Below are 56627 nucleotides of genomic sequence, written 5' to 3'. Positions count from 1 at the left end.
AGGTCTGGGACGCGCACCTGGTGCGACGAGGCACCGACGGGTCGCCCGACCTCCTCTACATCGACCTCCACCTCGTGCACGAGGTCACCAGCCCCCAGGCGTTCGAGGGGCTGCGCCTCGCGGGCCGCCCGGTCCGCCGCCCCGACCTCACCATCGCGACCGAGGACCACAACACCCCGACGCTCGACATCGACCTGCCGATCGCGGACCTCACGAGCCGCACGCAGATCGACACGCTGCGCAACAACGCGCGCGAGTTCGGTGTCCGGATCCACTCGCTCGGCGACGCCGACCAGGGCATCGTGCACCAGGTCGGGCCGCAGCTCGGGCTCACCATGCCCGGCCTGACGGTCGTGTGCGGCGACTCGCACACCTCGACGCACGGTGCGTTCGGTGCGCTCGCGTTCGGCATCGGCACGTCCGAGGTCGAGCACGTGCTCGCCACGCAGACGCTCCCGCTCGCCCCGTTCAAGACCATGGCGATCAACGTCGACGGCGAGCTGCCGCCCGGCGCCACGAGCAAGGACATCATCCTCGCGATCATCGCCAAGATCGGGACGGGCGGCGGCCAGGGCTACGTCCTGGAGTACCGCGGCGAGGCCATCCGCAAGCTCTCCATGGAGGCGCGGATGACGATCTGCAACATGTCGATCGAGGCGGGCGCGCGCGCCGGCATGATCGCCCCGGACGACACGACGTTCGAGTACCTCAAGGGCCGCCCGCACGCGCCCGAGGGCGCCGACTGGGACGCGGCCGTCGAGTACTGGCGCACGCTGCGCTCCGACGACGACGCCGTGTTCGACACCGAGGTCACGCTCCGCGCGTCCGACCTCGAGCCCTTCGTCACGTGGGGCACCAACCCCGGTCAGGGCCTGCCCATCTCCGCGACCGTGCCCGTCCCCGAGCAGATCGCGGACGAGAACGAGCGCGTCGCCGCCGAGCGCGCGATCGAGTACATGGGCCTCACGCCCGGCCAGCCGCTGCGCGAGATCCCCGTCGACACGGTCTTCATCGGGTCGTGCACCAACGGCCGCATCGAGGACCTGCGCTCGGTCGCGAAGGTCGTGCAGGGCAAGAAGAAGGCCGACGGCGTCCGCGTCCTCGTCGTCCCGGCGTCCGCGCGCGTGCGCCTCCAGGCCGAGGCCGAGGGCCTCGACCAGATCTTCCTCGACTTCGGCGCGGAGTGGCGCAACGCCGGCTGCTCGATGTGCCTGGGCATGAACCCCGACCAGCTCCAGCCGGGCGAGCGCGCCGCCTCGACGTCGAACCGCAACTTCGAGGGCCGCCAGGGCAAGGGCGGGCGCACGCACCTCGTGTCGCCGCTCGTCGCCGCCGCCACCGCGCTGCGCGGGACGCTCTCCTCGCTGAGCGACCTCGACCTGCCCGAGGGCACCGACATCACGTCCTTCGACGGCACGCCGCTCGCGCCGCTCGACCCGCGCGTCCTCGTGCAGGTCTGAGCCAACCGCGCCGCGCTGCCCCACTCGTCGCCCCGAAGACCCGAAGAGGTTCCTGCCATGGAGAAGTTCACGACCCACACCGGCGTCGGCGTCCCGCTGCGCCGCAGCAACGTCGACACCGACCAGATCATCCCCGCCGTCTACCTCAAGCGCGTGACGCGCACCGGGTTCGAGGACGCGCTGTTCGCCGCCTGGCGCGGCGACCCCACGTTCGTCCTCAACCAGGACGCCTACCGTGCGGGCTCCGTGCTCGTCGCCGGGCCCGACTTCGGCACCGGCTCGTCGCGCGAGCACGCCGTCTGGGCGCTCAAGGACTACGGCTTCCGCGTCGTCCTCGCGTCGCGCTTCGCCGACATCTTCCGCGGCAACTCCGGCAAGCAGGGCCTCGTCGCAGGCATCGTCGCGCAGGAGGACGTCGAGCTGCTCTGGAAGATCCTCGAGACCAACCCGGGCACCGAGGTGACGGTCGACCTCGTCGCCCGCACCGCGTCGGCGCTCGACGTCACCGTGCCGTTCCAGATCGACGACTACACGCGCTGGCGCCTCATGGAGGGCCTCGACGACATCGGCCTCACGCTCCAGCACGAGGACGAGATCTCCGCGTTCGAGGCGACGCGCGCGTCGTGGCGCCCGAAGACGCTGCCGGCGAAGACGCTGCCCAAGGTCGAGATCGAGGCGGCGCGGCCCGTCGGCTAACGGTTCTGCGACGCGGGGCCGGGGGCGGGCTCTGGGGTGGTGACGACGGGTCTACCATCCGCAGGGCTCGTCCCTCGCCCTGCTCCCGCCGGGCCCGCCACGACCCGTCGTCACCACCCCAGAGCCCGCCCGTGATCGTGTCGCCGACACGTCGCGCGGCCGAGCCCGTGCGTGCGTCGCCTCGCCCCGTCCCTGCTCAGGGACGGGGCGGGCCCGCATTGATCGCGGCGAGCAGCGACTCCGGGGTCGCGGTCTCGGGGTTCCAGCGGGACTCGACCCACCAGGTCGCTCCGGCGTCGGCGAGGCCGGCGAGCTGGTCGGCCGCCGCGGAGCGGTCCGCCGGGAGCTCGCCCTGGACGACGACGTCGAACGGCCGGGCCGCGTCGAGGCCCAGCTCGGCGCGACGCGTGGTGAGCCAGCCGACGAGGGCGGAGACGTCGTCGGGCGTGGGCACGTCGAAGCCGCGGTCGCCGCGGAGCTGGAGCACGATCCCGTCGGCGCGCAGGGTGCGGTCGAGCGAGCGCACCGGCGGGCGCTCGGCGTCCCACACGCCGACCGGCCAGACCGGCACGTGGTGGCCGACGACGGCGCGCTCGACCGGGCGCGGCAGGAACTGCATCTCCCCCGTCCGCACGTGGGTTCCCTCGAACGTGAACCGCTCGCCGGTCCATGCGCGGTCGAGGTAGGCGAGCGCGTCGTCGAGCAGCTCCGCGCGCTCGCGCAGCGACTGCTGCTGGCCCGGCACGGCGGAGAAGCCGCCGTCGTCGAGCACACCGACGCCGACCGGCAGCACGAGGCGACCGCCCGACAGGTGGTCGACGGTCAGCGCCTGGCGCACGACCTCCCACGGCTTGCGGCGGGGGAGCGCGAAGACCATCGCGCCCAGCGTGATCCGCTCGGTCCGGACCGCCGCCGCGGCGAGCACCGCCCACGGGTCGAACGTGTCGACCGGCATGGACAGCAGGCTCAGCCCGTCCCACGAGAAGAACCCGTCCCAGCCGGCGTCCTCCGTCCCGACCGCCATCTCCAGCACCTGGGCGGCGGAGCCGAAGCTCCCGACCACCCCGACCTTGATCCCCGACCCTGTCCCCGTCGTCGCTGCGCTCATCCACCCGACACTACGCGGCCCCACCCACACCGCTGAGTGCGGGAAAGAGTCGCGCGCGAGGTGCCGGGACGCGACTGTTTCCCGCACTCAGCGTCGTGCGCTCAGCGGTCAGGGGAGCGGGACGACGTCGACGCGCACGATGCGCCGCCGCGCGACGTCGGTCACCGTGAGCCGGTAGCCGTCCGCGTCGACGTGGTCGCCCACGACGGCGAGGCGGCCGAGCTGCGCCAGGACGAAGCCGGCGACGGTCTCGTACGGGCCGTCGGGGAGCTCGACGCCCGTGCGGCGTGCGAACTCCTCGATCGTCTGTCCGGCGTCCACGCTCGTCGTCGCGCCGTGCTCGCGCGCGGGCGACGGCTCGTCGGCGTCGTACTCGTCGCGGATGTCGCCCACGAGCTCCTCGACGAGGTCCTCGAGCGTGACGATCCCGTCGGTGCCGCCGTACTCGTCGACGACGACGGCGATGTGCACGCCCTCGCGCCGCATCTGCGACATCGCGGGCAGCACGGTGTTCGTCGCGGGCAGCGCGAGGATGGGCCGCACGACGTCGCGCACGGTGAGGGCGCGCCCCGTCGTCGGGTCCGTCGGCGGGTGGTCGGGGCAGTCCCGGCCGAGGAGGTCGCGCACGTGGAGGAACCCGACGACGTCGTCGAAGTCGTCGCCCGTCACCGGGTAGCGCGAGTACGGGCCCGCCGCGACCGTCTCGGCGGCGTCCGCGAGGGGGGTGTCGGCCGCGAGGAACGCGACCTCGCCGCGCGGCGTCATCGCCTCGGCGAGCGAGCGGTCGCCCGCCGCGAACACGTCGTCGAGGATGCGGCGCTCGTCCTCGGGCAGCGACTCGTGCGCGAGCACGATCTCGCGCAGCTCCTCCTCGCTCATCTCCTCGCTGCGCGCCGAGGGGTCGCCGCCGAGCAGCCGCACGACGCCGTCGGTCGAGCGCGACAACAGCCAGATGACGGGCCGCATGAGGGTCGCGAACCGGTCCAGGGGAGGGGCGACGACGAGCGCGACGCCCGCCGAGCGCTGCAGCGCGATGCGCTTGGGCACGAGCTCGCCGAGCACCAGGGAGAGGTAGGCGATGACGAGGGTGAGCCCCACGAGCGCGACGGTGTCCGCGAGCCCGCTCGACAGCCCCAGGTCCTCGAGCGCGGGCGCGAGGTCCGGTGCGAGCGTCGACGCGCCGTACGCGGCTGAGAAGAAGCCCGCCACGGTGACGCCGATCTGCACGGCGGCGAGGAACCGGTTGGGGTCGCGCGCGACCGCCGCGACCCGGGCGCCGCGCGCCGATTGCTTCTCGATGCGGGCGACCTGGCTCTCGCGCAGCGAGACGAGCGCGATCTCGGTCCCGGCGAAGACGCCGCCGACGAGGATGAAGAGCAGGACGAGGCCGATGTTGGTCCAGGTGCCGGAGTCCATGCCTCATCCAACCAGGCCGCTCGGCCCGGCGTGGGCTCAGCCGGCGGTCGGTGCCGGGCCGTCCGGCGTCGTCGGCTCGGTCGTGGCGGGCTCGCCGTGCTTGCGGCGCGGGATCAGGTGCGCCACGAGGACCACGACGCCGCCGACCACGATCCCGACGACGGCGGAGCACGCCGTGTTGACGAGCCAGCCGAGGAACCCGCCCACGCCCGCGACCCCGGTCACCGCGTGCTCGAGGTGGTGCACGACGTCGTACGGGCCGTGCCAGCCGAGGTCGTACGTGCCCTGGAGCAGGATGTGGCCGCCCACCCAGAGCATCGCGACGATCCCGACGATCGAGATGACGGACATGACCTTCGGCATCGCGCTCACGAGCCCGCGCCCGAACGACTGGACCCAGGGCGTGTCGCGCTTCGCGAGGTGCAGGCCGATGTCGTCCATCTTCACGATGAGCGCCACGACCCCGTAGACGAGGACCGTGATGAGGATCGCGACGATCACGAGGATGATCAGACGCGACCAGAAGTTCTCCGAGGCGACCTCGTTGAGCGCGATGACCATGATCTCCGCGCTGAGGATGAAGTCGGTGCGGACCGCGCTCGACACCACCGAGTCCTCGTCGACCGCCTTCTTCTCGGTCTTCGTCTCGACCTCGGCGTGGTGCCGCCCCGAGACGAGCTCCCACACCTTCTCGGCGCCCTCGAACGCGAGGTACGTGCCGCCGAGCATGAGCAGCGGCGTGAGCAGGAAGGGCAGGAACTGGCTCAGCAGCAGGATCGCCGGGAGGATGAAGAGCAGCTTGTTGCGCAGCGACCCCGTCGCGATGCGCTTGATGACCGGCAGCTCGCGCTTGGCCGCCAGGCCCTCGACGTAGCGGGGCGTGACGGCGGTGTCGTCGATGACGACGCCCGTCGCCTTCGCGCTCGCACGCCCGGCGGCCGCGCCGACGTCGTCGATCGAGGCGGCCGCGAGCTTGGCGAACGCCGCGATGTCGTCCAGGAGGGCAGCGAGTCCGAAGGCCATGGGTGGGTGCTCCGTGCGCCGGCCCGTGTCGCCGCGCACGGGCCCGCTGGTCGAGTGGACGCGGCCGCAGCATCGTAGCGACTCCGCCCCCACCACGCGTCGCAGGACCGCACCCGCCGGGGCGCCGAGCACGGGACCAGCGACCGGATCGAGGCGATTCCGGTCGCCCACCCCGTGCTCGGCGCCCCGGCGGTGTGGCGGACGTCGCGCACGCGGGCGCGCCACGGCCGATGCTGCGCCAGTAGGCTTGAGGCCATGGCATCCCACTACGACGTCGTCGTCCTCGGTGCAGGTCCCGGTGGTTACGTGGCCGCGATCCGTGCAGCCCAGCTGGGTCTGTCGGTCGCGGTCGTGGAGGAGAAGTACTGGGGTGGGGTGTGCCTCAACGTGGGCTGCATCCCGTCCAAGGCGCTCCTGCGCAACGCCGAGCTCGCGCACATCTTCCAGCACGACGCGAAGACCTTCGGCATCTCCGGAGAGGTCAGCTTCGACTTCGGCGCGGCGTTCGACCGCTCGCGCACCGTCGCGGAGGGGCGCGTCAAGGGCGTGCACTTCCTCATGAAGAAGAACAAGATCACCGAGTACGACGGCCGCGGCACGTTCCGCGACGCGCACACGCTCGACGTGAAGCTCGCCGACGGCTCGACCGACCAGGTGACGTTCGACAACGTCATCATCGCGACCGGCTCGAAGGTACGCCTGCTCCCGGGCGTCGAGCTGTCCGAGAACGTCGTCACGTACGAGAAGCAGATCCTCACGCGCGACCTGCCCCGCTCGATCGCCATCGTCGGCGCGGGCGCGATCGGCATGGAGTTCGCCTACGTCCTCAAGAACTACGGCGTGGACGTGACGATCATCGAGTTCCTCGACCGCGCGCTGCCCAACGAGGACGCCGACGTGTCGAAGGAGATCGCCAAGCAGTACAAGAAGCTCGGCGTCAACCTGCTCACCTCGACCGCCGTCCAGACGGTCAAGGACAACGGCGCCGACGGCGTCACCGTCAGCTACAAGGGCGTCAAGGACGACAAGCCGGGCGAGCTCGTCGTCGACAAGGTCCTCATGGCCGTCGGCTTCGCGCCCAACGTCGAGGGCTTCGGCCTGGAGAACACCGGCGTCCAGCTCACCGAGCGCGGCGCCATCGCGATCGACGACGTCATGCGCACCAACGTCGAGCACATCTACGCCATCGGCGACGTCACCGCCAAGCTCATGCTCGCGCACGTCGCGGAGGCGCAGGGCGTCGTCGCGGCCGAGACCATCGGCGGCGCCGAGACGCTCACGCTCGGCGACTACCGCATGATGCCGCGCGCGACGTTCTGCCAGCCGCAGGTCGCGAGCTTCGGCCTCACCGAGCAGCAGGCGCGCGACGAGGGCTACCAGGTCAAGGTCGCGACCTTCCCGTTCATGGCGAACGGCAAGGCGCACGGCCTCGGCGACCCGGTCGGCTTCGTCAAGCTCATCTCCGACGAGACCTACGGCGAGCTCCTCGGCGGCCACCTCATCGGCCCCGACGTCTCCGAGATGCTGCCCGAGCTCACGCTCGCGCAGAAGTGGGACCTCACGGTCAACGAGGTGGCGCGCAACGTGCACACCCACCCGACGCTATCCGAGGCCGTCCAGGAGTCGATCCACGGCCTCGCGGGGCACATGATCAACTTCTGACCCGTCAGACGCGGTCGCCCGCGCGGGCGACCACCCGAGCCGAGGCCCGGACCTGCTTGTCTCAGGTCCGGGCCTCGTGCTGTCCGGCGGGCGTGCGTGCGCCTGGGGACGAACGTGCCCCCCCGCGCGCCCTCGCCGGGGAGGCGGACGGTCCGCCGGGCGATCCGCCGGTGCCGCTAGGCGAGCGTCCGCGTCACGTGCTCGAGCCATCGGGCGACGGTGACCAGCTCGTCGGGGGTGAAGCCCTCGGTGAGGCGGTCGTTCAGCTCGGCGAGCGCGGCGCGGACGTCGTCGAGCGCCGCGGTGCCGGTGGGCGTGAGGTCCAGGCGGACGGTGCGGCGGTCGTCGGGGTCGGGGCGACGGCGCACGAGGTCCGCGCGCTCCATGCGGGCGAGCAGTCCGCTGGTGCCGGCGGGGGAGGCCTGCAGCGCGGCCGTCACCTCGCCGATCGTCGCGCCGGGGTGGGTGGCGAGGTGCAGCAGCACGCCGGCGGCGGCGGCCCCGAGTCCCGGGCCGCCGTCCCCGGTCGTGCGCGCGCTGCCGCGGCGCGCGATCCAGCGCCGCATCTGGCGCTCCGCCGCGGTGGTGAGGAACACCAGCCGCGGCGGGCGGCCCGTCATCGTCGCGGCTTCCTGGCGGGGAAGTGGACGTTCCCGTCCTGCTGCGACGGGGCGGCCGCGGCGCGCGCGTCGAGCCAGGCGAGGAGCTCGGGCCAGAGCGTGTCGCGCAGGCCGCGGCGGAAGAAGCCCATGTGGCCGATCGCCTCCACGCCGCCGTCGGCGGGGCTCCAGGTGCGGCGCTCGACGTGGGCGGCCGTGAGGCGGTCGGTGATCGCGCCGATCTGCGCGGGGGTGGCCCACGGGTCGTCGGTGAACCCGACGGCGAGGACGTCGCCCGTGACGCGTGCCGCGTCCGCGGCGGCGCGCATGGTCGGGTCGTCGAAGAAGTAGCCCGGCATGGTCGACCAGCGACTCCACTCGAGCATCGCGGCGGCGGGCATGTCCTCCCCGAGGCTCAGACGACGGCCGGGGACGTGGCCGAGCACCCGGGCCGTCGCGGGGCCGAGCGCCCGCAGGATCAGTCGGACGCGCGCTCGCTCGGCGCGGTCGGGGATCGCGGACGTCGCGGCGACGTGGGACGCGACCGTGACGAACCCGGCCAGGCCCCGTGAGCCCTTGCCGAGCGCGAGCGCGTGCCCGCCGATGCTGTGCCCGACGGCGAGCTGGGGCACGTCGCCGAACCGCGGGCGGGCCCACGCGGCGACCGCGGGGACGTCGTCGGCCATCCAGTCGCGCATGCGCAGGCCGCGGTGGTCGCGGGGGCTGCCGGACCGGCCCGTGCCGCGGTAGTCGTAGGTGACGGCGACATACCCATGGGTGGCGAGGAACTCCGCGAACCCCGTGTACAGGCGCTCGGGGACCGCCGTCGCGGGGTGGATCACCACGACACCGCGGGGGGACTCCTCGGCGGGCTTGCGCACCGTGCCGACGACCCAGCCGCCCGCCGGGATCTGGATCCGCAGCTCGTCGGAGCCCACCGTCGCCGGGCTGTCGTTTCGCATGCGAAGTACCTTAGCGGGCTCCGTGGGTGAGGTCGTGCGTGCGCTGACGCGGCGCGAGCGAGAGGTGCACGAGCAGCTCGCGGCCGGGCTCTGCAGGCCGTCGGGCTCGCGTACCGCGTGGGTCCGGTCTCGGCGGACCAGGGCGCTCGTCGTCGGCGCACGGGGCGGGCGCGCTGCGAGCGCGCGCGGACGCCCCCATGCTGGACGTTCCGCCGAACGACGACAGGGGAGTTGCTCATGTCCGACCAGACCACGCCGCAGGACCCCACGACGCAGGAGCCGCAGCCGGAGCAGCCCGCCGACCAGCTCCAGCCGCCGGGACGCACGGGCGACATGTCGCAGGAGCCGGACCACGGGGAGACCACCTACCGGGGGTCCGGCCGGCTCGACGGGAAGCGGGCGCTGATCACCGGCGGCGACTCGGGCATCGGCCGGGCGGTCGCGATCGCGTTCGCGCGCGAGGGCGCGGACGTCGCGATCTCGTACCTCCCGGAAGAGGAGGAGGACGCCCGCACGACGGCCCGGTGGATCGAGGACGCGGGCCGCACGGCCGTGCTGCTGCCGGGCGACATCCGCGACGAGGCGTTCTGCCGGCAGCTCGTCGCGGACGCCGTCGCGGGCCTCGGCGGGCTCGACGTGCTGGTGAACAACGCCGCGTACCAGATGGCGCAGGACGAGGGCCTGCGGGGGATCACGACCGAGCAGCTCGACCGGGTCCTCAAGACGAACGTCTACGCGCTGTTCTGGATCACGCAGGCGGCGCTCGACCACCTGCCCAGCGGCGGCGCGATCATCAACACGACCTCCGTCCAGGCGTTCGACCCGAGCCCTCCGCTGCTCGACTACGCCAGCACCAAGGCGGCGATCCTCAACTTCACCAAGGGGCTGGCGCAGCAGCTCGCGCCCGAGGGCATCCGCGTCAACGCCGTGGCGCCCGGGCCGATCTGGACGCCGCTCATCCCGGCCACGATGCCCGAGGAGAAGGTCGAGCAGTTCGGTGCCGACACGCCGCTCGGCCGCGCCGGGCAGCCCGCCGAGCTCGCGCCGGCGTACGTGTTCTTCGCCTCGCAGGAGTCGAGCTACATCACCGGCGACCGCATCGGCGTGACCGGCGGTCGGCTGCTCTGACGGGTTCTCCCGTCCCCGGCGCGACCAGGCGGCGGCCACCCCACCCGGGTGCGCCGCCGTCGTCGTGCGCGGGAGAAGATGGTCCCGGGGGACACCGACCGAGAAGGAGACCCATGCCCGCGCCCACGACGCCCACCCGCGAGTTCGTCACCGGCCTGCCGAAGGCCGAGCTGCACCTGCACCTGGAGGGCACGCTCGAGCCCGACCTCAAGCTGCGCCTCGCGCAGCGCAACGGCATCGACATCGGCCAGTCGACGGTCGAGGAGGTGCGCGCGACGTACGCGTTCGACTCCCTGACGAGCTTCCTCGCCGTGTACTACCCGGCGATGGAGGTGCTGCAGACCGCGGACGACTTCTACGAGCTCGCCGACGCCTACCTCGCCCGCGCGGCGGCGGACGGCGTGAAGCACGCCGAGATGTTCTTCGACCCGCAGGCGCACACGTCGCGGGGCGTGCCGTTCGAGGCGGTCGTCACCGGGTACCACCGCGCCGCGGCCGAGGCGCCGAGCAAGCACGGCATCGACGCGCACCTCATCCTGTGCTTCCTGCGCGACCACTCCGCCCAGAGCGCGGCCGAGACGCTCGAGGCGTCGGTGCCGTTCCGCGACAAGATCCTGGGCGTCGGGCTCGACTCCGACGAGCGCGACAACCCGCCGCAGAAGTTCGCGGACGTGTTCGCGCGCGCCCGCGAGCTCGGGTACCGGCTGACGATGCACTGCGACATCGACCAGGTCGGCAGCATCGACAACATCCGGACCGTGCTCGACGAGATCGGCGTGGACCGGGTGGACCACGGCACGAACGTCGTGGAGGACCCGGCGCTCGTCGACGTCGTGCGCGAGCGTGGGCTGGGCCTCACGACGTGCCCGATCTCGAACTCGTTCGTCACCGACGACATGAAGGCGACCGAGATCGCCGGCCTGCTGCGCTCGGGCGTGCGCGTCACCGTGAACTCCGACGACCCGGCGTACTTCGGCGGCTACGTCGCGGAGAACTACGTCGCGCTCGCGGAGGCGGCGGGCCTCACGACGCAGGAGGTCGTGCAGCTCGCGAGGAACTCGTTCGAGGCGTCGTGGCTCGGCGACTCGCAGCGCGCGGCCTACCTCGCCGAGATCGACCGGTACGTCGCGGCGTTCGACGCGACCGCCGTCTGACCCGGCCACCCGCCCCGCCGAGGTAGAGCCTTGGTCCGCCGAGGTAGAGGCGTGGTCACGACCACGCCTCTACCTCGCGGGACCGGGGCTCTACCTCGGGCGGCCGAGGCTCTGTCTCGCGGTTCTGGGCGCTCGTCCCGCGCGGACGTACCGGGGAGTAACGTGTCGGGGACGGCCGCCGCCGTCGGTTCGGCGGCGAGCACCCCCGCAGGGGGTGAATAATCTCCGGGTGCCGCACGTTGGCACGCACGGGACCCGCGCGCGCGGAACGGCCGTCCGCGGCCCCGCACGCGGGCCCTGCCCGCAGGGGCACCACGACCACCGGCTTGGCGAGAGGGCGACCAGAGCTCATGAAGGATGTGCTGTACGTCGACGGCGGGACCCCGCTGGACGGGACGATCACCGTGCGCGGCGCGAAGAACTTCGTGTCCAAGGCGATGGTGGCGTCGTTGCTGGGGGAGTCGCCGAGCGTGCTGCGCAACGTGCCGCAGATCCGCGACGTCGGCGTCGTGACGGGGCTGCTGGAGCTGCACGGCGTCACCGTGAAGTCCGACCCGGACGCGGGGATCCTCGACCTGGACCCGTCGAACGTCGAGTCGGCGCACGTCGCGGACATCGACGCGCACGCGGGCTCGAGCCGCATTCCGATCCTGTTCTGCGGCCCGCTGCTGCACCGTCTCGGTGAGGCGTTCATCCCGGATCTGGGCGGCTGCCGGATCGGCGACCGGCCGATCAACTACCACCTGGACATCCTGCGCCAGTTCGGCGCGGTGGTGGACAAGCGGGAGAACGGCATCCACATCCGTGCGCCGCGCCGCCTCCAGGGCACGAAGATCGCGCTGCCGTACCCGTCGGTGGGCGCGACCGAGCAGCTCCTGCTGACCGCGGTGCGCGCCGAGGGCATCACGGAGCTCGCGAACGCCGCGATCGAGCCCGAGATCATGGACCTCATCGCGGTGCTCCAGAAGATGGGCGCGATCATCTCGGTCGACACCGACCGCGTGATCCGCATCGAGGGCGTCGACCGCCTCGACGGCTACACGCACACCGCGCTCGGCGACCGCATCGAGGCGGCCTCGTGGGCGTCGGCCGCGCTGGCGACTGGCGGCGACATCACGGTCAAGGGCGCGACGCAGCCCGAGATGATGATGTTCCTCAACACGTTCCGGAAGGTCGGCGGCCGGTTCGACGTCCAGGACGACGGCATCCGGTTCTGGCACCCGGGCGGCGACCTGTCGCCGATCGTGCTCGAGACGGACGTGCACCCGGGCTTCATGACGGACTGGCAGCAGCCGCTCGTCGTGGCCCTCACCCAGGCCAAGGGCCTGTCGATCGTGCACGAGACGGTCTACGAGAACCGCTTCGGCTTCACGGACGCGCTGCGCGGCATGGGCGCGACCATCCAGGTCTACAAGGAGTGCCTGGGCGGGCGCGACTGCCGGTTCGGGCAGCGCAACTTCCACCACTCCGCGGTCATCTCGGGCCCGACGCCGCTCACCGCGGCCGACATCGAGGTGCCCGACCTGCGCGGCGGCTTCTCCCACCTCATCGCCGCGCTCGCCGCGAAGGGCACGTCGACCGTGCGCGGCATCAGCCTCATCGACCGCGGCTACGAGAACTTCCAGGACAAGCTGGTCGCGCTCGGCGCGGACGTCCGTCGGGACTGAGCCGTCCACGGGTGCCCGGGGCACCCACCTCATGACGACTGTCACGGCCTCGCACGCGGTCCGCGTGCGAGGCTGTTCGTCGTGATCACCCGACCGCGCACGTTCCTCGACGTGTGGAGCCGTCGGACCGGCCCCGAACGGTTCGACTCCTACACCCGATGGTCGCTCTACTTCCTCTCGGGGACCGAGCCCTTCATCGCGCTCGCCCTCATCGGGAGCGACCGGACGTTCGACCCGTCGGTGGCGCGGTTCTGGCTGGCGCTCGTCCTCGTGCACACGGTCGTCTGCATCCTCACGCTGCGCGCCGGGATCGGGCACTTCCTCGGCGGACGCCGCGTCCACCCGGTGCTGCTCGTCCTCCTCGGGGTCCTCTCGCTCGCGGTCGCCGCGCTCGCCGTCGGCACGTTCCCCGTGGACGGCGCCGACGACGTCGCCGCGAGCGGCCGCTACTACGCGATGCTCCTGGGCCTCGGGTACGGGGTGCTGGCGCTCGTCCCCCTGCTCACCTTCCGGCGGGTCGCGCTCGTCGCGCTGGTCCTCGCCGTCGTCACCGGGTGCTCCGTGTGGATGGGCACCGGGCCCGTGACGGCGCGGACGGCGGGCATGGCGGTAGGCCTCGGCCTCTCGGTCCTGGTCATGCTGCTCGGCGTCTTCGGCTCGTACCGCGCCTCGGTCTGGATGCTCGGCGTCGTGTGGGAGCAGGAGCGCACGCGCGTGCTCCACGCCCGTCTCGCGGTCGCGGAGGAGCGGCTGCGGTTCTCGCGCGACCTGCACGACGTCTTCGGGCGCACCCTGTCCGTCGTCGCCGTGAAGAGCGAGCTCGCGGCGGAGCTCGCGGCCCGCGGACGCCCCGGAGCCGAGGAGCAGATGCTCGAGGTCCGCCGCATCGCGCAGGACGCGCTGCGCGAGGTGCGCGCCGTCGTCGCGGGCTACCGCACGGCCGACCTCGGCGCCGAGCTGGCCGGGGCGCGGTCCGTCCTGCGGTCCGCCGGGATCGAGACGACCGTGCACGGCGACGAGACCCCCGTGGGCGAGGACGCGCAGGAGGCGCTCGCGTGGGCGGTCCGGGAGGCCGTGACGAACGTCGTGCGGCACTCGACCGCGCGCACGTGCACCATCACGGTCCACCGCGACGGGGCGTCGAGCGTCGTGGAGGTCGTCAACGACGGCGTCCCGACGGCGCCGCGCACCGGCGGCGGGTCGGGCCTCGTCGGGCTCCGTGAACGCCTGGAGGGCGCCGGCGGTCGCCTCGAGACGTGGGTCGACGACGGGCGGTTCGGGCTCGTGGCCCGCGTGCCCGACGCCGCCCGTCCCCACCGCACGTCCCCGTCCCCGCTCCCCGAGAGGACCACCCCGGCGTGATCCGCATCCTCCTCGCCGACGACGAGAACCTCATCCGCGACGCCGTCGCGTCGCTCCTCGCGCTCGAGGACGACCTCGAGGTCGTGGCGCAGGCGGCGTCCGGCCCCGAGGCCGTCGCGGCCGCGCTCAAGCTCCGGCCCGACGTCGCCGTGCTCGACCTCCAGATGCCGGGCCTCGACGGCGTCGAGGTCGCGCAGCGGCTCGCCGGCGAGCTGCCGTCGTGCGGCGTCGTCATCGTCACGAGCCACGGACGCCCGGGCTACCTCAAGCGCGCGCTCGAGGCGGGCGCGCGGGGCTTCCTCCCGAAGACCGTCTCGGCGCGCGTCCTCGCGGACGTCGTGCGCCAGGTGCGCGACGGCGGCCGCTACGTGGACCCGGAGCTCGCCGCGGAGGCGATCGCCGCGGGCGCGAGCCCGCTCACGCCGCGCGAGGCCGACGTGCTCGAGCTCGCGGCCGACGGCGCCCCCGTCGAGGAGATCGCGACGCGCGCCCACCTCGCGCCCGGCACGGTGCGCAACTACCTCTCGTCCGCGGCGGCCAAGCTGGGCGCCGCGAACCGGCACGAGGCCGCGCACGCCGCGCGACGGCACGGCTGGATCTGAGGGCGGGCTCCGCCCGGTAGGCTCGGTGACCGTGCCGAGCCAGCCCCAGACCCCGCGCGCGTACAAGACCTTGGCGTTCCTGCTGCGCCCGATCCTGTTCGCGATCACCCGACGCGACTGGCGGGGTGCCGAGAACCTGCCCGACGGCGGGTTCATCGCCGCCGCCAACCACGTCACCGAGGTCGACCCGGTGACGCTCGCGCACTTCCTCTACGACCAGGGCCGCGCCCCCAAGATCACGGCGAAGGCCTCGCTCTGGAAGGTGCCCGTGCTCGGCGGCCTCCTCACCCGCACCGGGATGATCCCCGTGCACCGCGGCACGGCCGGTGCCGCGCAGTCGCTCGTCGACTCCACCGCGCGGCTGGACGAGGGCGAGTGCGTCGTGTTCTTCCCCGAGGGCACGCTCACGCGCGACCCGGACGGCTGGCCCATGGTGGGCAAGACAGGCGTCGCGCGCCTCGCGCTCACGAGCCGGGCGCCCGTCGTCCCCATCGCCCAGTGGGGCGCGCACCGGCTCCTCGCGCCGTACGGCAAGGTGTTCAAGCCGATCCCGCCCAAGCAGGTCGCGGTCCACGCCGGGCCGCCCGTCGACCTCTCCGACCTCTACGACCGCCCGCAGGACACCGCGACGCTGCGCGAGGCGACCGAGCGCATCATGGCCGCGATCACGAGCCAGCTCGAGGAGATCCGCGGCGAGCAGGCTCCCGCCGAACGGTTCGACCTGCGCCGTCGGCCCGGGACGGAGGACCGCGCGTGAGCGCCGAGCGCATCGTCGCCGCCGTCCTCGGGTCCGGCAGCTGGGGCACCACGTTCGCCGCCGTCCTGGCCGACGCCGGGTGCGAGGTGCGCCTCTGGGGCCGCGACGCCGAGGTCGCCGAGCAGGTGAACACCTCGCGCCGCAACGAGAAGCGGCTGCCGGGCATCGACCTCCCCGAGGGGATCCGCGCCACGACCGACGCGGCCGAGGCGCTCGCGGGCGCCGGGCTCGTCGTCGTCGCGGTGCCCTCCCAGGTGGCGCGCGACACGCTCACGGAGCTCCGCCCGCACGTGGCGCCCGGCGCCGTCGCGGTGTCCCTCATGAAGGGCGTCGAGCTGAGCACCGACCGGCGCATGAGCGAGGTCGTCGCGGAGTCGCTCGGCCTGGCTCCCGAGCGCGTCGCCGTCGTCTCGGGGCCGAACCTCGCGCGCGAGATCGCGCACCGGCAGCCGACGGCGACCGTCGTGTCGTGCGCCGACGACGACGTGGCACGCTACGTGGCGCGCGCGTGCTCGTCGTCGTACTTCCGCCCGTACACCAATCGGGACGTGGTCGGCGTCGAGCTGTGCGGCGCGGTGAAGAACGTCATCGCGCTCGCCGTGGGCATCGCCCAGGGCCGCGGGTTCGGCTACAACACCACCGCCACCGTCATCACGCGCGGCCTGGTCGAGATCACGCGCCTCGGGCTCGCGCTCGGGGCGGACGCGGAGACGTTCCCCGGGCTCGCGGGGATGGGCGACCTCGTCGCGACGTGCTCGTCGCCGCTCTCGCGCAACCACACGCTCGGCAAGCACATCGGCCAGGGCCTGAGCCTCGACGACGCGATCGCCGCGACCGGCGGCACGGCGGAGGGCGTGAAGTCGTGCCGCTCGGTGCTCGAGCTCGCGCGCAAGGTCGGTGTCGACATGCCCATCACGGCCGGGGTCGTCGCAGTGCTCCACGAGGGCATGCCCGTCGACGAGATGGCGCGCGGTCTGCTGTCGCGGCCGCAGAAGGCCGAGGGCGTCTCGGCGGAGCGCTGAGGCCCTCGGCCTGACGAGTGGTGCCGTCAGCCGTCGTCGCGGACGTCGACGACGACGCGGGTCGGGTCCTCGAGCGAGAACACCCGGAACGGGCGCCGCTCGTCGTCGACCCCGACGAACGCCTGCGTGTACCCCTCGAACACGCCGCGCAGCAGCACCTCCTCGACCTCGCCGTCGTCCCCGGCCCAGACGGGGTTGGGGCCCGCGTACTCCTCGACCCCGGTGTCCATGGGGTACCCCGAGCCGGAGATCATGACCTGCAGGTAGGCGTCGCCGTCGACCGCGACGACGTCACCCTTGCCGTCGTCCGTCGGCTGGTCCACGTACTCGACCCGCCACCCGGGCGTCCCCGTGCCGCCGAGCTCGAAGACGACCCGGTCGAACCCGTCGTGGTGCCCGACCCGGACGTCCGTCACCGTGAGCGCGGCGTCCGCGGACGGGTCCTGCGTGTCCGGCTCGGTGTTCGCGGGGAACGGCAGCGGTGCCTCCGTCGCGTCGTCCGACGGCGTGGACGCGCCGTCGGACGGCTCGGCGCCGGGCTCCGGGGTGGTGCTCGGGGAGTCGGTGGGGCTGGGCGACGCGCTCGTCGCGGTGCTCGACGGCGAGGGCGACTCGTCCGACTCGCCCGGGCTGCACGCCGCGAGGGCGAGGACGAGGACCGCGCCGGCGACGGCGGCCGGTCCTCCGGGCACCGCGCGGCCCGTCGGTCGTGCCTGCCGCGTCCGCACCGCTCGTCGTGTCGTCATGCCGTCGATCCTAGAAAGCCCAGGTCACGCGCGCGCGGCGGGCGGGCCACGGTCCGGCGACGGTCGTGTCACGGCCCGGTCTCGGGGACCGTGCACCCTGTCCTGACGAGGTGGCTGCCGCTACCCTCGGGGGATGCTGCAGGGGATCGGTGGTGCGTCCTTCGCGGTCGCGCTCACGGGACTGGTCGTCGTGGGGATCGTCCGCTTCACGTCCGGGGCGGAGGCGCGTGCCCGGCGCTCCGAGGGCGCGGGCGAGAGCGCGTCGTCCGGCATGTTCGGCGAGATCGTCGAGATCTTCCAGCCCAGCCGGACGCACCTCACCGAGGAGAAGGAACGTCAGCGGCTCGACATCGTGCAGCGTCCGGCGGAGGGCCGGCCGTTCGACGTCGACCTGGACGGCGGGGTCTTCTACGTCCCTCGGGAGCAGTCCCGCGGCGGCTCCCCGGCACCTGAGCCCGACGCGGGCTAGGGTGCGGTGACCGACAGGTGGTGGTGCGCGGGCCGTGGCGGCCTGCGCGGAGAGGATCCAGGGCGTGCGTGACGAGCATCCGTTCGGTATCCGCCTGCACCCGGTGGCAGCGAGGACCGACCTCGACCCCGGGGCCCGCGAGATCGGCGTCGTCCACGACGGAGAGCTTCTGGTCATGGAGCACGAGGACGGGTCGACATGGGTGCGGGACGTCGCGACGGGCGACTCGTCCCCTCTCAACCGCGACCGCGCGGCGACCGAGGGGTTCCTGGAGGCGTTCGCGGAGTACCTGGGCTCCGGACCGCCCGCCCCCGGACCGACGACGATGACGGCCGAGCAGGCCGCGGAGCGTCTCCGCGCCTTCCGGGCGGGGGAGGTTCGTCCGCCCTCCCGTCCGTCCGGGCGCAGGGCTCCCTCGCACCGCGCACGGCTGCGGACGCTCCGCACGAGGCTGCGGGCCATCGACAGCGCCGCGACCGGGCCGGGCTCCTGGTGGAGCGGTCCCCTCGAAGAGGCGGAGAACGACCTGCTCTGACGGGGTCGGAGCGCGGCGGTGCGGAGCCGAATCGACGCACCCGCCGCCGCGGCGCCGCGCGGCCGGGGCCGTGGCGCGCGTCAGTCGACCGCGCTGCGCAGGGCCCGGTCCAGGTCGCGCCAGAGGTCCTCGACGTCCTCGACGCCCGCCGAGAGCCGCAGCAGGTCTTCCGGGACCGTGCGCGACTCGGTCGCGAACCGGCGTCGGCGCTCGAGGCTCGACTCGACGCCGCCGAGGCTCGTCGCGGGCACCCACAGCCGGACCGCCGCGACGACGGCGTCCGCGCCCGCCGCACCACCGCGCGGGCGCACGCCGAGGATCGAGCCGTACCCGGTCATGAGGCGCGTCGCGCGCTCGTGACCCGGGTCGTCGGGCAGGCTCGGGTGCCGCACCTCGACGACGTCGGGGTGCTCGGCGAGCCGGCGCGCGAGCTCCGCCGCGTTCTGCTGGGACCGCTCGACGCGCAGGGCGAGCGTGCGCAGGCCGCGCAGCGCGAGCCACACCTCGAACGGCCCGGGGATCGAGCCATGGAGCGTGCGGTAGGCACGCAGCGCCGTCGTGAGCTCCGGCGTGCGCGCGACGGCCGTCCCCAGCACGACGTCGGAGTGCCCGGCGAGGTACTTCGTCACCGAGTGCACGACGACGTCCGCACCGTGCGCGAGGGGCTGCTGGCCGAGCGGGGTCGCGAACGTGTTGTCCACCGCGGACAGGACCCCGCGCTCGCGCGCCGCCGCGAGCAGGGCGGGCAGGTCGGCGACCTCGAGCATGGGGTTCGTCGGGGACTCGACGAGGAGGAGCGACGCGCCGTCGAGGGCCGCGACGACCTGGTCGGTGTCGGCGACGTCGACGCGCACGACCTCGACGCCGGCCCGTGCCGCGAGGTCGTCCGCGAAGCCGAGCGACACCTGGTAGGCGTGGCGCGGCAGCACGACCTTCCCGCCCGCGGGCACGGCCGAGAACACCGCGGCGATCGCCGCCATCCCGGAGCCGAACACCACGCCGGGGTGCTCCGCGCCCTCGAGCGCGGCGAGCGCCTCCTCGAACGGGTGCCACGTCTCGGTGTCCATCCGGGTGTACAGGAGCTCGCCCGGCTGCTGGACGCCCTGCGACACGTACGTCGAGGACAGCACGATCGGGGGGTTCACGGGCGCGCCCTGCGACCGCTCGGGCCGTCCGGCGGCGACGGCGACGGTCGCGGGGGACAGGGCGTCGGGGACGTGCGGGTCGCTCATGGCGGCAGCGTACGCCCGGCCGCCCGACGAGTGCCCCGGGCGACCACCCCCTGACCGGGCGACCAGGCGATCACGGTCGGCCGAGCAGGTCGTCCTGGTGCGTCGTGCGGCCGGGACGAGCCAGGACCACCTGCTCGGCGTCCGGTGGTCCGCGTCAGGGGAGGGGGCCGAGGAGCGACTGCGCGACGGTCGAGTGGGCGGACTCGTCGTCGGACGGGTGGAAGATCCCGGCGAGGACGTCGCGGTAGAGGCGGCCGAGCTCGTTGCCGGCGAAGTAGCTGGAGCCGCCCGCGACCCGCACCATCTGGTCGACGACGGTCTTCGCCGTCTCCGTCGCGCGCACCTTGAGCCCTGCGGTCGCGCGGAACCAGCCCGCGCCGCGGTCGACGAGGGCGTCGAGCTCGGCCGCGACGGTGTCGATCTGCGGCCAGACGGCGTCGAGCGCGAGCGCGGCGTCCGCGAGGCGCCAGCGGACGTCCGGGTCCTCGGAGAGCGGCGCGCCGTCGTTCTTCATCGACGTCCGACGGCGGGCCGCGGCGACGCCGAGCTCGAGCGCACGGTCCGCGATGCCCGTGTACACCGACGCGAGCAGCGTCTCGAACGTCGTGAAGATCCCGACGACGAGGGGGTCCAACGTCGGGCCCGGCGGCAGACGCCGGACGACGCGCTCGACGGGGGCGAACGCGCCGTCGAGCACCGTGGAGCGCGACTGCGACGCGCGCATGCCCATCGTGTCCCAGTCGTCGAGCACCTGGACCCCGGCGTCGCGCGACACGAACGCGTGCACGAGGCGCGGGGCGTCGCGCGACTGGGTGTCGAGCCCCAGGACGCCGAGCCGCGTCCACGCGGGCGAGTTCGACGTGAAGATCTTGCGGCCGTGGAACGTGTACCCGCCCCGCTCGTCCGGGCGCGCCTCGGTGCGCGAGCCGAGCAGCACGAGGTCGTTGCCGCCCTCGGAGTAGCCGAAGCCGAAGACCTCGCCGCGGCCGGCCTCCTCGAGCAGCCAGTCGAGCGACGCGTCACCGCGCAGGTGGAGGTAGCGCGCGACGCCCGTCCACACGTGGTGCATGTTCACGGCGAGCGCCGTCGCGGGGGCGGCACCCGCGAGCCGCGCCTGCTCGTGCGCCAGCTCGCGCAGGGTGAGGCCCGCGCCGCCGAACGACTCCGGCACGAGCGCGCGCAGGTACCCGGCCTCGGTGAGCGCGGCGAGGTCCTCGGTGAAGAACGCGTTGTCGCGGTCGTAGCCCGCGGCCCGGCCGCGGATCTGCTCCAGCAGCTCGTCGGAGAGCAGCGTGCGCGGCGTGGGGAACGGGGCGGGGGACGGGACGGGCGTGGGCATGGCCTGCCTTCGGTCTCGGGGCGGACGGTGGAGGGGTGGACGGGGAAGGGCCCCGGCGACGTGCGTCGCCGGGGCCCCTCCACCGTACGGCGGCCGGTGGCCGGCCGTCAGCCCACGAGGACGGGCACCGGGTCCTCCGGGTGGGGGAGGATGCGGCGCAGGACGTCCGCGAGCGTCACGACGCCGACGAACCGCTCGCCGTCCATGACGACCGCGAGCTGCTCGCTCGACTCGCGCATGCGCGCGAGCGCGGCGTGCACCGTGGTGCCGGACTCCAGGACGAACCCGGGGCGCGCGAGCTCCTTGGCCAGCCGGTCGTCCGGCTCGAGGAGCGTGTCGCGCACGTGCACGACCTTCGGGACCACGCTCCCGTTCTGGACGAGGATGCGCAGGTGGCCCGAGCGGGCCGACGCGCGTCGCACGTCGGCCGCGGTCGCGTCGGCGGGGACCGACGTGGGCCGGCTCCCGGCCGGCACGAGCGCGTCGACCGTGAGGGTCTCGAGCTCGATCACGCCCGAGATCTGCGCCCGGTATGACGCCTCGAGCGCGCCGACGTTCGCCGAGTGCTCGACCAGGTGCCGCAGGGTCGCGGCGTCCTGCCCGCCACCCTCGACGTTCTCCACCGGCTCGACGCCCACGGCCCGCACGCAGCGGTTCGCGAGCTCGTTGAGCCAGCGCAGGAGCGGGCGGAACGCCCACATGAACCCGCGCATCGGCAGCGCGAGGAGCGTGGCAGACCGCTCGGGGTGGGCGATGGCCCACGACTTCGGTGCCATCTCGCCGACGACGAGGTGCAGGAACGTCACGACGATCAGCGCGAGCACGAAGCCCGCGACGTCGGCGGCCCACAGGGGCGCGCCCCACGTCTCGAAGACGGGCGTGAGCCAGTGGTGGACGGCGGGCTTGGTGATGGCACCGAGCGCGAGCGTGCACGCGGTGATGCCGAGCTGGGCGCCGGCCATGAGGAGCGTGAGCTCGTTCGAGCTGCGCAGCGCGGCGCGCGCGGCGCGGCTCGTGGGGGCGGCGTCCTCGAGGCGGTGCCTCTTGGCGCCGAGGAGCGCGAACTCCACGGCGACGAAGAACGCGCTGAGCGCGATGATCGCGACGGTCGCCGTGACGACGACCCAGGGGTTGCTCATCGGGTCTCCTCCGCGGCGTCGGTCGGGTGCGCAACCTCGCGCGCGGTCGGGTGCACGACGACGTCGACGGGGACGTCGCCCCGCCGCTCGACGAGCCGGACGCGCACGAGACGCGGCACGTGCCGCTCGACCGACAGGACGTCGACGAGGAGGGCGCGGTGCACCGGCTCGTCGTGCACGAGGTCGGCCGGGTCGTCCGGCAGCGGCACCTCGATCTGGTCGCCCGCGCGCGGCAGGGCGCCGTGCTGGGCGATGAGGAGCCCGGAGACCGTCTCGTGGTCGCCGCGGGGCAGGTCGTGCCCGAGGGCGCGCTCCGCCTCGTCGACGTGGACGTCGCCGCCCATGACCCACACGCCGTCCTCCTCGGCCGTGACCGTGGCGGGCTGCTCGGGGTCGTGCTCGTCGGTGATCTCGCCGACGAGCTCCTCGGCGAGGTCCTCGACGGTCAGCACGCCGGTGAAGCCGCCGTACTCGTCGATGACGCACGCGAGCTGGTTGCGCGTGGAGTTGAGCTGCGCGAGGGCGTCCGGGAGCGTCATGGCCGTCGGCAGCACCACGGCCTGGCGCATGAGCGCCGTGACGGGGGCGTCCGCGGGCAGGTCGGTCGCGAGGACGTCGGCGAGCTGGACGACGCCGAGCGGCTGGTCCGTGTCGTCGACCACCGGGTAGCGCGTGTGGGCGCGGGCCATGAGCTCTCGCACCTCGGCGACGGTCGCCTCGGGCCGCACGGTTCCCACGCGCGAGCGCGGGATCATCGCGTGCTCGACGTCGCGCTGCGGGAAGTCCAGCACGCGGTCGAGGAGCACGGACAGCTCGTCGGTCAGGTTCCCGCTCTCGCGCGAGTCGGCCACGATGTGCTCGAGGTCGCGCGCGGTCGCGGTGTTGTCGACGTCGTGGACGGGCTCGATCCTGAGCATCCGCAGCAGCGCGTTGGACGCCTTGTCGAACACCGCGATGAGCCAGCCGAACACCGTGAGGTACGCCGACGTCGAGCGTGCCAGACCCTTCGCGAGCGGCTCGGGCCGCGCGATGGCGAGGTTCTTGGGGAACAGCTCGCCGAAGAGCATCTGGATGATCGTCGACAGCACGAGCGCCAGGACGGTGCCCACCGCGACGCCGACACCCGTCGGGACGCCGACGCCGCCGAGCATGGTGCCGAGCGACTGCCCGATGAGGGGCTCGGCCACGTAGCCGACGAGCAGGCCCGTCACCGTGATGCCGAGCTGCGCGCCGGACAGGACGAAGGAGGTGCGCCGGGTCACGGCGAGCGCGCGCCGGGCCGACTCGTCGCCGGCCTCCGCCTTGGCCCCCAGCCGGGAGCGGTCGACGGTCATGTAGGCGAACTCCTGCGCGACGAAGTAGGCCGTCGCCGCCGTGATCGCGAGGACCACGAGGAGCCCGAGGAGGAGGGAGAGGAAGGTCGTCATCGTGCCCGCACCGCCCTGCGGTCGACGGGGACGCGTGGGTGCGTCCGCTCGCTGCCGGGGCCGGTGCGGCCGGGACTATGGTCGGGGTCGTCGGCCGCGGGGGCCTCGAGAGTCGTGTCTTCCACGGCACTCCCAACGCCGGAGCCTCCCGGATCGTTCCCGGGATCTCGCGGGGATGCTCGCCGGGATCTCGCACCGGCGCGCGTCCGCGCGCGAGCAGGCGTCCGGTAGGGTCGTCCGCGATGTCCAGCCAGAGCCCCGACCGGTCCGTGCCGTCCACCGACGAGCACCCCACCGGCGCCCCCCGCAAGCCCCGCGTCCTCGTGCTGTTCGGCGGGCGCTCGGGCGAGCACGCCATCTCCGCCGCGACCGCCGCGGGCGTCCTGCGCGCCATCGACCGGACGCGTTACGACGTCGTCCCGGTCGGGATCACGCCGTCGGGCGAGTGGGTCCTCGCGGCCGACGAGCCGTCGCGCTGGGAGATCACGGCGGGCCGGCTGCCTCAGGTCGAGCCGACGGGCGAGGAGGTCATCCTCCCGCTGTCGACCGGGCGCCGGGACCTGCGGGTGCTCGCGCCCGGCGAGGTGCCGCGCGTGCTCGGCGAGGTGGACGTCGTCTTCCCGCTCCTGCACGGCCCCTACGGCGAGGACGGCACCCTCCAGGGCATGCTCGAGCTCGCCGACGTGCGCTACGTGGGCGCGGGCGTCCTCGCCTCGGCGGTCGGCATGGACAAGCACGTCATGAAGCTCGTGCTCGCGGGCGAGGGCCTGCCGATCGCGCCGTACACCGTCGTCAAGCCGGGGGCGTTCGAGCGCGACCCGGAGACGGTGACGCAGGCGGTGGCCGCGCTCGGCCTGCCCGTCTTCGTCAAGCCCGCGCGCGCCGGGTCGAGCCTCGGCATCTCCAAGGTCGACGACCTCGCCGACCTGCCCGCGGCGATCGCGGCGGCGCAGGAGCACGACCCGAAGGTCGTCGTCGAGGCGGGCGTCGTCGGTCGCGAGATCGAGTGCGCCGTCCTCGGCGGACGCGGGGGAGCGCGGCCGCGCGCGTCCCTGCCGGGCGAGATCGTCGTCACGGGCGAGCAGCACGACTTCTACGACTTCGAGGCCAAGTACCTCGACGAGGCCGGGGTCGAGCTGTCGTGCCCGGCGGACCTCCCGGAGCACCTCGTCGAGCGCGTGCGCGAGATCGCCGTGCGCACGTTCGAGGCGGTCGGCGCGGAGGGCCTCTCGCGCGTCGACGTGTTCGTCACGCCCGACGAGCAGGTCGTCGTCAACGAGATCAACACCATGCCCGGCTTCACGCCGTTCTCGATGTACCCGCGCATGTGGGAGAAGTCGGGGCTCAGCTACCCCGACCTCATCGACGAGCTCGTCGCCCTCGCGCTCGAGCGGCCCACCGGCCTGCGCTGACCGCGCGGGCGGCGAGCCGGGGGCAGGCCCGGGACGGGCACCGGCTCAGCCGACGTCGCCCACCCCGACGCACGCGCGCGTCTGCGGGACCTCCATGACCGCGCGGCCCAGGTCCGCGATGAACGACGTCGAGTGTCCCTCCGTCACGGCGGGCGGGACGACGACCTGCACCGCGGGGTCGCGCCCGTAGGTGGTGAACGTCCACGTGCCCTCGTCCTCGACGACGAGCCAGTCGACGCTGCCCCCCTCGGACACGACGCTCTGGCACGCCGTCGTCGTGGGCCCGGGCACCTCGACGCCGCACCGCAGCGTCACCGCTGCGCCCGGCTCGCCCCAGGCGGCCGTGGCCTGGCTCGTCGTGCCGACCTTCGGCAGGTCCTCGCCCAGCGAGTCGGGCAGCGCGAGCACGACGTCCGCGCACAGCGGGTTCTGGGCGTCGTCCGCCACGGGGACGCCGATGCGCGGCGCGCACGCGGCGGTCGCGGCCACGACGCCCAGGAGCGCGGGGACGGCCAGGGCGCGGACGAGCCGGCGGCGGGACGGCCGGGACGATCCCGGACGGGCGGAGGGGAAGCGGGGAGGAACGACGTCGAGCACGCGACCACCGTAGCGGCCCGCGACGGGTGCCCGTGACCGCCCGGGCGGCGACTAGGGTGGCCGCGTGAGCGAGACGCCCCTGCTGGTCCGCGACGTGCCCGAGGAGGCGCTCCTCGCCCGGATCTTCCCCCTGCTGCCCACGGCCCCCTCGACGCTCGTCGGGCCGGGGGACGACTGCGCGGTCGTCGCCGCGCCCGACGGCCGCTACGTCGTGTCCACCGACGTCCTCGTCGAGGACCGGCACTTCCGCCGACGCTGGTCGACGGGCTACGACGTCGGCCGCCGCGCCGCCGTGCAGAACCTCGCCGACGTCGTGTCCATGGGCGCGCGCCCCGCGGCGCTCGTCGTCTCGCTCGTCATGCCGGGCGATCTGCCGGTCGACTGGGTTACCGAGTTCGCGCGCGGGCTGGCCGACGCGTGCACCCCGCTCGGTGCCGCGGTCGTGGGCGGTGACCTGTCCGGAGGGGACCAGGTCGTGGTCGCCGTGACCGTCCACGGGGACCTGGAGGGACGCGAGCCGGTGCTGCGCGGCGGCGCCCGGGCGGGCGACGTGGTCGCGCTCGCGGGGACGCTCGGGCGGTCCGCCGCGGGTCTCGCGCTGCTCGACGCCGGTCGCGCGGACGTCGACGACGCGCTCGTCGCCGCCTACCTGCGTCCCGACCCGCCGCTCGCCGCAGGCCCGGTCGCGGCCGACGCCGGGGCCACGGCGATGATGGACGTCTCTGACGGCCTGCTGCGGGACGCGGGGCGGGTCGCGCGGGCGAGCGGCGTCGTCGTGGACCTGGACCCGGGCGCGCTCGACGCCGACCGTGCCCGGCTGCGGGACGCGGGCGCCGCGCTCGCGGGCGAGGACGACGGGGCGGAGCTCGTCGACGGGTGGGTCCTGTCCGGGGGAGAGGACCACGGCCTGCTCGCCACGTTCCCCGCGGCTGCACCGCTCCCGGCCGGGTTCCGGCGGCTCGGCACGGTGCGTCCCGCGGGCGACGACGGCGCGGGCGTGCGCCTGGACGGCGCGGTGCCGCGCCGGTCGTCGGGGTGGGACCACTTCCGCGCTTGAGCGCGGGCGTCAGCTCCGGCGGCGGTAGCGGACGGCGGTGAGGTCCTTGCCGCCGATGTCGTCGCGGCGCTCGACCCCGTCCGGGCTGAACCCGTGCCGGCGGTAGAACCGGCGCGCGCGCTCGGCGTCCTCGAGGACCCAGAGCGTGACGGTGGTGCCGGGGGCCACCTCGCCGAGCATGGTGCGCATGAGGTCGCGCGCGACACCGCGGCCCCAGGACTCGGGGTCGAGGTAGATGGCGTAGATCTCCAGGTCCCCGGGTTCGGCGTCCTCGTCGCGACCGGGGCCGAGGGTGGCGAAGCCGATGGTGCGGCCGTCGGCGTCGGCGAGCCACGTGCGCGCCCCGGCGGTGCCGAGGCTCTGGACCCAGTGCTTCTCACGCTGGTCGTGGTCGAGCGAGGCGAGGTACTCGTCCGGCACGATGCCGGCGTACGCGCCGCGCCACGACGCGATGTGCACGGCCGCGATGGCGCGCGCGTCCGCGGGGCCGGCCGGGCGGATCGTTACCTCGCTCAGTTCCGTCACCATGGACAAAGACTGCCACCCGGGCGGGGATAGACCAAGCCCGTTTGTCCGGATCCTCAGGAGATCTTCGGAGCTCGGGCGTCCGGCGACGGGGGCCGCAGACGACGAGAGCGCCCGCCGGGGACCGGCGGGCGCTCTCGTGGAGGAGTCGCGCGACTCAGGCGGGGCGGGTGACCTTGCCGGCCTTGAGGCACGAGGTGCACACGTTGAGGCGCTTGGGCGTCCCCGCGACCACGGCGCGCACGCGCTGGATGTTGGGGTTCCAGCGGCGCTTCGTGCGGATGTGGGAGTGCGAGATGCTGTGCCCGAAGCCCGGGCCCTTGCCGCAGACGTCGCAGTTGGCAGCCACGGTTTCTCCTGATCGTCGTGCACGTCGCGCACGCAGCGGCGACGTCCTGAATGGTCTGTAGGGTGTCCGGCCCGGTGTCCCTCGGCGGCTCCTCGACGACGTCGAGGGCGCGCGAAGCACCCGGGCAACCTCGTCAGGGTAGCCGATCCGAGGCCCTGAGCTCAAACCGGGTCCGCGTCGCGCGGATCACGCCGGAGCCGGGGCGGCTCGCCCCACGACCGGGAGCCGGGTTGACTACCGTGGTCCCGACGACCGCCGGGTCGTCCGACCCGCCGCGCGCGGCCGGGCCGTCCCCAGCGTACGAGGAGCCGTCCCGACGTGAGCCCCGGAGCCGACGTGGTCGACGCCGCCGTCGTCGTCGCGTGGGGTCGTGGTGGTGTCCACGCCCTCGCTCAGGCGCGCGCGTCGCTCGACCGCGTGAACGTCTTCCCCGTGGCCGACGCGGACACCGGCACGAACATGTACCTCACGCTGCTCGACGCCGTGCGGGCGCTGCCAGCGGGCACGGCGGACGCCACGGGCGCAGCGGGTGGCGCGGGCGACGTCCTCGTGCGTCTCGCGCGCGGGGCGCTCGTCGGGGCGCGCGGCAACTCCGGCGTCATCCTCAGCGAGTACCTGCGCGGGCTCGCGCTCGAGCTCGCCGAGCACCGGACGGTCTCGGGCGCGGCGCTCGCCGTCGGCCTGGACCGCGCCGCGCGGACGGCGCGGGGTGCCGTCGCGCGCCCGGCGCCGGGCACGATCCTCACCGCGGCGGACGCGGCGGCCCGCGCGGCCGCGGACGTGGTCACGGACGGCGACTCCTCGCCCGGTGCCGTCGCCGCGGCGGCGCGGGACGGCGCCCGCGCGGCGGCGCTGCGCAGCACCGACGAGCTCGACGCGCTGGCACGGGCGCAGGTGCTCGACGCCGGTGCCCTCGGCCTCGTGCTCGTGCTCGGCGCGCTCGTCGCGGCGCTCGACGAGCGGACCGGCGGAGCGGACCGCACGCGGACCGACGAGCCGGGCCGCGGGACCGTCGACGCACGCCTCGACGAGCCCGGCGCGGCGCCGGTGACCCCCGCGCCGGTCGTGTCGGAGGTGCTGGGCATGATGTCCGGCACGACGCCGGTCACCGGGTCGTCCGTGGGGGCGGCGTCGGGGACCGAGGCCGCGCACGAGGGGGGCGAGTTCGAGGTGATGTACGTGGTCGACCTGCCGGGCGGTGCGCTCGCGGGCGCCGTGGGCGCGTCCGCGGCACCGGGGGAGCGGCTGCGGTCCGACCTGTCCCGGATCGGGGACTCCGTCGTGGTCGTCGGCGGCGCGGGCGACGACGGGTCGGGGCTGTGGCAGGCGCACGTCCACACCGACGACCCGATGGCGGCGGTCGTGGCCGGACGGGCGGTGCTCGCCGACGCCCAGGGCCGCGCGTCGCGGGAGGGAGCGGGGGCGCTCGTCGCGCTGCGGCAGGTCCGCGTGCGCCACCTGCCGGGCACGCACGGGCACGGCCACCTTCCGGAAGCGGCGGGCATCACGGCGGACGGCGGCCCGTCGGACGAGCCGGGGCTCGTCGCGGTGACCAGCTCACCGGGGCTCGTCGCGGACCTCGCGCGCGCGGGCGCCGTCGTGCTCCTGCGCGACGAGCCCGGTGCGCCCGACCTCGCGGCGCTGCACCGCGTCGCCGTCGACGCGCGCGCGGCGCACGTCGTGGTGCTGCCCGGCGGCGACCTCCCCGAGCGGGACGTCGCGACGCTCCGCGCGGCCCTGCGCGAGGACGGCGTCGAGTCGCTCGAGGTGCTCCCGGCCCCGACGGACCTGCACGTGACGGTCGCGCTCGCCGCCGCCCAGCTGGTCGACGGCCCCGGTCGCGTGGACGCCGTGCGGTCCGCTCTCGCCACGGTGCGCACGTCCCGGGCGTCGGCGGCCGGGACGGACGACCCCGAGGCCGCGCGCCGGCTCGTCGGGCTCCTGGAGGGCCTGCTCGAGCGTCCCGCCGAGGTCGTCACGGTCCTCGCGGACGACGACGTCCCCCTCCCGGCGCTCGACGCGCTCGCCCCCGCGGCCGCCCGCGCCGGGGCCGAGCTCGTGCTCCTGCGCTCGGGCCGGGTCGGCGGCACGGTCGCGCTCGCCGCGGAGGGCGCCGTCGTCCACCACGGCACGGACGAGGCGGTGGGCGCATGACGGACCGGCTGGCCGAGCCGCTGACCCGCGCCGTCGGGACGCGCAGCGCGGGACCGCTCGCGAAGCTCGGCCTCGAGACCGTGGGCGACCTGCTGCGCCACTACCCGCGCCGCTACGGCGACCCCGGCCGTCTCACGGACCTCGGCGGGCTCGCCCTCGGCGAGCACGTGACGATCGTCGCCCAGGTCCGCAGCGCGACCGTCCGGCGCATGCGCAACCGCGCGGGCGCCATCCTCGAGGCCGTCGTGACGGACGGTCCGCAGCAGCTCTCGCTCACGTTCTTCGCGAAGAGCCCCAACGTGCTGCGCTACCACGAGCAGCGGCTCGCGCCGGGGCGGCACGGCCTGTTCACGGGCGTCGTCGGCCTCTACCGGGGCACGCGCCAGCTCACGCACCCCGACTACAAGATCATCGGCATGGACGACGACGCCGAGGACGCCGAGAGCGCCGTCCTCGAGGCGAGCAGGCCGATCCCCATCTACCCCGCGAGCGGAAGCATCCCGAGCTGGAAGATCCAGCCGGCCGTGCGGACGGTCCTCGACCCGCTGCGCGAGGAGGACGTCCCCGACCCGCTGCCCGACGCCGTCCGCGAGCGGCGCGGGCTCGGCACCCGGCTCGAGGCGCTGCGCGACGTCCACGAGCCGTACGACGAGAAGCAGTGGCGGCGCGGTCGCGACCGGCTGCGGTACGAGGAGGCGTTCGTCCTCCAGGCCGCGCTCGCGCAGCGGCGTGCCCGGGCCGCCGCCGAGCCCGCGACCGCACGCCCGCCCCGGCCGGAGGGCGAGCCGGGCATCCTCGCGGACTTCGACGCGGCGCTGCCGTTCACGCTCACGCAGGGACAGCGCGAGGTGGGCCGGGAGATCGCCGACGACCTCGCGCTCGCGCGCCCCATGCAACGGCTCCTCCAGGGCGAGGTCGGCTCCGGCAAGACCGTCGTCGCGCTGCGCGCGATGCTCCAGGTGATCGACGCCGACGGCCAGGCGGCGCTCCTCGCGCCCACCGAGGTGCTCGCCGCGCAGCACGCGCGAACCCTGCGGGCGCTCCTCGGGCCGCTCGCCGAGGGCGGGTTCCTCGGGGGCGCCGACCACGGGACGCGCGTCGCGCTCCTCACCGGCTCGCTCGGCGCCGCGGCGCGCAAGGAGGCCCTGCTCGACGCCGCGAGCGGCGCGGCGGGGATCGTCGTGGGCACCCACGCGCTGCTCTCCGAGCACGTGCAGTTCGCCGACCTCGGGCTCGTGGTCGTCGACGAGCAGCACCGGTTCGGCGTCGAGCAGCGTGACGCCCTGCGGGCGAAGGCCCGCACCTCCCCGCACCTGCTGGTCATGACGGCGACGCCGATCCCGCGCACCGTCGCGATGACCGTGTTCGGCGACCTCGAGACGTCGTCGCTCACGGAGATCCCCGCCGGGCGATCGGGCATCACGACGCACGTCGTGCCCGCCGGGAACCCGACCTGGATGGAGCGGACGTGGGCGCGCGTGCGCGAGGAGGTCGACGCCGGGCACCGCGCGTACGTGGTATGCGCCCGCATCCACCCGGACGAGCCGGACGCCGACGCGGGCGGGACGGGGGGCGACGACTTCGACGACGTCCCGGACTTCCTGCTCGATCCCGACGCGCCCGACGCCGTCGAGCGGGCGCCGCTGCGCGCCGTGCTGGAGGTCGCGGAGGAGCTGCGCGCGCACCCGCGGCTCGCCGGGCTGACGGTCGGCGTGCTGCACGGCCAGATGCCGCCGGCCGAGAAGGACGCCGTGATGGCCGACTTCGCATCGGGAGCGGTCCAGGTGCTCGTCTCCACGACGGTCGTCGAGGTCGGCGTCGACGTCCCGGAGGCCACGGCGATGGTCGTGCTCGACGCGGACCGGTTCGGCATCTCCCAGCTCCACCAGCTCCGCGGGCGCGTCGGGCGCGGGTCGGCCGCCGGGCTGTGCCTGCTGGTCTCGACCGCGCAGCCGGGCACGCCCGCCGCGACGCGCGTCGAGACGCTCGCGCGCACGACGGACGGGTTCGAGCTCGCCACCGTCGACCTCGAGCTGCGCAGCGAGGGCGACGTCCTGGGCGCCGCCCAGTCGGGGCGTGCGAGCTCCCTGCGGCTCCTGCGCGTCGTCAAGGACGCGGACGTCATCGAGACCGCGCGGGCGGACGCGGCGGAGGTCGTCGCGCAGGACCCGGACCTCGCGGACCACCCGGCGCTCGCCGCCGCGATCCGCGAGCAGCTCGACCCCGAGCGCGAGGAGTTCCTCGAGCGTGCGTGACGGGGCGCCGCGGCGCCTGCGTAGGGTGGGCGCGTGACGAGGATCGTGGCGGGAACAGTCGGTGGGCGCACGCTGCAGGTCCCACCCCGCGGCACGCGACCGACGAGCGAGCGCGTGCGGGAGGCGATCTTCTCCCGGCTCGAGCACCTCGGCGTCGTCGACGACGCGCACGTCCTCGACCTCTACGCGGGCTCCGGCGCGCTCGGCCTCGAGGCGGCGAGCCGCGGCGCGGCCGACGTCACGCTCGTCGACTCCGCGCGGGTCGCGGCCGACGTCGCACGACGCAACGTCGCCGCCCTCGGCCTGTCGAACGTGCACGTCGTCGCGCAGCCGGCCGAGGCGTTCGTCGCGGGCGTGGCGGCGGCCGCGGCGCAGCGGTCGGCGGCCGGGGACGCGGCCGGAGCGGCCGGTGCGTCGTCCCGGGGGCGTGCGGGCCACGGCCCCTTCCACCTCGTGCTCGTGGACCCGCCCTACGACGTGACGGCCGAGGCGCTCGAGCGCGTCCTCGCGCACCTCGCCGTGCCCGGCGTGCTGGACCCGGCCGCCGTCGTCGTCGTCGAGCGCTCGACGCGCACGCCCGAGCCGACGTGGCCCGCCGGCTGGGAGCTCGTCGCGCACAAGGACTACGGCGAGACCGCGGTCTTCTTCGTCGGCCCGCAGCTCCCCGACGACGCATAGCCCGCCGCCCACCCGTATCCGGCCCCACGTCCCCGTCGACCAGGTGGTTCTGGCTCGTCCGGGTCGGCTGACGCACCCGGACCGCCTGCTCGGCCTGCCGGGACCGCCTGGTCGGTGGGGGCGTCCGCGGGACCGGGGGGTCAGGCAGTCGGGGCTCGGGTCTCGGCCGGGGAGAGGGTGCCGACGGGCACGGTCGCGAGGGCGGCGGGGTCGTCCGGGTCGACGAGGCGGACGCTGTCCCCGCCCGCGGCGTCGAGCAGGCGGCGGGTCGCGGCGTCGTCGGCGAGCGTGCCCTCGCTCTCGCGGAGGTTCTCCGCGAGGAAGGCGCGCAGCGGCGCGGCCGGGACGTCGTCCTCGGCGGCGTGCGGACCGCGGGGGAACGACACGAGGAGGAGCGCGGGCACGCGCTCGCCGCCCGGACCGTCGCCGGGCTGGAAGTAGGGGAGCGCCAGGACGCGCGCGCCGAGGCGCGCGTAGAACCGGAGCCGCGCGACCGGGTCGCCGTGGGCCTCGCTGCCGGTGTGGTGCGCGGGGTGCTCGACCTCGCCCACGACGACGAGCGGGTCGAGCGCGCGCCATTCGTCGAGCGCGGTGGTGACGAGACGGCGGCCCACGCCGCCGCCCCGGCGTCCGGGGGCGATCGCGAGGTAGAGCACGAGGAGGACGCGCGCGTCGGCGAACCACTCGCCGACGACGCCGGCGACGACGCGGTCCTCCTCGACGACGCCGAGGCTGCGCAGCCGCCCGCTCGCGTGGGCGTCGAGCAGCTCCTGCTCGTCGACGAGCTCGGCGGGCGGGAACGACGGCACGAGGACGTCGCGGTGCAGCGAGCGCAGCAGCGCGGGGTCGGTGAGCGGGACGACGGCGGGGGTGGTCACGTCGACCATCGTCGCGCCCGACGCCGGTCGGCGCGCGCCCGGCCGCGCCGCCCGGGTCCGGCGGCCCCCGTGTACTACCGTGACGAGGTGACCACAGCCGTCTGTCCCGGGTCGTTCGACCCGATCACCCTGGGCCACCTCGACATCGTCCGCCGTGCGCGCGCCCTCTTCGACGAGGTCGTCGTCGGCGTCGCGCGGAACGCGTCGAAGTCGGCGCTCCTGAGCGTCGACGAGCGCGTGGACCTCGCGCGGTCCGCGGTGCGGGACGCGGGGCTGGACGGCGTCCGGGTCGAGGTCGTGCCGGGGCTGCTCGTCGACTTCTGCCGCGACGTCGGTGCGACGGCGGTGGTCAAGGGCCTGCGCGGCGGTGCCGACTTCGACGCGGAGCTGCCGATGGCGCTCATGAACCGGCACCTCGCGGGGGTCGAGACGGTGTTCGTCGCGGGCGACGCCGCGCTCCTGCACGTCGCGTCGTCGCTCGTGAAGGACATCGCGCGGTACGGGGGACCGGTGGACGACCTCGTCCCGCCGGGGGTGGGCGACGCCGTCCGGGCGGCGCTGGCACGGACGCAGGGGACCAGCAGGTGAGCACGACGGGAAGGACCGGGTACGTGAGCGAGCAGCAGGACCGACGGCCGACGCACGAGGACCGCGCGGGCGAGGAGGCGCAGGTCGGGTTGAACGCGATCCTCGACGACCTCACGCACCTCGTCGAGTCGGCGCGCACGATGCCGATGTCCGCGTCGGTGCTGGTGCACAAGGGCGACGCCCTCGCGCTCCTGGACGAGCTGCGGGGCGCGCTGCCGGAGCAGCTCGCGCACGCGGACGAGGTGCTCGCGCAGGCGGACGCCGTGCTCGAGGACGCGCACCGGCAGGCGGAGGAGATCCTCACGACGGCGCGCGCCCGGGCGATCGAGCTCGTGCAGACGGAGCAGGTGGTGGTCCAGGCGGAGGCGCGCGCCCGCGACATCGTCGACGAGGCGCAGGAGGCGGCTGCCGTGCTGCAGCGCGACGCCGACGACTACTGCGACCGGCGGCTCGCGGACTTCGAGGTGGACCTCGGCAAGCTCCTCGCGCAGGTCCAGGCCGGCCGGGCGAAGCTCGCGGACCGGCTCGGCGACCGCTTCGGCGACGCCGACGAGTCGCCGTTCCCGGCGACGATGCGCGAGCGCGGCGGGGAGCGCGCGGCCCGCTGACGGGCGTGCCGGTCGCCGGACCCGACCACCGTCGTGGTCGGCGCCGTGAAGGTGGCGACCACGGCGTCGGGTGACGTAAGATCGATGTTTGGCTCGTCGCGTCACGCGTCGACCCGTGCCTGGCAGCCGCCGTCGAGCGGTCGCCGGCCCCCGACCATCGTTGACCACCGTCCGCGGGCACCCACGCCTGCGGGCTCCGATCCTGGAGCGCACCATCACCGCCGAGAAGACGTCGCCGCTCGTGCTCGACACGCACGAGCTCGGTCGGCGACCCGGGAGCATGCTGACGGTCCGCCGGACCGTCCCCGCGCCGGCCGACCTCGGGACCGCCGTCATCGGCATCCCCGAGGGCAGCGAGCTCGAGCTCGACCTGCGTCTCGAGGCCGTCATGGAGGGCGTGCTCGTCTCCGGGACGGTGACGGGGCGCGCGGTCGGGGAGTGCGTGCGCTGCCTCGACACGGTGCACGAGGACGTCTCGGTCGAGCTCGGCGAGCTGTTCGCCTACCCGGAGCGCGCGAAGGCCGCCGAGGAGTCGGGCGACGACCTGGAGGACGCCGAGGACGTCTACGAGCTGGACGGCGACCTCGCGGACATCGAGCCCGCGCTACGGGATTCGGTCGTCACTGCACTACCATTCAGTCCGGTGTGCCGAGCGGACTGCCCGGGGCTGTGCTCCGAGTGCGGTGCGCGCCTGGCGGACGACCCGGGCCACACCCACGAACTTGTCGACCCTCGTTGGTCGGCGCTGGAGAGCATGTTCGACACCTCGAACGTGTCCGACGAGACGAAAGAGAGCTAGCCGTGGCTGTTCCGAAGCGCAAGATGTCGCGCAGCAACACCCGTGCGCGTCGTTCGCAGTGGAAGACGACCGCCGCGAACCTCACCACCTGCCCGCAGTGCAAGGGCGACAAGCTGTCGCACGCGGCGTGCCCGACGTGCGGTACCTACAAGGGCCGCCAGTACGCCGAGGCGCTGCGCACCGAGCACGCAGGCTGAGGCGCGTGGCACCGGCTGCACCGGCATCCGGTCTTCTCGAGAAGCTCGGGGTCCATCTGGACCCCGAGCTTCTCGTGCTTGCGCTCACGCACCGGTCGTTCGCGCACGAGAACGGCGGCATCCCCACGAACGAGCGTCTCGAGTTCCTCGGTGACACCGTCCTGGGCCTCGTCGTCACGGAGACCCTCTACCGCCGCCACCCCGACCTGTCCGAGGGCGAGCTCGCCAAGATGCGGGCCGCGACCGTCTCGCAGAAGTCGCTCGCCGCGATCGCGCGCCGGCTCGGCCTGGGGCAGTACGTGCTGCTCGGCAAGGGCGAGATCCGTACGCGCGGCAACGACAAGGACTCGATCCTCTCCGACACGGTCGAGGCGATCATCGGCGCGGTCTACCTGAGCCACGGCCTGGAGCCGGCCCGCGGGCTCGTGCTCGGGCTCGTCGAGCCGACGCTGTCGGCGGCGGCCGGTCTGGGTGCCGGGCTCGACTGGAAGACGTCGCTCCAGGAGGCCGCGGCCGCGGCCGGGCTGAGCGCGCCGTCGTACTCGAGCGACGCCGTCGGGCCGGACCACGCGCGGGTCTTCACGTCGTACGTGCACCTCGACGGCCGCCTCTACGGCACGGGCAGCGGGACGGCGAAGAAGTACGCCGAGCAGGAGGCCGCGGAGCGCGCGTACCGCGCGCTCGCGGCGGAGCAGGCCGAGCGCGAGGCGGCGTCCGCGGCCTCGCCGGTCGCGGCCGAGGACGCCGGTGCCTGAGCTGCCCGAGGTCGAGACCGTCCGCGACGGTCTCGCCCGCCACGTCGTGGGCGCCCGCGTCGTCGACGTGGAGGTGCTGCGCGACTACAGCGTGCGGCGCCACGAGGGCGGGCCGGCGGGCTTCCGCGACGAGCTGCTCGGCCAGCGGCTCGGCGCCGCGGTGCGCCGCGGCAAGTTCCTCTGGCTCCCGCTCGAGCCCGCCGCCGGGTCCGACGACGGTCCCGCCGCCGCCCTGCTGGCCCACCTCGGGATGTCGGGCCAGCTCCTCGTCCGCTCCGGCGTCGCGCTCGCCGACCGCTCGCCGCACCTGCGGGTGCGCGTGGTGCTCGAGCACGACGACCGCACCGCGTACGGTGCGCAGGCGCTCGACTTCGTCGACCAGCGCACGTTCGGGCACCTGTCCGTCCAGGACCTCGTCCCGACGCCCGACGGCGCCCCCGGCGGCCTCGGCTCCGACCTCGCTGCGGTCCCGGCGCCCGTCGCGCACATCGGCCGGGACCTGCTCGACCCGTCGCTGCGGCGCGACGACGTGGTGGACGCGATCCGGCGTCGTCGGACGGGCGTCAAGCGCGCGCTGCTCGACCAGACCGTCGTGTCCGGGGTCGGCAACATCTACGCGGACGAGGCGCTGTGGCGCGCCCGGCTGCACTACGCCCGCGCGACGGACACGCTGCGCCGTCCCGAGGCGCACCGCCTGCTCGACGCGGCGGCCGAGGTCATGACGGAGGCCCTCGCGCAGGGCGGCACGAGCTTCGACGCCCTCTACGTCAACGTGAACGGGCAGTCCGGCTACTTCTCGCGGTCGCTCGCGGTGTACGGGCAGCAGGGCGAGCCGTGCCCCCGGTGCGGCACGCCCGTCCGGCGCGACGAGTTCATGAACCGCTCGTCGTACACGTGCCCGCGGTGCCAGCCGCGCCCCCGCAACGGCCGCTGGTAGCCCCCGGAAGCACCCCCTCAGCGGGGGACGACGTTGCGGAGCTCGCGGCCCGCGCGGAGCGCGTCGAGGTTGGCGTTGACGAGCTCGGACGCGCGCTGGGGCCGGTTGCCCGCGAGGTGCGGCGTGAGGATCAGGCGCGGCGCGTCCCACAGAGGTGACTCCGCGGGCAGGGGCTCGGACCCGGTGACGTCGAGCGCGGCGCCGCCGAGCCGCCCGTCGTGCAGCGCGGCGACGAGCGCGTCCTCGTCGACCGTGGCGCCGCGGCCGACGTTGACGAAGACCGCGTGGTCCGGGAGCTGGTCGATCCGCGCGGCGTCGAACGCGTGCCGCGTCGTGTCGAGGGCGGGCAGGAGCGAGACGAGCACGTCGGTCGAGGCGAGCACGTCGGGGAGGTCGTCGTCGGTCACGACGGGGAAGCCGTGCCGCTCGCCGCGGCGGCTCGCGACGCCCGTCACGTCGGCGCCGAGCGCCGCGAGCAGCGGCGCGAGCCGGGCGGCGATCGAGCCGAAGCCCCACACGGTCACGCGTGCGCCGTCGAGCGTGTAGCGCGCGGCCGTCGCCGGGTCCGCCTGCGCCTGGTTCACCGCGGTGTCCCACCGGTGCTCGCGCTGCGCCGCCCCGAGCACGTCGAGCCGGCGCACGACGGCGAGGACCAGCGCGAGCGCGTGCTCGGCGACGGGGCCGTCGTGCAGGGACCGGCCCGAGGTGATCGTCACGTCCGGCCCGAACCCGGCGGCGAGCACGGCGTCGGGGCCCGCGGCGAGCGTCTGGACCCAGCGCAGGCGCGGGAGCCGCGCCGCGGCGTCGGCGAGGTGCTCCGCGGAGCCGCCCCACACCACGAGCACCTCGGCGTCGGCGTCCTCGGGGCGGAACGGGGCCGCGGCGTCGTACACGACGACCTCGTCGTCCGGGCCCGCGTGCACGTCGAGGGCGATGGTGCCGGGCACGAGGATCTTCACCGCTGCTCCTTGAGGTCGTCCGTGCTGTCGTCACGGCCCTCGCGCTGCGCGGGACGGGCCGCCTCGCGAACGTATCACCGCGTCCGCGCTGCCCCGAGACGGTTCGGCGCCGGTGCGGCGCCCGGTCCGCGACCTGGCCGCGCCCCGGACGACTCCCCAGGCGCGACCTGCGTCGCGGCGATATGTTCGCGGTGTTCCGACGACGCGCCGTCCGCGCGCCGTCCCGGTCGGCCCCGGCGGGGTCACGGCTTCGGGGGTGGGGGATGGGCTCGTCCACGGGCGCGCCGACGCACGCTGAGGTGCGCGCGGCGATCACGGCACGGACACCGAAGAACTACATCACGTGGCTCACGCTCGCGTTCATGATCACGTCGTCGGTCGCGAGCCTGCGCGCCGCGCCGACCATGGCGGTCTACGGCCTCGCGGCCGTGTTCCTCTACGTGGTCCCGGCGCTCGTGTTCCTGCTCCCCACGTCGCTCGTGTCGGCCGAGCTCGCGTCGGGGTGGTCCGGCGGCGTGTACCGCTGGGTCGCGGACGGCGTGTCGAAGCCGCTCGGGTTCCTCGCGATCTGGTGCCAGTTCGCGATGACGATCTTCTACTACCCGAGCCTGCTCGGGTACGTCGCGAGCACGTTCGCCTACGTCATCAACCCGAGCCTCGCGAGCAACGGGCTCTACGTCGCGATCGTCATCGTCGTGCTCTTCTGGACGGGCGTGTGGCTCTCCTCCCAGGGCACCAAGACGGTCGCGGGGCTGTCGAGCTGGGGCCTCGTCATCGGGACGCTCGTGCCGGCCGCGATCCTCGTCGTGCTCGGCGTCGTCTTCCTGGCCCAGGGCAACCCGTCGGCCGCGCCGATGGACGCGCAGCACCTGCTGCCGGCCTGGACCGGGCTCGCGTCGCTGGTGCTCATCGTCAACAACTTCCTGTCGTACGCGGGCATGGAGATGAACGCGGTGCACGTGACGAGCCTGCGCAGGCCGGCGACGGAGTTCCCGCGGTCGATGTTCCTCGCGATCGGGCTCGTCCTCGTGATCTTCATCCTCCCGGCCGTCGCGATCAGCTGGGTGATCCCGGCCGACCAGCTCAGCCTGACCGCCGGGGTGATGCAGGCGTTCGACGCGTTCTTCGCCAACTTCGGCGTGAGCTGGCTGACGCCGATCCTCGGCCTCATGCTCATCGCGGCGTCGCTCGGCGGCATGCTCACGTGGCTCGCCGGGCCGTCCAAGGGACTGCTCACGGTCGCGCGCGAGGAGGGCTACCTGCCGCCGTTCCTGCAGCGGCTCAACAAGCACGGCGTGCAGCAGAACATCCTCGTCACGCAGGGCGTCATCACGACCGGCATCGCGCTCCTGTACGCCTTCATCCCCGATGTCTCGAGCGCCTACTGGATCCTGTCCGTCATCACGACGCAGGTGTACCTCGTCATGTACCTGCTGCTGTTCGTCGCGGCGGTGCGGCTGCGCCGTCGGGCACCCGACCACCCGCGCGGCTACCGCGCGCCCGCGCTGACGCTCCTGTGCGTCGTCGGGTTCTGCGCCTCGGTGGCCGCGATGATCATCGGGTTCGTGCCGCCCGCGCAGTTCTCCAGCGGGAACGTGGGCGTCTACGTGCTGATCGTCGGTGGCGGCCTCGGGATCATCGGCATCCTCGTCCCGGCGCTCTTCTACCTGCTGCGCAAGCCGTCCTGGAGGGACCCCGAGGCCGCGGCGCTCGCGGCGGCGGACGAGGCGGGGGAGGGCGACGCGGCATGACCACGACCCGTCCCTCCCACGTCCCCGAGCACGAGCCCGAGCCGGTCTCGTCGAAGCGGTGGGTCACGTACACCGCCGCCGCGCTGCTCCTCGTCGCCCTCGGCGCCGTCATGCTGATCGTCTTCGACGACGTGCGGTCGAACCGCGACGCGCGCGAGGCCGAGCAGAAGGCGGCCGAGCTGCACGAGCAGTTCGCCGCGATCGGGATCACCGCCTTCAGCGAGGAGACGATCGCCGACGTCCTCGGCGACGACGGCGGCGGCTTCTGTGCCGACCCGGCCGCCCTCGTCGAGGCGACCGCCGACCTCGGCGCGGCGAACGGGGCCGCCGGCCCGGGCCTGCGGCCGTCCGTGCTCGACGAGCGCCGCCTCGCCGGCGACCGGCTCGTCATCGAGGTCTACTGCCCCGACCAGCTCGCCGCGTTCGACGCGTACGTGGACTCGCTCGACCTCGACCCCGGCCGCACCACCGAGCAGGGCGGCGAGGGCACGGACGCCACCACCGGAACCACGACCGAGGAGGACGCGTGAGCCAGCCGAGCACCGGAGCACGACCCGACGCCACCGGGCACGTCGAGGAGGTGCGCGCGGCCGTCCAGGGCCTCCTGCCGCGCGCGCTCGACGACCTGCGCACGCTCGTCGCCATCCCGTCCGTCGCCGACGAGCGCCTCTACCCCCGCGCCGAGTGCGAGCGCGCCGCGCGGTGGGTGGCCGACGCGTTCCGTGCGGAGGGGATCGACACGCGCCTGGAGGTCACGCCCGACGGGTCGCAGGTCGTCCTGGGCCACCGTCCCGGGCCCGACGGCGCGCCCACCGTCCTGCTCTACGCGCACTACGACGTTCAGCCGCCCCTCGACGACGCCGCGTGGACCAGCCCACCCTTCGAGCTCACCGAGCGCGACGGCCGCCTCTACGGGCGCGGCGCCGCGGACTGCAAGGGGAACGTCGTCACGCACCTCACCGCGCTGCGGGCCCTGCGCGCGCTCGGTGGGGACGACCTCCCCGTCGGGATCCGGCTCGTCGTCGAGGGCTCCGAGGAGCAGGGGACGGGCGGCCTCGACCGGTGGGTCGAGGCGAACCCCGGGGCGCTCGCGGCCGACGCGATGCTCGTGCAGGACACCGGCAACGCCGAGCTCGGCCTCCCGACGCTCACCGTGACCCTGCGCGGCGCGGCGAACGTCGTCGTGCACGTCGAGGCGCTCGAGGGCGAGATCCACTCCGGCATGTTCGGCGGCGCCGCGCCCGACGCGCTCGCGGCCCTCGTCGCGATCCTCGCGAGCCTGCGGGACGAGCACGGCGACACGACCATCGACGGCGTGCCGGCCGCCGTCGCGCACGGCACGTGGGACGGGGTCGCGTACGACGAGGACCAGTTCCGCCGCGACGCGGGCGTGCTCGACGGCGTCGGGCTCGTCGGGACCGGCAGCGTCGCCGACCGGCTGTGGGCGCGGCCCGTCGTGACGATCCTCGGGATCGACGCGCCGAGCGTCGTCGGCTCCGCGGCCGCGATCCAGCCGCGTGCGGCCGCCCGGCTCAACCTGCGGGTGCCGCCCGGTGCGGACGCCCAGGACCTGCAGGACAAGCTCGTCGCGCACCTCGAGGCCCACGCGCCCTGGGGGGTGCGCGTGCGGGTCGAGCGCGACGCCGTCGGGCAGCCGTTCGCGGCGCGCACGAGCGGGCACGTGTTCGACACGCTCACGGGGGCGCTCGCGGACGCGTACGGGCGTGAGACGGTCACCGCGGGCCAGGGCGGCTCGATCCCGCTGTGCAACGTGCTCGCGGGCCAGTACCCGGACGCGGAGATCGTGCTCCTCGGGGTCGAGGAGCCCGCGTGCCTCATCCACGCGCCGAACGAGTCGGTCGCGCCCAGCGAGATCGAGAACCTCGCGGTCGGCGAGGCGCTGTTCCTCGCGCGCCTCGGCGAGGGCTGACGTCGCGGGCTCACCGCACCGCGGGGGCCTCCTGGTCGAGCGCCCAGCGGTAGGCGGGGAGCCCGAGCAGCTCGGCGTGCGTCCCGCGCGCGACGACGCGCGCGGGGGCGCCGTCCGGCGCGCCGTCGGGGACCCCGAGCAGCAGCACCTCGTCGACCGCCTCCAGCGCGCTCACCCGGTGCGTCGCGAGGACGACGCCGCGCCGGTCCTGCGCGGCGCGCGTCGTCGCGACGAGGTGCCGCACGAGCGCGTCGGCACCCGCGGCGTCGAGGTGCTCCGCGGGCTCGTCGAGCAGCAGCAGCGGCGCGGGGGACAGGAGCGCGCGGGCCACGAGCAGACGGCGGCGCTCGCCGCCCGAGACCGTGGTGGCGTCGGGGCCGAGCAGCGTCTCCAGGCCGTCGGGCAGCGCGGCGAGCCACGGGTCGAGGCCGACGGCGCGTAGGGCGGTCTCGGCCTCCTCGGTCGTGACGTCGCCGCGCGCGACGCGCAGGTTCTCCAGCACGGTCGTGTCGAACACGTGCCCGTCCTCCGCGACGAGCACGACGTGGTGCGCCGCGTCCTCGCGCGCAAGGTCACCCGTCGGGAAGCCGTCGAGGAGCACGCGCCCCGCGACCTCCGGGACGAGCCCGGCGGCGGTCGCGAGCAGCGTCGTCTTGCCGACGCCCGACGGCCCGACGACGGCGACCGCACGGCCCGGCGCGAGCGCGAGGTCCACGCCCTCGACGACGGTGCGTCCGGTGCCCGGCCAGCCGGCCGCGACGTCGTCGAGCACGAGGGACGTGCGCGGGTCCGGGGCGCGGCCCGCCTCGCCGGGGGCAGGGGTCGGGCCGCGGCCTGCCGCGGGCGCCGGCCCGTCGAGGAGCCCGACCACGCGCGCGGCGGCCTGCCGCGAGCGGTGGAGCTGGACGGCGGCGGCGGGCAGCGTGTTCGCCGCCTCGAACACCGCGAGGGGCGTGAGGACGATGACGGACAGCTCGACGGGCGCGAGCGTGCCGGCGGTGACGGCCGGGATGCCGAGCAGGAGCGACGCGAGCACCGCGAGGCCGACGGCGAGCGCGGCGATCCCGGCCGCGACCCCGGCGGGGCGGGCGCCGTCGTCGGTCACGCGGGCGAGTGCCCGGTCGGTCGCGCGCAGGTCGTCGAGGCGCGTGCCGAGGCGCCCGGACACGGCGAGCGGCCCGGACTCCTCGAGGATCTCCAGCGTCGTGGCGGTCATCGCCGCGCGCGTCGTGGCGCCGCGCGCCTCGACCTCGCGCGCCGACCGGGCGGAGAGCCACGGCGCGACGACGGCGGCGAGCAGGAGGCACAGTCCGAGCGCGACCCCGGCCGCGGGCAGGAAGGCGCCCACGAGCACGACGGACCCCACCGACACGGCGAGCGCGACCCCGGCGGGCACGAACGCGCGCACGACCACGTCGCCGACCGCGTCGACGTCCGCGCCGACGCGCGCGAGCAGGTCGCCGCGTCGCAGCCCGACGAGCGCGGCGGGCGAGCCCTGCGCGAGCGCGGTGTAGAGGTTGGCGCGCAGGGACGCCATGCCGCGCAGCGCGACGTCGTGCGACGCGAGCCGCTCCAGGTACCGGAAGACGCCGCGCGAGATGCCGAACGCGCGCACGCCGACGACCGCGACGGACAGCGTGAGGACCGGCGGCATCTGCGAGGCGCGCGCGATGAGCCACGCCGCGGCGGCCGCGAGGCCGACGGCGCTCCCGAGCGAGAGCGTGCCGAGCACGACCGCCCACACGACGCGGCGCCAGCGCACGTCGAGCAGCCCGACCGCGCGCCACAGAGGGTCGGCGGCGAGGCGGGCACGAGGTCCGGTCACGGGACGCTCCCCTCGGGGGTCGTGGAGGTGGCGGCGCCGACCGCCAGGGCAGTGCCCTGGGGGTCGGCCGGGTCGGCGTCCGGGCTCGCCGGGGACGGGTCGAGCCGTGCGGAGCGGACCTCGACCACGTCGTCCGCCGCGCGCACGAGCGAGGCGCGGTGCGCGACCACGACGACGGTGCGCCCCTGGTCGCGGAATGCGCGCACGGCGTCGAGCACGACCTGCTCGCCGCGCGCGTCCAGGTGGGCGGTCGGCTCGTCGAGCACGACGAGCGGGACGCGCGCCGGGTCGCCGAGCAGCGCCGCGGCGAGCGCGACGCGCTGGCGCTGGCCGACGCTCAGCCCGACGCCGCCGCGCCCGACCTCGGTGTCCCAGCCCGCGGGCAGCGTGGCGAGCACCGTGTCGAGGCCGGCGGTGCGTGCCGCGCGGTCGAGGTCGGCATCGGTGACGTCCAGGCCGCCGGCGACGACGTCGCGCAGTCGCCCCGGCGCGAGCACGGGGCGCTGGGGGAGCCACGCGACCTGGGGCCAGTACGTCTCGGGGTCGACGTCGGCCAGGTCGAGCCGGTCGCCGTCGGGCGCGGTGAGGGTCGCGGTGCCGCGGTCGGGCCGTACGAGGCCGAGCAGGACCATCGCCGTCGTCGTCTTGCCCGCGCCGCTCGGCCCGGTGAGGGCCACGACGCGGCCGCTCGACGTCCCGAGCCGGAGCTCGAGGTCGAGGTCGGCGGGCGCGAGCACGTCGCGCTCCCCGGCCCGCACGCTCACGCCGCGCAGGGCGAGCGTCGTCCCGGGGAGCGCGGGCGCGGGTGCGGTGCCCGGCGCGGGCGCGTCCTCGTCGAGGACGGCGAACGCCTGCTCGGCCGCGGCGATGCCGTCGGTCGAGGCGTGGAAGTGCAGGCCGACCTGGCGCAGCGGGAGGTAGACCTCGGGGGCGAGCACGAGGACGGCGAGCGCAGGCTCGAGCTCCATGCCGCCGTGCACGAGGCGCAGGCCCACGCCCACGGCCACGACGGCCACGGACAGGGTCGTGAGGAGCTCGAGCACCATGCCGGAGAGGAACGCGACGCGCAGCGTGCCCATGGTCGCGCGGCGGTTGGCCTCGCCCAGCGCGCGCACGCGCCGCTCGGGGCCGCGCGCGCGACCGAACGCGAGGAGCGTCGGCAGACCGGCGAGCAGGTCGAGCACCTGCGCGCCGAGCCGCTGCATGACGACGAGGCGCCGCTCCGACGTCCCCGCGGTGAGGCGCCCGACGAGCGTCATGAAGATCGGGACGAGGGGGATGGTCACGGCGATGATCACGGCCGAGACCCAGTCCAGGCCCAGCACGACGGCGAGCGTCGCGGGCGTGACGGTGGCGGCGAGCAGGAGCTGGGGCAGGTACCGCACCATGTAGGGCTCGAGCTGGTCGAGCCCGCGCGTCGCGAGGGTCGCGACCTCGGGGCCGCGCCCCGAGGCCAGCCACCGCGGGCCGAGCGCCACGGCGTGCGTGACGACCTGCTCGCGCAGCTCGGCGACGGTGCGCGTCGCGGCACGCAGCGCGAAGCGCTCCTGCGCCCACGAGGTGCCGGCGCGCGCGGCGACGACGGCGGCGAGCAGCCCGACCCGCGGCCCCAGGTCGGCCAGGTCGGCCGTCCCCTGGACGGCCGGTGCGAGGACCGACGCGAGGACGAGGGCCTGGGCGACGACCAGGGCCGCCGTGGCGAACCCGAGCACCGCCGTCAGGACGACGTACCCTCGCGCGGCCCGCGCGTGGCGCAGGAGCCGCGGGTCGAGCGGCTTCACGAGCCGGAGCCCCCGCCGTCGGTCAGGCCACGGCCGGTCGAGCCGCCCGAGGACGCCCCGCCGAACGCCGCCTCGCGGACCTTCTTGAGCGACAGGCCGGCGGGCGCGGGGATGTCCTTCGTCGACAGGCGGCGGCGGAACACCCAGTACGTCCACGACTGGTAGGCGATGACGAGCGGCGTGAGGATCACGGCGACCCACGTCATCACGGTGAGCGTGTAGTCGGTCGACGACGCGTTGTGCACCGTCAGCGAGTTCGCCGGGTCGACGGCGGGCATCACGTCGGGGTACATCGAGCCGAAGATCAGCACGACGGCGGCGACGATCGTCAGGGCCGACGCCGTGAACGCGCGCCCCTCGGAGCCCTTGCGGTTCGCGAGGAGCGTCGTCACGAGCCCGGCCGCGGCGAGCACGACGGCGGCCCACGTCCAGGGCACCGAGTACGCGACCTGGGCCCAGACGGCCCAGCCGCCGGCGAGCACGAGCGCGGCCACGCCGAAGACCGAGGCGTGCTGACGGGCGCGGGCGCGGATCTCGCCGTCGGTCTTGAGCGCGACGAAGACCGAGCCGTGCAGCAGGAACAGGCTCAGCGTGACGAGACCGCCGAGGAGCGCGAACGGCGACACGAGCGAGAAGAAGCCGCCGACGAACTGGTGGTCGGCGTCGAGCTGCACGCCGCGCACGAGGTTGGCGAACGCGACGCCCCACAGCACGGCGGGGACCCACGACCCGACCTGGATCGCGACGTCGCAGCGGCGCGCCCAGCCCTCGTCGCGGATCTTGCCGCGGTACTCGAACGCGACGCCGCGCACGATGAGCGCGACGAGGATGAGCAGGAGCGGCAGGTAGAAGCCGGAGAAGAGCGTCGCGTACCACTCGGGGAAGGCGGCGAACGTCGCGCCGCCCGCGGTGAGCAGCCACACCTCGTTCCCGTCCCAGACGGGGCCGATGGTGTTGATGAGGACGCGGCGCTCCTTCTCGCGGTGCTCCTTGTCACCGCGCGGGAGGATCGACAGCAGCATGCCGACCCCGAAGTCGAAGCCCTCGAGCACGAGGTAGCCGGTCCACAGGACCGCGATGAGCACGAACCAGACGACGGCGAGATCCACGGTGTCTCCTGAGTTTTCTGGGCGGGTTCAGGCGCGTCGTGTCAGTACGCGAAGGACAACGGACGGTCGGCGGACTCGGAGTCCTCGTCCGGCGGCTCCTGCGCCTCCGGGGACTCGTCGCGGACCGTGAGCGGGACGCCCTCGATCGCGTAGCGCCGCATGAGCGTGAACCAGACCGCGGCCAGCGCCCCGTAGACGAGCGTGAAGACGATCATCGAGGTCAGCACCACGCCGGGGCTCACCACGGTGGACACGCCGCGCTCGGTGAGCAGCCGGATCTGGTCGATGCCCGTCGGGTTCGGCGCGACGACCCAGGGCTGGCGGCCCATCTCCGTGAAGATCCAGCCGAACGAGTTCGCGAGGAACGGCATGGGGATGGCGATGAGGCCGACGCGCGCGAACCACTTGTTGTCCGTGACCCGGCCCTTGCGGGTGAGCCACAGCGCCATGAGCGCGAGGAGCACGGAGCCGGCGGCCATGCCGATCATGAGCCGGAAGGACCAGTAGGTCATCGCGAGGTTCGGCGTGTACGTGACGGGGTCGCCGGAGGCGGTGACGTCGCCGTAGCGCTCGGTCATCTGCTCCTGGACGTCCTCGACGCCGGGCAGGTAGCTCTCCGGCCCGGAGAAGTGGCCCGTGCCGAGGTAGGACGCGAGACCGGGGATCTCGATGAGGTGCCGGACGTTCTCGCACGAGTTCGACAGGTCGCCGATCGTGAGGATGGAGAACGCGGCGCCCTCCGAGCCCTGGCAGAGCGCCTCGGCCGACGACATCTTGCCGGGCTGCTGCTCGTACATGATCTTGCCCTGGATGTCGCCGGAGACGGCGACCCCGAGACCGCCGACGAGCATGGCGATGACGCCGAGCGTGACGGCCGGGCGGTAGACGTCGCGCGCGAGCTCGACGTTCTCCGCCTTGCGGGTGCGCACGAGACGGACCATCCACCAGGCCGCGATGCCCGTGACGAACGTGCCCGCGGTGAGGAAGGTCGCCGTGATCTGGTGCGGGAACGCGGCCCAGAGGGTGTTGTTCGTGAGGACGGCGCCGATGTCGTTCATCTCGGCGCGCCCGGTCTCCGGGTTGAAGATCGCGCCGACCGGGTGCTGCATCCACGAGTTCGCGGCGAGGATGAAGAACGCGGAGAGGTTGGTCGCGATCGCGACGGCCCAGATGCACGCGAGGTGCACCTTCTTGTTGAGGCGGTCCCACCCGAAGATCCACAGGCCGAGGAACGTCGACTCGATGAAGAACGCGGCGAGCGCCTCCATGGCGAGCGGCGCGCCGAACACGTCGCCGACGAAGCGCGAGTACTCGCTCCAGTTCATGCCGAACTGGAACTCCTGCACGATGCCGGTGACGACGCCGAGCGCGAAGTTGATGAGCAGCAGCTTGCCGAAGAACTTCGTCAGGCGCAGCCAGCGCTCGTTGCCGGTACGGACCCATGCCGTCTGCATGATCGCGACGAGGGGCGACAGGCCGATCGTCAGCGGGACGAAGATGAAGTGGTAGACGGTCGTGATGGCGAACTGCCACCGCGCCAGGGCTAGGGCATCCACGTGCGCTCCTCGGGGGGCCCGACCGGGTCGGGGAAGGGACAACGGCGTAGGGGAGTGTTGCCGGAGCCGGCGGCCGGACGACCGGTCGCCTCCTCCGACGGTAGTTCCAATCTGCCGCATCAGCAGGGCCGGAAATGACGAGGAGTACTGAAAACACGCCGCTTGTGACTATGTTCACAAGGTCCCGGGACGTTGGTCCCGACCCGCCGGGACCGGCGGCCCGGGGCGCGGTGCGTGTCGCCCGGGTTCGTTCGCACCCCTGTGCGATACTGGGCGGAGCCGGGCGGGCTCCGCATCGCTCATCCGGCGAGCACGAGATCGCGGCACCAGCGGACCGCGGCAGTCGGCGCGCCGACCGGGGCGAAGGGCCCGGTGGCAGGCGCCCGCGCCGCGCACGCGGACCGCGGCCGTGACCGACGACTTCCGTCGCCGGACGACGCGCTCCGGTGCGCTCGTCCCGAGCGACGACCGACCGCCCGACGGGCCGCACGGTGCGGGGCGGTCCCTGTGGCAGCAGGAGCACGACGCGTGACGCTCGACAGCACCTCCGACAGCACCCCCTCAGAGTCGACGGCGGACGCCGCCGCGGACCGGGCCGAGAGCCCGACGACCCCGGCGCGCAAGCCCGCCCGCCGCCGCGCGACGCGCAGCGCGGCACCGCCGCAGACGCCGCCGGCGGCGACGGCTGCCTCCGACGTCGCCGCGTCTGCGGCGGCCACCGCGGACGCGACCCCGGCGCCCGAGGCGCCCGTGACCGCACCCGTGGCCGAGGCCACGACCCCGCCCGCGCGCCGCTCGCGTCGCGCGACCCGCACCACGCCGTCCGTTGCCGCTCCGGCGGCCGACGCGGCTCCCGCTGCGTCCGCCCCGGCCGACGTCCCGGCAGACGCGAGCCCCGCGGCCGCCGACGCCGTGGCGGAGCCGCCGGCGGCAGAGCCCGCCCCGCGCGCCCGCGCGCCGCGCCGCGCCCAGGGCGGCGGCAAGAAGGCGAAGGCCCCGGCCGGCGACGCGCCGCTCGACGTCCTCTCCGAGTTCGGCCTCAGCGCACCGCCCGCCGCCGAGCAGGCCCCGGCCCCCACGGTGGCGCCTGACGCCGACGCCCTGCTGGGCGCGGCCGACGCGCCGCGCCGCGCGAAGCGCACCCGGGCGACGCGCACGACCGCGCAGGCTCCGGCCGTCGAGGCCGCGCCCGTCGCCGAGCCGGACGCCCCGGCCGCAGAAACCGCGCCGTCCGGCGCGCCGACGACGGCCGAGCCCGTCGAGGCACCCGCCGCGAAGAAGCCCGCGCGCCGGTCGCGCCGCGCGACCTCCGCGGCAGCGGCCCCGACCGCCGAGACCGCGGCCCCGGCCGCCGAGGCTGCTGCCCCGGCGGTGGCCGACGCGCCGTCCGCCGCCGAGCCGACGCCCGCCGAGGCAGAGGCGCCGGCGTCCGCGGAGCCCGCGAAGAAGCCGGCGCGCCGCTCGCGCCGCGCCACCTCGAAGCCCGCCGCCGAGGCGGCACCGGAGGCGACCGCCGCGGCCGAGAGCCCGGCCGCGCCCGAGGCCCCGGCCGCTCCCGCGTCGTCGGCCCCGGCCGGCGGCCCGGCGTCGCTCGCCGCGACGGGAGCGGGGACCAGCACCCCACGACTGGCGACGACCGCCCTGCTCTTCCAGGCGCCCGACCCGGCCGCGGCGCCGCGCCGTCCGCGTCGCGCGCAGAGCCCGGCCGGGCCGCCGCGCCACGTCGAGCCCGCCGCCCCGGCACCCGCGGCGACGGAGCCGGTCGCCACGACGGAGCCGGTCGCCACGACGGAGCCGACGGCGACGCCCGAGCCCACCACCGGGACCCGCGGCCGTCGCGGCCGGAGGGCGTCGGGGCCCGCGTCCCGCACGGCCGAGCCGCGCACGCCCGAGTCGCAGACGGCTGAGCCGTCGACCCCCGTCGAGGAGCCCGCCGCCGCCGAGCTCGTCCTCACGGGCGAGGACGCGGCCGCGGTCGAGGAGATCGAGGCCATCGAGTCCGAGCTCGTCGCCGAGGGCGTCGAGGTGCCCGAGGACGCGTTCGGGCCGGAGGACTTCGTCGAGCTCGACGAGGCGGAGGAGCCCGACGAGCAGCCTGCGACCGACGAGGCCGACGCCGACTCCGACTCCGGCCCGCGCCGCCGCCGCCGTCGTGGTGGCCGCGGGCGTCGCGGTCGTCCGGACGGGGGACGTGATCAGGACCGCGAGCAGGAGCGCGACCAGGACGAGGACGACGCCACGCCGTCGGCGCAGGACGACGAGCCGGCCGACGCGGCCGCGCCGGCCGACGCCGAGGAGACCGACCACGAGCCCGGGGACGAGCAGGGCGAGGACGAGGCGGGCGGCAGCCGCCGCCGTCGCCGTCGTCGCCGCGGGAGCCGGGGCGAGGGCGAGACGACCACGACGCGTTCCCGCCCGCGCGAGCGCAGCCTGGCCGACGAGGTCACCGCGCTCAAGGGCTCCACGCGGCTCGAGGCGAAGCGCCAGCGCCGCCGCGAGGGCCGAGACGCGGGTCGTCGTCGCCAGATCATCACCGAGGCGGAGTTCCTCGCGCGCCGCGAGTCGGTCGAGCGGTCGATGGTCGTGCGCGAGCGCGGCGGCCGCACGCAGATCGCCGTGCTCGAGGACGGCGTGCTCGTCGAGCACTACGTCTCCCAGCAGTCGCAGGCGTCGATGGCCGGCAACGTGTACCTGGGCCGCGTCCAGAACGTGCTGCCCAGCATGGAGGCCGCGTTCATCGACGTCGGCAAGGGCCGCAACGCCGTCCTGTACGCGGGCGAGGTGAACTGGGACGCGGCCGGGCTCGAGGGCCAGCCGCGCCGCATCGAGCAGGCGCTCAAGTCGGGCGACTCCGTGCTCGTGCAGGTCACCAAGGACCCGATCGGGCACAAGGGCGCACGCCTCACGTCGCAGATCACGCTCGCGGGCCGCTACCTCGTGTTCGTCCCCGGCGGCGGCATGACCGGCATCAGCCGCAAGCTCCCGGACACCGAGCGCAACCGCCTGAAGAAGATCCTCAAGGAGGTCGTGCCCGACGGCGCGGGCGTCATCGTGCGCACCGCCGCCGAGGGCGCGAGCGAGGAGGAGCTGCGCGCCGACGTCGAGCGCCTGCGCGGCCAGTGGGAGGCCATCGAGAAGAAGTCGAAGAGCGCGTCGGCACCCGCCCTGCTCCAGGGCGAGCCGGACCTCGCGATCCGCGTCGTCCGCGACATCTTCAACGACGACTTCAGCTCGCTCGTCGTCGAGGGCGACGGGGCGTGGTCGGAGATCTCGACGTACGTCGAGGAGCTCGCGCCCGACCTGCGCGAGCGCGTCTCGAAGTGGACGGGCACGCAGGACGTCTTCACGGTGCACCGCGTCGACGAGCAGCTCGCCAAGGGCATGGACCGCAAGGTCTGGCTGCCCTCGGGCGGGTCGCTGGTCATCGACCGCACCGAGGCGATGACCGTCGTCGACGTCAACACCGGCAAGTTCACCGGCTCTGGCGGCACGCTCGAGGAGACGGTGACGCGCAACAACCTGGAGGCGGCCGAGGAGATCGTCCGCCAGCTCCGGCTGCGCGACATCGGCGGCATCATCGTCATCGACTTCATCGACATGGTGCTCGAGTCGAACCGCGACCTCGTGCTGCGCCGCCTCGTCGAGTGCTTGGGCCGGGACCGGACCAAGCACCAGGTCGCGGAGGTCACGTCGCTGGGCCTCGTCCAGATGACGCGCAAGCGCGTGGGTCAGGGCCTCGTCGAGGCGTTCAGCGAGACGTGCGAGCACTGCCACGGGCGCGGGTTCATCGTGCACACCGACCCGATCGAGAAGTCGGGCGGCAACCGCGGCGGCCACGACCACGGCAACCACGGCAACGGCAACGGGAACGCCGGGGGCAACGGGGGCGGCGGCGCCGCCGACGAGCCCGCCGAGGGCGGCCGCTCGCGGTCGCGCCGCAAGCGCGGTTCCGGCTCGGGCGCCTCGGCGCCGAAGGACACCGGGATCACCCTCCCGCAGCCCGCCGTCCCGGTCCTGCCGGAGGTCACGTCGGAGGCGCGGGCCGCGGTCAAGGCCACGCTCGCGACGATCGCGGCGGCCGCGGCGCACGCCCACGAGCACGACGGCGCCGAAGCACCGGCGGACGGCTCGGCGCCCACGGCGGGCGACGACAGCGGGTCGGAGCCCACCGAGAGCTGAGCGGTGCGGGAGGGGCGGGGGTCTGCGGACCCTCGCCCCTGCCGCGTCCCCGGGCGGTCTTCGTGCACGTCACCCGCACCTGGCATCATGCGCGCATGGGTTACGACCTCTCGGGCCGCCTCGTCGTCGGCGTCGCCTCGTCCGCACTGTTCGACCTCACCGAGTCCGACCGCGTGTTCCGCACGCAGGGGGAGGCGGCGTACCGCGACTTCCAGGAGCGCCACCGCGACGACGCGCTGGCCCCCGGCGTCGCCTTCGGGTTCGTGCGCCGCCTGCTCGCGCTCAACGACCTCGCGCCCTCCGCCGACGACCCGCTCGTCGAGGTCATCGTCATGTCCCGCAACTCCCCGGAGACCGGCCTGCGCGTCATGCGCTCCGTGCGGCACCACGACCTCGACATCACGCGCGCCGTCTTCCGCCAGGGGCGCAGCCCGCACGAGTTCATCCGTCCCCTGCACGTGGACCTCTTCCTCTCGGCCGACGAGCGCTCCGTACGCGACGCCGTCGACCTGGGCCTGCCCGCGGGGTACGTGCTCGACCCGACGTTCGCCGACGAGGAGGGCGACGAGCTGCGCATCGCGTTCGACTTCGACGGCGTCCTCGCCGACGACTCCTCGGAGCGCCGCTACCAGGACGGCGGTCTCGCGTCGTTCCGTGAGCACGAGGCGCTCAACGCCGACGTGCCGCTCGGCCGGGGGCCGCTGCGCGAGCTCCTCGTCGGCATCCACCGCGTGCAGGTGGTCGAGCGCGAGCGGCACGCGACCGACCCGTCCTACCGGCCGCGCGTGCACGTCTCGCTCGTCACGGCCCGTTCGGCCCCGGCGCACGAGCGCGCGGTCGCGACGCTCTCCTCGTGGGGCGTGACGGTCGACGACGCGTTCTTCCTCGGGGGCGTGGACAAGGGCGGCGTGCTCGAGGTGCTGCGGCCGCACATCTTCTTCGACGACCAGCGCGCCGTGGTCGAGGCGGCGCGCCGGGTCGCGCCGTCGGTCCACGTGCCGTACGGCGAGCTGAACCGCGGCGTCCTGCCGGCCGACCCGGCCCTCGACGCACGGTCGACGCGCGCGGCCGACGTCGCGGCGCCCGCGCCCGGTCGCCGCGAGGCGGCCACCCCGCCCGCGCCCGGTGCGTCGGCGGAGCGCGACGCGGACGACGAGCGGCCGGCCCACGATCCGGCGGGGGAGCGGCCGACTCCCGACCCGGCGGGCGAGCGCACCGCAGAGGGCGGCCGTGCGTCGGGCACCGGGACGCGCGAGCTCCCGCTCGTCCGGTCCGTCCCGGGGATCGGCGGGCCCGGGCTCGCCGGGATCGCGGCGGGGGTGCCGGCCGAGCCGACGCCCGCGCCCGAGGGGGAGAAGACGGCACCCGCTCCCGACGCCCCGGCCGACGCCGCCTCCCCGGCGGCGTCCGGCGACGAGCAGGCCGACGCACCGACCGGCACGGCGAGCCCTACCTCGTCCGGCACGACGCTCCTCAGCCGCCGGGACGCGCGGCCCGGCGCCCCCGACCGCGTCTCCGTCCTCGGCCCCGCCGGCGAGCCGAAGCCGCTGCCCGTCCGGCCGTCGTCGAACGGCGGCGCGCGCCACCACTGAGCCGGTGGTTCACTGCTCGCATGAGCGACGCGGCACGCCCGGGCGCCCCAGGGACCGTTCCCGGGGCCGGTGACGCAGGGCTCCCGACGCCCCGACCCGGCGGACGCGTCGAAGTCGTGTGCGGCCCGATGTTCGCCGGCAAGACGGAGGAGCTCCTGCGCCGGGTCCGGCGCGCGGAGGTCGCGGGGCGCCGCGTCGAGGTGGTCGGGCACGTCCTCGACACCCGGCGCGGCACCGGCACGGTGAGCTCGCACTCGGGTCTCGCGATCCCCTCGCGCACCGCCCGCGACGCGCACGACCTCGAGCGGATCGTCCGCGGCGCCGGGCCGCTCGACCTGGTCGCCGTCGACGAGGCGCACTTCTTCGGGCCGGAGCTCGTCGACGTCGTCCAGCGGCTCGCCGACGACGGGCTCGTCGTGGTCGTCGCCGGGCTCGACGTCACGTTCGACGCGCGGCCCTTCGAACCCCTGCCCGCGCTCGCCGCGCTCGCCGAGCGGGTCGACAAGCTCACGGCGGTGTGCGCCGTGTGCGGCGAGGACGCCGCGTTCCACGTGCGCGTCGTCCGGGAGCCGGAGCCCGACGGCCGCGGGGCCGGCGACCCGCTCGCGCCGGTCGCCGCGCACGTGGGCGGCGCCGAGAGCTACGAGGCGCGCTGCCGGGCGCACCTGCCAGGAGCCCCGTGGCGCCGTCAGGACTGTGGCGAGGCCGGTCCCGCCGGGTCCTCGACGAGCGGGACGAACGAGTAGGAGCCGTGCTCGCTCACCCGCACCCCGTCCGGGGCGTCGGGGTCGCGCACGACGACGAGCATCGTGTGCCGCACGGGGACGACCAGGCGCCCGCCGGGCACGAGCTGGTCGACGAGGGCGCGGGGGAGGGCCTCGGCGGCGGCGGACACGAGCACCCGGTCGTACTGCTCGCCCGGCGTGCCGAGGACGCCGGGCGTCGCGAGGACGAGGCGCGCCCACGGCGCGCGCACCGCGGCGAGGTTCGCCGCGCCCCACGCGGCGAGATCGGCGTGGCGCTCGACGCCCAGCACGCGTCCCGTCGGTCCGACGAGCCGTGCGAGCAGCGCGGTCGTCCAGCCCGACCCGGCGCCGACGTCGAGCACCCGGGCGCCCGGGACGACGTCGAGCAGGCGCAGCATCGCGGCGACCGTCGACGGCTGCGAGCTGGTCTGGCCGTGGCCGATGGCGAGCGGTCGGTCCTGCGCGGCCCAGCGCCGCTGCGCGCGGGGGAGGAAGCCGCGGCGGTCGACCGTGCGCATCGCCGCGGCGACGGCGTCGTCCCGGCGCGCGTCGTCGGGCGGGCCCGCGGGGCGCATGCGACCACCTCCACGGCCAGCGTAGGCACGAGGGCGGACGCCGCGCCCCCGGGCGGGCCGCGCAGGGTCTTGAGCGGGAGGCGCCCCGGTGGCGCGGCCGCGGGGACGGCGGGATGCTCGACGGGTGCGCGGGCGCATCGGTGCGCCCGCCCTGGACCGGGGAGCCGGCATGAGCGGAACGGTGGCACGGATCACGCACATCAGCGCGCGGTCGGACACGAGCTTCGAGGACGCCGTGCGGATCGGCGTCGAGCGCGCCGCGAGCACGCTGCGCAACGTCTCGGGCGCGTGGGTCAAGGAGCAGAAGGTCGACGTGGCCGACGGCCGCATCACGGCCTGGCAGGTCGTGCTGGAGGTCACGTTCGTCCTCGAGTAGGGTCGGCCGGCGGCCTCGTCGCACGGAGGCGCCGCCGTCCGCGGTCCTCGGTGCGACGCCTGCTACGCGCCCCGGAGCGGTCGCCCGCGCCGGGGTCCGTGCGCGCCATTTGACCAGGACGCCCTGCGGTCCGTAATCTTGGACGTCGGCGCGCCCAGGCGCGCCGGTCCCGTGTGCCCACGGACGACTCGCACTCGCACGCCGCGGCGTGGTCGGAGTCTCCAAGACGAACTCGCCGTGACGAGCACGCCAAGACTAGGAGAGATGAGCAGCAACGTGGTGTACGCGATCGTCAAGGCCGGTGGCCGTCAGGAGAAGGTTTCCGTCGGCGACATCGTCGTGGTGGACCGGGTGTCCGCCAAGGCCGGTGAGTCCCTCGAGCTGCCCGCTCTCCTGCTGGTGGACGGGGAGAAGGTGACCACCGACGCGGCGAAGCTGGCGAAGGTCAAGGTCACCGCCGAGGTCGTGCGGGACGAGAAGGGTCCGAAGATCACGATCCTGCGGTACAAGAACAAGACCGGTTACCGCCGTCGTCAGGGTCACCGTCAGCAGCTGACCCGCCTCAAGGTCACCGGCATCAAGTGATCTCGCCCGGCGCGAGCTAGCGGCCCGGAGCCGCGCCGCGCCGTCGGCACCCTCCCTCAGCAGACCAGCACGAAAGCAGGTTCGTCATGGCACACAAGAAGGGCGCGAGCTCCTCGCGCAACGGTCGCGACTCGAACGCCCAGCGCCTCGGCGTGAAGCGCTTCGGCGGGCAGGTCGTCAAGTCGGGCGAGATCATCGTCCGCCAGCGCGGCACCCACTTCCACCCCGGTGAGAACGTCGGCCGCGGCAAGGACGACACGCTGTTCGCCCTGGCCGCCGGCGCGGTCCAGTTCGGCACCCGTCGCGGCCGCAAGGTCGTCGACATCGTCTCCGCCGAGGGCTGAGCGACAGCCACAGAGGCTTCGAGCA

At 74.8% G+C, this 56627-nt stretch carries 53 protein-coding genes (1 of these 53 cut by a window edge); 33 read left to right on the top strand and 20 right to left on the bottom strand.

Annotated features, from left to right (window positions below; all coding sequences use genetic code 11):
* Both leuC and leuD read left to right on the top strand, forming a co-directional pair.
* A protein-coding gene (gene leuC, locus RSE42_RS12540) for a 3-isopropylmalate dehydratase large subunit (protein ID WP_074809932.1) crosses the window boundary here: on the top strand, positions 1–1460 show its 3' portion. Its footprint begins 22 nt before the window's first position; the window shows 1460 of its 1482 coding nt (coding positions 23–1482); its start codon lies beyond the left edge, outside the window; the stop codon is at positions 1458–1460.
* Between the two features lie 57 nt (positions 1461–1517).
* On the top strand, positions 1518–2156 hold the full coding sequence (gene leuD, locus RSE42_RS12535; RefSeq protein ID WP_034654518.1) for a 3-isopropylmalate dehydratase small subunit: 639 nt from the start codon (positions 1518–1520) through the stop codon (positions 2154–2156).
* Between the two features lie 196 nt (positions 2157–2352).
* On the opposite strand, the gene RSE42_RS12530 is transcribed toward leuD, so the two are convergent.
* The 3 genes from RSE42_RS12530 to RSE42_RS12520 form a co-directional block, all read right to left on the bottom strand.
* Positions 2353–3264: an LLM class flavin-dependent oxidoreductase gene (locus RSE42_RS12530; RefSeq protein ID WP_415296457.1), complete on the bottom strand. Its 912-nt coding sequence runs from the start codon at positions 3262–3264 to the stop codon at positions 2353–2355.
* A 108-nt stretch (positions 3265–3372) separates the two neighbouring features.
* The gene (locus RSE42_RS12525; RefSeq protein WP_137281022.1) at positions 3373–4680 is read right to left on the bottom strand and encodes a hemolysin family protein; all 1308 of its coding nucleotides are present in this window, start codon (positions 4678–4680) and stop codon (positions 3373–3375) included.
* Positions 4681–4716: 36 nt separating this feature from the next.
* Complete coding sequence (locus RSE42_RS12520; RefSeq protein WP_415296454.1) at positions 4717–5703, bottom strand: DUF808 domain-containing protein; 987 nt, start codon at positions 5701–5703, stop codon at positions 4717–4719.
* 255 nt (positions 5704–5958) lie between these two features.
* Here RSE42_RS12520 and lpdA point away from each other — a divergent pair, with 255 nt between their 5' ends.
* Positions 5959–7365, top strand: coding sequence for a dihydrolipoyl dehydrogenase (gene lpdA / locus RSE42_RS12515; RefSeq protein ID WP_034654525.1), 1407 nt, complete (start codon positions 5959–5961; stop codon positions 7363–7365).
* A gap of 176 nt (positions 7366–7541) precedes the next feature.
* Here the strand turns inward: lpdA and RSE42_RS12510 are convergent, their stop codons facing one another.
* Complete coding sequence (locus RSE42_RS12510; RefSeq protein WP_114552892.1) at positions 7542–7985, bottom strand: MarR family winged helix-turn-helix transcriptional regulator; 444 nt, start codon at positions 7983–7985, stop codon at positions 7542–7544.
* Complete coding sequence (locus RSE42_RS12505) at positions 7982–8926, bottom strand: alpha/beta fold hydrolase (protein WP_114552891.1); 945 nt, start codon at positions 8924–8926, stop codon at positions 7982–7984. The genes RSE42_RS12510 and RSE42_RS12505 overlap by 4 nt, the downstream gene beginning before the upstream one ends.
* Before the next feature lie 237 nt (positions 8927–9163).
* On the opposite strand from RSE42_RS12505, the gene RSE42_RS12500 reads away from it, so the two are divergent.
* The 7 genes from RSE42_RS12500 to RSE42_RS12470 all read left to right on the top strand — a co-directional run bounded on the left by RSE42_RS12500 (position 9164) and on the right by RSE42_RS12470 (position 16618).
* A complete protein-coding gene (locus RSE42_RS12500) occupies positions 9164–10054 on the top strand; it encodes an SDR family oxidoreductase (protein WP_342804074.1) in 891 nt (296 codons plus the stop codon).
* A 113-nt stretch (positions 10055–10167) separates the two neighbouring features.
* On the top strand, positions 10168–11208 hold the full coding sequence (locus RSE42_RS12495) for an adenosine deaminase (RefSeq protein ID WP_043654883.1): 1041 nt from the start codon (positions 10168–10170) through the stop codon (positions 11206–11208).
* Between the two features lie 350 nt (positions 11209–11558).
* A complete protein-coding gene (gene murA / locus RSE42_RS12490; RefSeq protein ID WP_021481138.1) occupies positions 11559–12875 on the top strand; it encodes a UDP-N-acetylglucosamine 1-carboxyvinyltransferase in 1317 nt (438 codons plus the stop codon).
* Between the two features lie 81 nt (positions 12876–12956).
* Positions 12957–14237 (top strand): sensor histidine kinase, encoded by a 1281-nt coding sequence (locus tag RSE42_RS12485; RefSeq protein WP_051028166.1) that lies wholly within the window; start codon positions 12957–12959, stop codon positions 14235–14237.
* Complete coding sequence (locus RSE42_RS12480; protein ID WP_061266816.1) at positions 14234–14839, top strand: response regulator transcription factor; 606 nt, start codon at positions 14234–14236, stop codon at positions 14837–14839. Before RSE42_RS12485 ends, RSE42_RS12480 begins: the two co-directional genes overlap by 4 nt.
* A 31-nt stretch (positions 14840–14870) precedes the next feature.
* Positions 14871–15596 carry a lysophospholipid acyltransferase family protein gene (locus RSE42_RS12475; protein WP_034654564.1) on the top strand — a complete coding sequence of 242 codons (726 nt, stop codon included), beginning with the start codon at positions 14871–14873 and terminating at the stop codon, positions 15594–15596.
* Positions 15593–16618, top strand: coding sequence for an NAD(P)H-dependent glycerol-3-phosphate dehydrogenase (locus tag RSE42_RS12470; RefSeq protein WP_415296449.1), 1026 nt, complete (start codon positions 15593–15595; stop codon positions 16616–16618). The genes RSE42_RS12475 and RSE42_RS12470 overlap by 4 nt, the downstream gene beginning before the upstream one ends.
* A 26-nt stretch (positions 16619–16644) precedes the next feature.
* Here the strand turns inward: RSE42_RS12470 and RSE42_RS12465 are convergent, their stop codons facing one another.
* Positions 16645–17364 carry a hypothetical protein gene (locus tag RSE42_RS12465; protein ID WP_415296447.1) on the bottom strand — a complete coding sequence of 240 codons (720 nt, stop codon included), beginning with the start codon at positions 17362–17364 and terminating at the stop codon, positions 16645–16647.
* Between the two features lie 133 nt (positions 17365–17497).
* Between RSE42_RS12465 and RSE42_RS12460 the strand changes: the two genes are divergently transcribed.
* Both RSE42_RS12460 and RSE42_RS12455 read left to right on the top strand, forming a co-directional pair.
* A complete protein-coding gene (locus RSE42_RS12460) occupies positions 17498–17833 on the top strand; it encodes a DUF6191 domain-containing protein (protein ID WP_415296446.1) in 336 nt (111 codons plus the stop codon).
* Positions 17834–17897: 64 nt separating this feature from the next.
* Positions 17898–18368: a hypothetical protein gene (locus tag RSE42_RS12455; RefSeq protein WP_415296444.1), complete on the top strand. Its 471-nt coding sequence runs from the start codon at positions 17898–17900 to the stop codon at positions 18366–18368.
* 80 nt (positions 18369–18448) lie between these two features.
* On the opposite strand, the gene RSE42_RS12450 is transcribed toward RSE42_RS12455, so the two are convergent.
* The 4 genes from RSE42_RS12450 to RSE42_RS12435 form a co-directional block, all read right to left on the bottom strand.
* Positions 18449–19600, bottom strand: a complete 1152-nt coding sequence (locus RSE42_RS12450; protein ID WP_415296442.1) for a trans-sulfuration enzyme family protein — start codon at positions 19598–19600, stop codon at positions 18449–18451.
* Positions 19601–19754: 154 nt separating this feature from the next.
* The gene (locus RSE42_RS12445; RefSeq protein ID WP_144722615.1) at positions 19755–20939 is read right to left on the bottom strand and encodes an acyl-CoA dehydrogenase family protein; all 1185 of its coding nucleotides are present in this window, start codon (positions 20937–20939) and stop codon (positions 19755–19757) included.
* A gap of 107 nt (positions 20940–21046) precedes the next feature.
* Entirely contained in the window at positions 21047–22078 is a 1032-nt protein-coding gene (locus RSE42_RS12440) for a hemolysin family protein (RefSeq protein WP_043654869.1), read from the bottom strand.
* Positions 22075–23505 (bottom strand): hemolysin family protein, encoded by a 1431-nt coding sequence (locus tag RSE42_RS12435; RefSeq protein WP_081600013.1) that lies wholly within the window; start codon positions 23503–23505, stop codon positions 22075–22077. Before RSE42_RS12435 ends, RSE42_RS12440 begins: the two co-directional genes overlap by 4 nt.
* Positions 23506–23747: 242 nt before the next feature.
* Here RSE42_RS12435 and RSE42_RS12430 point away from each other — a divergent pair, with 242 nt between their 5' ends.
* Positions 23748–24917, top strand: a complete 1170-nt coding sequence (locus RSE42_RS12430; protein WP_415296439.1) for a D-alanine--D-alanine ligase family protein — start codon at positions 23748–23750, stop codon at positions 24915–24917.
* A 45-nt stretch (positions 24918–24962) separates the two neighbouring features.
* Here RSE42_RS12430 and RSE42_RS12425 read toward each other — a convergent pair whose 3' ends face one another.
* A complete protein-coding gene (locus RSE42_RS12425; RefSeq protein ID WP_232422964.1) occupies positions 24963–25514 on the bottom strand; it encodes a DUF3515 family protein in 552 nt (183 codons plus the stop codon).
* Between the two features lie 64 nt (positions 25515–25578).
* Between RSE42_RS12425 and RSE42_RS12420 the strand changes: the two genes are divergently transcribed.
* The gene (locus tag RSE42_RS12420; protein WP_415296437.1) at positions 25579–26571 is read left to right on the top strand and encodes a thiamine-phosphate kinase; all 993 of its coding nucleotides are present in this window, start codon (positions 25579–25581) and stop codon (positions 26569–26571) included.
* Between the two features lie 9 nt (positions 26572–26580).
* Here the strand turns inward: RSE42_RS12420 and RSE42_RS12415 are convergent, their stop codons facing one another.
* Positions 26581–27099, bottom strand: a complete 519-nt coding sequence (locus RSE42_RS12415) for a GNAT family N-acetyltransferase (protein WP_114554181.1) — start codon at positions 27097–27099, stop codon at positions 26581–26583.
* A 154-nt stretch (positions 27100–27253) separates the two neighbouring features.
* Positions 27254–27445: a 50S ribosomal protein L28 gene (gene rpmB / locus RSE42_RS12410; RefSeq protein ID WP_024840757.1), complete on the bottom strand. Its 192-nt coding sequence runs from the start codon at positions 27443–27445 to the stop codon at positions 27254–27256.
* A 318-nt stretch (positions 27446–27763) separates the two neighbouring features.
* On the opposite strand from rpmB, the gene RSE42_RS12405 reads away from it, so the two are divergent.
* Genes RSE42_RS12405 through rsmD form a run of 3 tightly spaced genes read left to right on the top strand, consistent with a single transcriptional unit; the run spans position 27764 to position 32532 of the window.
* The gene (locus RSE42_RS12405; protein WP_396052159.1) at positions 27764–29599 is read left to right on the top strand and encodes a DAK2 domain-containing protein; all 1836 of its coding nucleotides are present in this window, start codon (positions 27764–27766) and stop codon (positions 29597–29599) included.
* Positions 29596–31854 (top strand): ATP-dependent DNA helicase RecG, encoded by a 2259-nt coding sequence (locus tag RSE42_RS12400; protein WP_171468122.1) that lies wholly within the window; start codon positions 29596–29598, stop codon positions 31852–31854. The genes RSE42_RS12405 and RSE42_RS12400 overlap by 4 nt, the downstream gene beginning before the upstream one ends.
* Positions 31855–31887: 33 nt before the next feature.
* Positions 31888–32532 carry a 16S rRNA (guanine(966)-N(2))-methyltransferase RsmD gene (gene rsmD, locus RSE42_RS12395; protein WP_396052155.1) on the top strand — a complete coding sequence of 215 codons (645 nt, stop codon included), beginning with the start codon at positions 31888–31890 and terminating at the stop codon, positions 32530–32532.
* A gap of 140 nt (positions 32533–32672) precedes the next feature.
* Here the strand turns inward: rsmD and RSE42_RS12390 are convergent, their stop codons facing one another.
* Positions 32673–33410, bottom strand: a complete 738-nt coding sequence (locus RSE42_RS12390) for a GNAT family N-acetyltransferase (RefSeq protein ID WP_415296435.1) — start codon at positions 33408–33410, stop codon at positions 32673–32675.
* A gap of 87 nt (positions 33411–33497) precedes the next feature.
* On the opposite strand from RSE42_RS12390, the gene coaD reads away from it, so the two are divergent.
* The 6 genes from coaD to mutM all read left to right on the top strand — a co-directional run bounded on the left by coaD (position 33498) and on the right by mutM (position 37294).
* Entirely contained in the window at positions 33498–33998 is a 501-nt protein-coding gene (gene coaD, locus RSE42_RS12385) for a pantetheine-phosphate adenylyltransferase (protein ID WP_031315746.1), read from the top strand.
* Between the two features lie 23 nt (positions 33999–34021).
* The gene (locus RSE42_RS12380; protein ID WP_228485008.1) at positions 34022–34606 is read left to right on the top strand and encodes a hypothetical protein; all 585 of its coding nucleotides are present in this window, start codon (positions 34022–34024) and stop codon (positions 34604–34606) included.
* Between the two features lie 280 nt (positions 34607–34886).
* Complete coding sequence (locus tag RSE42_RS12375; RefSeq protein ID WP_163187270.1) at positions 34887–35405, top strand: YceD family protein; 519 nt, start codon at positions 34887–34889, stop codon at positions 35403–35405.
* 2 nt (positions 35406–35407) lie between these two features.
* The gene (gene rpmF, locus RSE42_RS12370; protein ID WP_021482203.1) at positions 35408–35602 is read left to right on the top strand and encodes a 50S ribosomal protein L32; all 195 of its coding nucleotides are present in this window, start codon (positions 35408–35410) and stop codon (positions 35600–35602) included.
* 5 nt (positions 35603–35607) lie between these two features.
* Positions 35608–36357 carry a ribonuclease III gene (rnc, locus tag RSE42_RS12365; protein ID WP_051028283.1) on the top strand — a complete coding sequence of 250 codons (750 nt, stop codon included), beginning with the start codon at positions 35608–35610 and terminating at the stop codon, positions 36355–36357.
* Positions 36350–37294, top strand: a complete 945-nt coding sequence (gene mutM, locus RSE42_RS12360; protein ID WP_415296432.1) for a bifunctional DNA-formamidopyrimidine glycosylase/DNA-(apurinic or apyrimidinic site) lyase — start codon at positions 36350–36352, stop codon at positions 37292–37294. Before rnc ends, mutM begins: the two co-directional genes overlap by 8 nt.
* 17 nt (positions 37295–37311) lie before the next feature.
* Here the strand turns inward: mutM and RSE42_RS12355 are convergent, their stop codons facing one another.
* Entirely contained in the window at positions 37312–38253 is a 942-nt protein-coding gene (locus RSE42_RS12355; RefSeq protein WP_415296431.1) for an NAD(P)-dependent oxidoreductase, read from the bottom strand.
* A gap of 263 nt (positions 38254–38516) precedes the next feature.
* Here RSE42_RS12355 and RSE42_RS12350 point away from each other — a divergent pair, with 263 nt between their 5' ends.
* The 3 genes from RSE42_RS12350 to RSE42_RS12340 are packed head-to-tail and all read left to right on the top strand — an operon-like array spanning position 38517 to position 41934.
* On the top strand, positions 38517–40004 hold the full coding sequence (locus RSE42_RS12350) for an APC family permease (RefSeq protein WP_081600122.1): 1488 nt from the start codon (positions 38517–38519) through the stop codon (positions 40002–40004).
* A complete protein-coding gene (locus tag RSE42_RS12345) occupies positions 40001–40534 on the top strand; it encodes a hypothetical protein (protein WP_051028284.1) in 534 nt (177 codons plus the stop codon). The genes RSE42_RS12350 and RSE42_RS12345 overlap by 4 nt, the downstream gene beginning before the upstream one ends.
* On the top strand, positions 40531–41934 hold the full coding sequence (locus RSE42_RS12340; protein WP_415296428.1) for a dipeptidase: 1404 nt from the start codon (positions 40531–40533) through the stop codon (positions 41932–41934). Before RSE42_RS12345 ends, RSE42_RS12340 begins: the two co-directional genes overlap by 4 nt.
* Before the next feature lie 10 nt (positions 41935–41944).
* On the opposite strand, the gene cydC is transcribed toward RSE42_RS12340, so the two are convergent.
* The 4 genes from cydC to RSE42_RS12320 are packed head-to-tail and all read right to left on the bottom strand — an operon-like array spanning position 41945 to position 48205.
* Positions 41945–43759: a thiol reductant ABC exporter subunit CydC gene (gene cydC, locus RSE42_RS12335; protein ID WP_415296427.1), complete on the bottom strand. Its 1815-nt coding sequence runs from the start codon at positions 43757–43759 to the stop codon at positions 41945–41947.
* Positions 43756–45540: a thiol reductant ABC exporter subunit CydD gene (gene cydD / locus RSE42_RS12330; RefSeq protein ID WP_415296425.1), complete on the bottom strand. Its 1785-nt coding sequence runs from the start codon at positions 45538–45540 to the stop codon at positions 43756–43758. The genes cydC and cydD overlap by 4 nt, the downstream gene beginning before the upstream one ends.
* Positions 45537–46649, bottom strand: coding sequence for a cytochrome d ubiquinol oxidase subunit II (gene cydB / locus RSE42_RS12325; protein ID WP_415296423.1), 1113 nt, complete (start codon positions 46647–46649; stop codon positions 45537–45539). The genes cydD and cydB overlap by 4 nt, the downstream gene beginning before the upstream one ends.
* 41 nt (positions 46650–46690) lie before the next feature.
* Positions 46691–48205, bottom strand: coding sequence for a cytochrome ubiquinol oxidase subunit I (locus RSE42_RS12320; protein WP_061266797.1), 1515 nt, complete (start codon positions 48203–48205; stop codon positions 46691–46693).
* 409 nt (positions 48206–48614) lie between these two features.
* On the opposite strand from RSE42_RS12320, the gene RSE42_RS12315 reads away from it, so the two are divergent.
* The 4 genes from RSE42_RS12315 (at position 48615) to RSE42_RS12300 (ending at position 54722) form a co-directional block, all read left to right on the top strand.
* Entirely contained in the window at positions 48615–48737 is a 123-nt protein-coding gene (locus tag RSE42_RS12315) for a hypothetical protein (protein WP_255181389.1), read from the top strand.
* Positions 48734–52384, top strand: coding sequence for an Rne/Rng family ribonuclease (locus tag RSE42_RS12310; RefSeq protein ID WP_415296420.1), 3651 nt, complete (start codon positions 48734–48736; stop codon positions 52382–52384). Before RSE42_RS12315 ends, RSE42_RS12310 begins: the two co-directional genes overlap by 4 nt.
* Positions 52385–52479: 95 nt before the next feature.
* Positions 52480–53976 (top strand): 5'-nucleotidase, encoded by a 1497-nt coding sequence (locus RSE42_RS12305; RefSeq protein ID WP_415296419.1) that lies wholly within the window; start codon positions 52480–52482, stop codon positions 53974–53976.
* 20 nt (positions 53977–53996) lie between these two features.
* On the top strand, positions 53997–54722 hold the full coding sequence (locus RSE42_RS12300; protein WP_415296417.1) for a thymidine kinase: 726 nt from the start codon (positions 53997–53999) through the stop codon (positions 54720–54722).
* Here RSE42_RS12300 and RSE42_RS12295 read toward each other — a convergent pair.
* On the bottom strand, positions 54665–55297 hold the full coding sequence (locus RSE42_RS12295; RefSeq protein ID WP_415296415.1) for a protein-L-isoaspartate O-methyltransferase family protein: 633 nt from the start codon (positions 55295–55297) through the stop codon (positions 54665–54667). The genes RSE42_RS12300 and RSE42_RS12295 overlap by 58 nt on opposite strands.
* Before the next feature lie 169 nt (positions 55298–55466).
* Here RSE42_RS12295 and RSE42_RS12290 point away from each other — a divergent pair, with 169 nt between their 5' ends.
* The 3 genes from RSE42_RS12290 to rpmA all read left to right on the top strand — a co-directional run bounded on the left by RSE42_RS12290 (position 55467) and on the right by rpmA (position 56602).
* Entirely contained in the window at positions 55467–55673 is a 207-nt protein-coding gene (locus tag RSE42_RS12290) for a dodecin family protein (RefSeq protein ID WP_021482381.1), read from the top strand.
* A 276-nt stretch (positions 55674–55949) separates the two neighbouring features.
* Positions 55950–56258, top strand: coding sequence for a 50S ribosomal protein L21 (gene rplU / locus RSE42_RS12285; RefSeq protein WP_198285668.1), 309 nt, complete (start codon positions 55950–55952; stop codon positions 56256–56258).
* Positions 56259–56344: 86 nt separating this feature from the next.
* Entirely contained in the window at positions 56345–56602 is a 258-nt protein-coding gene (gene rpmA, locus RSE42_RS12280) for a 50S ribosomal protein L27 (RefSeq protein ID WP_021482383.1), read from the top strand.
* Positions 56603–56627 lie beyond the last annotated feature (25 nt).

The sequence above is a fragment of the Cellulosimicrobium sp. SJTW-1 genome, assembly GCF_047716875.1.
GTDB classification, from domain to species: Bacteria; Actinomycetota; Actinomycetes; order Actinomycetales; family Cellulomonadaceae; genus Cellulosimicrobium; species Cellulosimicrobium funkei.
Note: the sequence above shows the minus strand (reverse complement) of the source record. Positions and strands in the feature narration are given on the sequence as shown.

What these genes read in the sequence shown, in the direction of transcription:
- RSE42_RS12440 (WP_043654869.1), bottom strand. Translation starts at nt 22,078, where the DNA reads ATGAGCAACCCCTGGGTCGTCGTCACGGCGACCGTCGCGATCATCGCG.
- RSE42_RS12435 (WP_081600013.1), bottom strand. Translation starts at nt 23,505, where the DNA reads ATGACGACCTTCCTCTCCCTCCTCCTCGGGCTCCTCGTGGTCCTCGCG.
- RSE42_RS12300 (WP_415296417.1), top strand. Translation starts at nt 53,997, where the DNA reads ATGAGCGACGCGGCACGCCCGGGCGCCCCAGGGACCGTTCCCGGGGCC.
- RSE42_RS12415 (WP_114554181.1), bottom strand. Translation starts at nt 27,099, where the DNA reads ATGGTGACGGAACTGAGCGAGGTAACGATCCGCCCGGCCGGCCCCGCG.
- RSE42_RS12350 (WP_081600122.1), top strand. Translation starts at nt 38,517, where the DNA reads ATGGGCTCGTCCACGGGCGCGCCGACGCACGCTGAGGTGCGCGCGGCG.
- rpmA (WP_021482383.1), top strand. Translation starts at nt 56,345, where the DNA reads ATGGCACACAAGAAGGGCGCGAGCTCCTCGCGCAACGGTCGCGACTCG.
- RSE42_RS12450 (WP_415296442.1), bottom strand. Translation starts at nt 19,600, where the DNA reads ATGAGCGACCCGCACGTCCCCGACGCCCTGTCCCCCGCGACCGTCGCC.
- lpdA (WP_034654525.1), top strand. Translation starts at nt 5,959, where the DNA reads ATGGCATCCCACTACGACGTCGTCGTCCTCGGTGCAGGTCCCGGTGGT.
- RSE42_RS12305 (WP_415296419.1), top strand. Translation starts at nt 52,480, where the DNA reads ATGGGTTACGACCTCTCGGGCCGCCTCGTCGTCGGCGTCGCCTCGTCC.
- RSE42_RS12460 (WP_415296446.1), top strand. Translation starts at nt 17,498, where the DNA reads ATGCTGCAGGGGATCGGTGGTGCGTCCTTCGCGGTCGCGCTCACGGGA.
- RSE42_RS12295 (WP_415296415.1), bottom strand. Translation starts at nt 55,297, where the DNA reads ATGCGCCCCGCGGGCCCGCCCGACGACGCGCGCCGGGACGACGCCGTC.
- RSE42_RS12465 (WP_415296447.1), bottom strand. Translation starts at nt 17,364, where the DNA reads ATGACGACACGACGAGCGGTGCGGACGCGGCAGGCACGACCGACGGGC.
- RSE42_RS12530 (WP_415296457.1), bottom strand. Translation starts at nt 3,264, where the DNA reads ATGAGCGCAGCGACGACGGGGACAGGGTCGGGGATCAAGGTCGGGGTG.
- RSE42_RS12375 (WP_163187270.1), top strand. Translation starts at nt 34,887, where the DNA reads ATGCTGACGGTCCGCCGGACCGTCCCCGCGCCGGCCGACCTCGGGACC.
- RSE42_RS12445 (WP_144722615.1), bottom strand. Translation starts at nt 20,939, where the DNA reads ATGCCCACGCCCGTCCCGTCCCCCGCCCCGTTCCCCACGCCGCGCACG.
- RSE42_RS12520 (WP_415296454.1), bottom strand. Translation starts at nt 5,703, where the DNA reads ATGGCCTTCGGACTCGCTGCCCTCCTGGACGACATCGCGGCGTTCGCC.
- RSE42_RS12510 (WP_114552892.1), bottom strand. Translation starts at nt 7,985, where the DNA reads ATGACGGGCCGCCCGCCGCGGCTGGTGTTCCTCACCACCGCGGCGGAG.
- RSE42_RS12345 (WP_051028284.1), top strand. Translation starts at nt 40,001, where the DNA reads ATGACCACGACCCGTCCCTCCCACGTCCCCGAGCACGAGCCCGAGCCG.
- RSE42_RS12500 (WP_342804074.1), top strand. Translation starts at nt 9,164, where the DNA reads ATGTCCGACCAGACCACGCCGCAGGACCCCACGACGCAGGAGCCGCAG.
- leuD (WP_034654518.1), top strand. Translation starts at nt 1,518, where the DNA reads ATGGAGAAGTTCACGACCCACACCGGCGTCGGCGTCCCGCTGCGCCGC.
- murA (WP_021481138.1), top strand. Translation starts at nt 11,559, where the DNA reads ATGAAGGATGTGCTGTACGTCGACGGCGGGACCCCGCTGGACGGGACG.
- RSE42_RS12290 (WP_021482381.1), top strand. Translation starts at nt 55,467, where the DNA reads ATGAGCGGAACGGTGGCACGGATCACGCACATCAGCGCGCGGTCGGAC.
- RSE42_RS12400 (WP_171468122.1), top strand. Translation starts at nt 29,596, where the DNA reads ATGACGGACCGGCTGGCCGAGCCGCTGACCCGCGCCGTCGGGACGCGC.
- RSE42_RS12495 (WP_043654883.1), top strand. Translation starts at nt 10,168, where the DNA reads ATGCCCGCGCCCACGACGCCCACCCGCGAGTTCGTCACCGGCCTGCCG.
- RSE42_RS12430 (WP_415296439.1), top strand. Translation starts at nt 23,748, where the DNA reads ATGTCCAGCCAGAGCCCCGACCGGTCCGTGCCGTCCACCGACGAGCAC.
- RSE42_RS12505 (WP_114552891.1), bottom strand. Translation starts at nt 8,926, where the DNA reads ATGCGAAACGACAGCCCGGCGACGGTGGGCTCCGACGAGCTGCGGATC.
- RSE42_RS12525 (WP_137281022.1), bottom strand. Translation starts at nt 4,680, where the DNA reads ATGGACTCCGGCACCTGGACCAACATCGGCCTCGTCCTGCTCTTCATC.